The 57,671-nt window shown below is 48.7% G+C and carries 54 protein-coding genes and 2 riboswitches (2 of these 56 cut by a window edge); of the genes, 42 read left to right on the top strand and 12 right to left on the bottom strand.

Annotated elements, in window-relative coordinates; translation table 11 throughout:
• Nucleotides 1-907, bottom strand: partial view of an acyltransferase family protein gene (locus CHL76_RS10875; RefSeq protein ID WP_094908562.1) — the 5' portion only. Its footprint begins 98 nt before the window's first position; only the first 907 of its 1,005 coding nucleotides appear in the window; its start codon is at nt 905-907; the stop codon falls past the left edge of the window.
• 209 nt (nt 908-1,116) lie between these two features.
• Between CHL76_RS10875 and CHL76_RS10870 the strand changes: the two genes are divergently transcribed.
• The 4 genes from CHL76_RS10870 (at nt 1,117) to CHL76_RS10855 (ending at nt 3,365) form a co-directional block, all read left to right on the top strand.
• Entirely contained in the window at nt 1,117-1,425 is a 309-nt protein-coding gene (locus CHL76_RS10870) for a hypothetical protein (RefSeq protein WP_094908561.1), read from the top strand.
• A gap of 187 nt (nt 1,426-1,612) precedes the next feature.
• A complete protein-coding gene (locus CHL76_RS10865; RefSeq protein ID WP_079474190.1) occupies nt 1,613-1,921 on the top strand; it encodes a hypothetical protein in 309 nt (102 codons plus the stop codon).
• Between the two features lie 125 nt (nt 1,922-2,046).
• On the top strand, nt 2,047-2,895 hold the full coding sequence (locus CHL76_RS10860) for a phosphotransferase family protein (protein WP_094908560.1): 849 nt from the start codon (nt 2,047-2,049) through the stop codon (nt 2,893-2,895).
• Complete coding sequence (locus CHL76_RS10855) at nt 2,892-3,365, top strand: GNAT family N-acetyltransferase (RefSeq protein ID WP_079474192.1); 474 nt, start codon at nt 2,892-2,894, stop codon at nt 3,363-3,365. Before CHL76_RS10860 ends, CHL76_RS10855 begins: the two co-directional genes overlap by 4 nt.
• Before the next feature lie 33 nt (nt 3,366-3,398).
• Here CHL76_RS10855 and CHL76_RS10850 read toward each other — a convergent pair whose 3' ends face one another.
• From CHL76_RS10850 to CHL76_RS10835, 4 genes are all read right to left on the bottom strand, one after another.
• The gene (locus CHL76_RS10850; RefSeq protein WP_094908559.1) at nt 3,399-4,208 is read right to left on the bottom strand and encodes an ABC transporter ATP-binding protein; all 810 of its coding nucleotides are present in this window, start codon (nt 4,206-4,208) and stop codon (nt 3,399-3,401) included.
• A gap of 29 nt (nt 4,209-4,237) precedes the next feature.
• Nucleotides 4,238-5,272, bottom strand: a complete 1,035-nt coding sequence (locus CHL76_RS10845; protein WP_079474193.1) for a FecCD family ABC transporter permease — start codon at nt 5,270-5,272, stop codon at nt 4,238-4,240.
• The gene (locus CHL76_RS10840) at nt 5,273-6,313 is read right to left on the bottom strand and encodes a FecCD family ABC transporter permease (RefSeq protein ID WP_094908558.1); all 1,041 of its coding nucleotides are present in this window, start codon (nt 6,311-6,313) and stop codon (nt 5,273-5,275) included.
• Between the two features lie 223 nt (nt 6,314-6,536).
• Nucleotides 6,537-7,445 carry a VOC family protein gene (locus CHL76_RS10835; RefSeq protein WP_094908557.1) on the bottom strand — a complete coding sequence of 303 codons (909 nt, stop codon included), beginning with the start codon at nt 7,443-7,445 and terminating at the stop codon, nt 6,537-6,539.
• Between the two features lie 240 nt (nt 7,446-7,685).
• Between CHL76_RS10835 and CHL76_RS10830 the strand changes: the two genes are divergently transcribed.
• Nucleotides 7,686-7,892: a hypothetical protein gene (locus CHL76_RS10830; RefSeq protein WP_079474196.1), complete on the top strand. Its 207-nt coding sequence runs from the start codon at nt 7,686-7,688 to the stop codon at nt 7,890-7,892.
• A gap of 1 nt (nt 7,893) precedes the next feature.
• Entirely contained in the window at nt 7,894-8,466 is a 573-nt protein-coding gene (locus tag CHL76_RS10825) for a Fic/DOC family protein (protein WP_094908556.1), read from the top strand.
• Nucleotides 8,467-8,499: 33 nt separating this feature from the next.
• On the opposite strand, the gene CHL76_RS10820 is transcribed toward CHL76_RS10825, so the two are convergent.
• Complete coding sequence (locus CHL76_RS10820; protein ID WP_233133368.1) at nt 8,500-9,135, bottom strand: YitT family protein; 636 nt, start codon at nt 9,133-9,135, stop codon at nt 8,500-8,502.
• A 153-nt stretch (nt 9,136-9,288) separates the two neighbouring features.
• On the opposite strand from CHL76_RS10820, the gene CHL76_RS10815 reads away from it, so the two are divergent.
• The 7 genes from CHL76_RS10815 (at nt 9,289) to CHL76_RS10785 (ending at nt 18,536) form a co-directional block, all read left to right on the top strand.
• Entirely contained in the window at nt 9,289-9,738 is a 450-nt protein-coding gene (locus CHL76_RS10815) for an Lrp/AsnC family transcriptional regulator (protein ID WP_094908555.1), read from the top strand.
• Nucleotides 9,739-9,830: 92 nt separating this feature from the next.
• Nucleotides 9,831-10,790 carry an AAA family ATPase gene (locus CHL76_RS10810; protein ID WP_094908588.1) on the top strand — a complete coding sequence of 320 codons (960 nt, stop codon included), beginning with the start codon at nt 9,831-9,833 and terminating at the stop codon, nt 10,788-10,790.
• The gene (locus CHL76_RS10805; protein WP_094908554.1) at nt 10,787-11,971 is read left to right on the top strand and encodes a DUF58 domain-containing protein; all 1,185 of its coding nucleotides are present in this window, start codon (nt 10,787-10,789) and stop codon (nt 11,969-11,971) included. The genes CHL76_RS10810 and CHL76_RS10805 overlap by 4 nt, the downstream gene beginning before the upstream one ends.
• Nucleotides 11,972-11,986: 15 nt before the next feature.
• Entirely contained in the window at nt 11,987-14,137 is a 2,151-nt protein-coding gene (locus CHL76_RS10800; protein ID WP_094908553.1) for a transglutaminase TgpA family protein, read from the top strand.
• A gap of 31 nt (nt 14,138-14,168) precedes the next feature.
• Nucleotides 14,169-14,269, top strand: a riboswitch (purine riboswitch).
• Between the two features lie 212 nt (nt 14,270-14,481).
• Complete coding sequence (gene guaA / locus CHL76_RS10795) at nt 14,482-16,026, top strand: glutamine-hydrolyzing GMP synthase (protein ID WP_094908552.1); 1,545 nt, start codon at nt 14,482-14,484, stop codon at nt 16,024-16,026.
• An 88-nt stretch (nt 16,027-16,114) separates the two neighbouring features.
• Nucleotides 16,115-17,428: an NCS2 family permease gene (locus tag CHL76_RS10790; protein WP_079474202.1), complete on the top strand. Its 1,314-nt coding sequence runs from the start codon at nt 16,115-16,117 to the stop codon at nt 17,426-17,428.
• A 112-nt stretch (nt 17,429-17,540) separates the two neighbouring features.
• Nucleotides 17,541-18,536: an acrylyl-CoA reductase family protein gene (locus CHL76_RS10785; protein WP_094908551.1), complete on the top strand. Its 996-nt coding sequence runs from the start codon at nt 17,541-17,543 to the stop codon at nt 18,534-18,536.
• Nucleotides 18,537-18,542: 6 nt separating this feature from the next.
• On the opposite strand, the gene CHL76_RS10780 is transcribed toward CHL76_RS10785, so the two are convergent.
• A complete protein-coding gene (locus CHL76_RS10780) occupies nt 18,543-19,139 on the bottom strand; it encodes a DNA-3-methyladenine glycosylase (protein ID WP_094908550.1) in 597 nt (198 codons plus the stop codon).
• Nucleotides 19,140-19,302: 163 nt separating this feature from the next.
• Between CHL76_RS10780 and CHL76_RS10775 the strand changes: the two genes are divergently transcribed.
• The 27 genes from CHL76_RS10775 (at nt 19,303) to gatB (ending at nt 52,402) form a co-directional block, all read left to right on the top strand.
• On the top strand, nt 19,303-20,190 hold the full coding sequence (locus CHL76_RS10775; RefSeq protein ID WP_079474205.1) for a nuclease-related domain-containing protein: 888 nt from the start codon (nt 19,303-19,305) through the stop codon (nt 20,188-20,190).
• Between the two features lie 204 nt (nt 20,191-20,394).
• Nucleotides 20,395-21,984: a diguanylate cyclase gene (locus CHL76_RS10770; RefSeq protein ID WP_158219154.1), complete on the top strand. Its 1,590-nt coding sequence runs from the start codon at nt 20,395-20,397 to the stop codon at nt 21,982-21,984.
• Between the two features lie 19 nt (nt 21,985-22,003).
• The gene (locus tag CHL76_RS10765) at nt 22,004-22,372 is read left to right on the top strand and encodes a response regulator (protein ID WP_094908548.1); all 369 of its coding nucleotides are present in this window, start codon (nt 22,004-22,006) and stop codon (nt 22,370-22,372) included.
• Entirely contained in the window at nt 22,365-25,181 is a 2,817-nt protein-coding gene (locus CHL76_RS10760; RefSeq protein WP_094908547.1) for an ATP-binding response regulator, read from the top strand. The genes CHL76_RS10765 and CHL76_RS10760 overlap by 8 nt, the downstream gene beginning before the upstream one ends.
• A gap of 49 nt (nt 25,182-25,230) precedes the next feature.
• Nucleotides 25,231-26,532 (top strand): Zn-dependent hydrolase, encoded by a 1,302-nt coding sequence (locus CHL76_RS10755; RefSeq protein WP_233133366.1) that lies wholly within the window; start codon nt 25,231-25,233, stop codon nt 26,530-26,532.
• Between the two features lie 112 nt (nt 26,533-26,644).
• Nucleotides 26,645-26,839 carry an NETI motif-containing protein gene (locus CHL76_RS10750; RefSeq protein ID WP_079474209.1) on the top strand — a complete coding sequence of 65 codons (195 nt, stop codon included), beginning with the start codon at nt 26,645-26,647 and terminating at the stop codon, nt 26,837-26,839.
• Between the two features lie 91 nt (nt 26,840-26,930).
• Nucleotides 26,931-27,032: riboswitch (purine riboswitch) on the top strand.
• Nucleotides 27,033-27,206: 174 nt separating this feature from the next.
• The gene (gene purE, locus CHL76_RS10745) at nt 27,207-27,701 is read left to right on the top strand and encodes a 5-(carboxyamino)imidazole ribonucleotide mutase (RefSeq protein ID WP_079474362.1); all 495 of its coding nucleotides are present in this window, start codon (nt 27,207-27,209) and stop codon (nt 27,699-27,701) included.
• On the top strand, nt 27,689-28,828 hold the full coding sequence (gene purK, locus CHL76_RS10740) for a 5-(carboxyamino)imidazole ribonucleotide synthase (RefSeq protein ID WP_094908546.1): 1,140 nt from the start codon (nt 27,689-27,691) through the stop codon (nt 28,826-28,828). Before purE ends, purK begins: the two co-directional genes overlap by 13 nt.
• 31 nt (nt 28,829-28,859) lie before the next feature.
• On the top strand, nt 28,860-30,155 hold the full coding sequence (gene purB / locus CHL76_RS10735) for an adenylosuccinate lyase (RefSeq protein WP_094908545.1): 1,296 nt from the start codon (nt 28,860-28,862) through the stop codon (nt 30,153-30,155).
• Between the two features lie 29 nt (nt 30,156-30,184).
• The gene (purC, locus tag CHL76_RS10730; RefSeq protein ID WP_079474212.1) at nt 30,185-30,904 is read left to right on the top strand and encodes a phosphoribosylaminoimidazolesuccinocarboxamide synthase; all 720 of its coding nucleotides are present in this window, start codon (nt 30,185-30,187) and stop codon (nt 30,902-30,904) included.
• Nucleotides 30,897-31,145 carry a phosphoribosylformylglycinamidine synthase subunit PurS gene (gene purS / locus CHL76_RS10725; protein WP_094908544.1) on the top strand — a complete coding sequence of 83 codons (249 nt, stop codon included), beginning with the start codon at nt 30,897-30,899 and terminating at the stop codon, nt 31,143-31,145. Before purC ends, purS begins: the two co-directional genes overlap by 8 nt.
• Nucleotides 31,145-31,828 (top strand): phosphoribosylformylglycinamidine synthase subunit PurQ, encoded by a 684-nt coding sequence (purQ, locus tag CHL76_RS10720; protein ID WP_094908543.1) that lies wholly within the window; start codon nt 31,145-31,147, stop codon nt 31,826-31,828. The genes purS and purQ overlap by 1 nt, the downstream gene beginning before the upstream one ends.
• Nucleotides 31,812-34,040, top strand: coding sequence for a phosphoribosylformylglycinamidine synthase subunit PurL (gene purL / locus CHL76_RS10715; RefSeq protein ID WP_094908542.1), 2,229 nt, complete (start codon nt 31,812-31,814; stop codon nt 34,038-34,040). Before purQ ends, purL begins: the two co-directional genes overlap by 17 nt.
• Nucleotides 34,016-35,437 carry an amidophosphoribosyltransferase gene (gene purF / locus CHL76_RS10710; RefSeq protein ID WP_094908541.1) on the top strand — a complete coding sequence of 474 codons (1,422 nt, stop codon included), beginning with the start codon at nt 34,016-34,018 and terminating at the stop codon, nt 35,435-35,437. The genes purL and purF overlap by 25 nt, the downstream gene beginning before the upstream one ends.
• Nucleotides 35,438-35,454: 17 nt before the next feature.
• Nucleotides 35,455-36,492, top strand: a complete 1,038-nt coding sequence (gene purM, locus CHL76_RS10705; protein WP_094908540.1) for a phosphoribosylformylglycinamidine cyclo-ligase — start codon at nt 35,455-35,457, stop codon at nt 36,490-36,492.
• Nucleotides 36,489-37,100, top strand: coding sequence for a phosphoribosylglycinamide formyltransferase (gene purN, locus CHL76_RS10700; protein WP_094908587.1), 612 nt, complete (start codon nt 36,489-36,491; stop codon nt 37,098-37,100). Before purM ends, purN begins: the two co-directional genes overlap by 4 nt.
• Nucleotides 37,097-38,629 (top strand): bifunctional phosphoribosylaminoimidazolecarboxamide formyltransferase/IMP cyclohydrolase, encoded by a 1,533-nt coding sequence (purH, locus tag CHL76_RS10695; protein WP_094908539.1) that lies wholly within the window; start codon nt 37,097-37,099, stop codon nt 38,627-38,629. The genes purN and purH overlap by 4 nt, the downstream gene beginning before the upstream one ends.
• A 92-nt stretch (nt 38,630-38,721) precedes the next feature.
• A complete protein-coding gene (gene purD, locus CHL76_RS10690) occupies nt 38,722-39,969 on the top strand; it encodes a phosphoribosylamine--glycine ligase (RefSeq protein ID WP_094908538.1) in 1,248 nt (415 codons plus the stop codon).
• 370 nt (nt 39,970-40,339) lie between these two features.
• On the top strand, nt 40,340-42,082 hold the full coding sequence (locus tag CHL76_RS10685) for an adenine deaminase C-terminal domain-containing protein (protein ID WP_094908537.1): 1,743 nt from the start codon (nt 40,340-40,342) through the stop codon (nt 42,080-42,082).
• Between the two features lie 115 nt (nt 42,083-42,197).
• A complete protein-coding gene (locus CHL76_RS10680) occupies nt 42,198-42,512 on the top strand; it encodes a YerC/YecD family TrpR-related protein (RefSeq protein ID WP_091615863.1) in 315 nt (104 codons plus the stop codon).
• A gap of 217 nt (nt 42,513-42,729) precedes the next feature.
• Nucleotides 42,730-43,416: a heptaprenylglyceryl phosphate synthase gene (gene pcrB / locus CHL76_RS10675; RefSeq protein WP_094908536.1), complete on the top strand. Its 687-nt coding sequence runs from the start codon at nt 42,730-42,732 to the stop codon at nt 43,414-43,416.
• A gap of 72 nt (nt 43,417-43,488) precedes the next feature.
• Nucleotides 43,489-45,711, top strand: coding sequence for a DNA helicase PcrA (gene pcrA, locus CHL76_RS10670; protein ID WP_094908535.1), 2,223 nt, complete (start codon nt 43,489-43,491; stop codon nt 45,709-45,711).
• 14 nt (nt 45,712-45,725) lie between these two features.
• Nucleotides 45,726-47,729, top strand: coding sequence for an NAD-dependent DNA ligase LigA (gene ligA / locus CHL76_RS10665; RefSeq protein WP_094908534.1), 2,004 nt, complete (start codon nt 45,726-45,728; stop codon nt 47,727-47,729).
• 138 nt (nt 47,730-47,867) lie between these two features.
• A complete protein-coding gene (locus CHL76_RS10660; protein WP_143745376.1) occupies nt 47,868-49,073 on the top strand; it encodes a CamS family sex pheromone protein in 1,206 nt (401 codons plus the stop codon).
• Nucleotides 49,074-49,183: 110 nt separating this feature from the next.
• Entirely contained in the window at nt 49,184-49,474 is a 291-nt protein-coding gene (gene gatC, locus CHL76_RS10655) for an Asp-tRNA(Asn)/Glu-tRNA(Gln) amidotransferase subunit GatC (protein ID WP_079474226.1), read from the top strand.
• Between the two features lie 17 nt (nt 49,475-49,491).
• Nucleotides 49,492-50,949 (top strand): Asp-tRNA(Asn)/Glu-tRNA(Gln) amidotransferase subunit GatA, encoded by a 1,458-nt coding sequence (gene gatA / locus CHL76_RS10650; RefSeq protein ID WP_094908533.1) that lies wholly within the window; start codon nt 49,492-49,494, stop codon nt 50,947-50,949.
• Between the two features lie 16 nt (nt 50,950-50,965).
• Nucleotides 50,966-52,402 carry an Asp-tRNA(Asn)/Glu-tRNA(Gln) amidotransferase subunit GatB gene (gene gatB / locus CHL76_RS10645; protein ID WP_079474228.1) on the top strand — a complete coding sequence of 479 codons (1,437 nt, stop codon included), beginning with the start codon at nt 50,966-50,968 and terminating at the stop codon, nt 52,400-52,402.
• An 18-nt stretch (nt 52,403-52,420) separates the two neighbouring features.
• On the opposite strand, the gene CHL76_RS10640 is transcribed toward gatB, so the two are convergent.
• Together CHL76_RS10640 and CHL76_RS10635 are read right to left on the bottom strand one after the other, a co-directional pair.
• A complete protein-coding gene (locus CHL76_RS10640; RefSeq protein WP_094908532.1) occupies nt 52,421-53,011 on the bottom strand; it encodes a GNAT family N-acetyltransferase in 591 nt (196 codons plus the stop codon).
• 73 nt (nt 53,012-53,084) lie between these two features.
• Nucleotides 53,085-53,396 carry a hypothetical protein gene (locus tag CHL76_RS10635; RefSeq protein WP_079474230.1) on the bottom strand — a complete coding sequence of 104 codons (312 nt, stop codon included), beginning with the start codon at nt 53,394-53,396 and terminating at the stop codon, nt 53,085-53,087.
• A 447-nt stretch (nt 53,397-53,843) separates the two neighbouring features.
• Between CHL76_RS10635 and CHL76_RS10630 the strand changes: the two genes are divergently transcribed.
• Nucleotides 53,844-54,779 carry a helix-turn-helix domain-containing protein gene (locus CHL76_RS10630; protein ID WP_094908531.1) on the top strand — a complete coding sequence of 312 codons (936 nt, stop codon included), beginning with the start codon at nt 53,844-53,846 and terminating at the stop codon, nt 54,777-54,779.
• A gap of 117 nt (nt 54,780-54,896) precedes the next feature.
• Nucleotides 54,897-55,784 (top strand): diacylglycerol kinase, encoded by an 888-nt coding sequence (locus CHL76_RS10625; RefSeq protein WP_094908530.1) that lies wholly within the window; start codon nt 54,897-54,899, stop codon nt 55,782-55,784.
• Between the two features lie 28 nt (nt 55,785-55,812).
• Here the strand turns inward: CHL76_RS10625 and CHL76_RS10620 are convergent, their stop codons facing one another.
• The 3 genes from CHL76_RS10620 to exaC form a co-directional block, all read right to left on the bottom strand.
• Nucleotides 55,813-56,385 (bottom strand): GNAT family N-acetyltransferase, encoded by a 573-nt coding sequence (locus tag CHL76_RS10620; RefSeq protein ID WP_079474233.1) that lies wholly within the window; start codon nt 56,383-56,385, stop codon nt 55,813-55,815.
• A gap of 143 nt (nt 56,386-56,528) precedes the next feature.
• Nucleotides 56,529-56,900 carry a DUF779 domain-containing protein gene (locus CHL76_RS10615; protein ID WP_079474234.1) on the bottom strand — a complete coding sequence of 124 codons (372 nt, stop codon included), beginning with the start codon at nt 56,898-56,900 and terminating at the stop codon, nt 56,529-56,531.
• Between the two features lie 40 nt (nt 56,901-56,940).
• Nucleotides 56,941-57,671, bottom strand: the 3' end of a protein-coding gene (gene exaC, locus CHL76_RS10610) for an acetaldehyde dehydrogenase ExaC (protein WP_094908529.1). The gene runs 793 nt beyond the window's last position; only the last 731 of its 1,524 coding nucleotides appear in the window; the start codon falls outside the window, past its right edge; the stop codon is at nt 56,941-56,943.

Raw genomic sequence — 57,671 nt, 5'->3', positions numbered from 1 at the left:
AAGTGAATTCCATAGGGTTACCTTCAATACCAAAGCCGTACTGAAGCGTAATCCGGATGATAGCAAAGATCATAAAATGAAGAGCGAAAATAATCAATGAATTCTGCCCTAAATAACTGAGGATGCGGCTTTTCCCCTCCAAGCGAAAACTCAAAAATAAAATGCCCGCGATACCAAGCAGGGAAGTAGATATGAAAATAGGGATAGATTCATACTCTCCCGAACGCATGTCGATGCGGTTCGTAAATTGAATGAGCGGGTAAATCAAGCCAAGAGAGGCGATAGCTGCCACCCAGCCGAAGGCATACTCAAATATTTTTGTCCGGGCTTTTAACAAAAATCCAAGGCCAAAAAACAATAAGGCAACGGTAGCTACTTGGATACTCCAGGGAAGCATGGAGTCAAACCAGCGCGTGGAAAAATATCCTGCCACTGCAATAGCGGCAATACCTGCAATACGGACACTATGCCACGGCACGTATTTTAGAAGCAGATAAAAGCTGATTTCTACCACAAACAGGCAGGTTAAAAACCAGATAGCCGGGTTATAGGTAAGCAGATAGTTGTCTCCGGCAGAATAAAAAATGCCAAGAGCGGGGATAGCAGCGTCGATGTCATCTTTGCCCAGAAGAGGGCGCTCCAGGAAAAACCAGAAGGCATATGTAATAATGGAGAAAGAGAAATACGGAATAAGCAGTGAACGACCTTTTTTCCGGGCGAAATCAACTGGCCGAAGATCTGTATAGCTGCCTTTAAAGGTCACGCCGGATAAAAGAAAAAATAAAGGCATATGGAAGGCAAAAATATACTGCCGCAAAATATCATCAATGGGAGCATGGCCAAGGACAACGAGAATAATGCCGAGTCCTTTAGCGACATTGACCCATTCAAAGTGCTGATTCATCATTATCACCTGCGTCAACTGTTAATTTTAGTGCTGAGGCTGCTGAGAATAAAGCATATCATGAAGAAAAAGTGAGAACTATCGCAGTCGTGTGTAAAAAAATAAAATGCTTTTAGGAGAAAAGCACTCTATTTTATATACCCTGTATATTGTTATTGTATACGATAAAATAAAACAATACTGTAAATAAACACAGAAAGGGGCCTATCCTCATGCAGGAATATCGCCTGACTAAAATAAAACTCGAAAGCCCGGGAAAAACGATCAGTATTTCGCGCGGCTCTCTGACCGTTTATAACGATGAAGCGAGCCTATGGTACGCAGAAATTGAACAGCCATCCGAGGTGGAAGTATTTCACGAATGGAAGAAAAGTAACCAGGAAGAGGAAGTTACGTTTTTTACAGATGGCCACAGTGCAAGAATCGGTTATGCCAAAATTACAAGAATAACAGAAAGCAGCTCGGGAGTCAGCGCGAGCTTTAAGGGAGAAGGAGAGCTGCGTCTGGTGGGGGCCAAATAGTATTAGGGAAATCTGCAGCAGCTGAACGAGCGTCTAGATTGGCTAATGCCCCCGTAGAGCAAGCGAATAAAATGCAAGCGCTTTAAATTACTTTTAAAATGTGTGAAAATAGGGAAAAGTATTAGGAAAAATAAAATACAGAACCGGCTTGGAAGTCTTTAGATCTCATTAAGGGGGGGCGTTACCGGTGAAAGAGTATCGCTTGACGAGACTGAAGTTTGAACATTCGCACACACCATTGACGTTCGATAAAGGACTTTTAACGGTATATGATTATGAACCGGCAGAAGTATGGTATGTAGAACTCGAGAATCCGCATCATATCGGGCTGTTTGAAGAAATGCACGAAAACTGTGATGTGCGCAGCATGATTTTTTACACCGAACGAAACAGTGCACGGGTGGGCAAAGCAAACATTACCAGAGTGTTAAAAAGCGACGGGAAAGTAAGTGTCAGTATTAAGGGTGAAGAAGCATTAAAGCTTGTAGGCAGCTAAACAGTGGAATCCGGGAGACGGTCCCGGGTTCTTTTTTGACCTAACCTGCCAAAAAACAGGTTCCGAAAGAGCCCAAACGGGAAAGAACAGAGCAGAACACATAGAAACAGAATGGAAGATGGAAGATGCTGATAGATGTCAAAAAAGAATGGGAAAAAATCATTGGGCCGTTTACAAGCGTGCGATTAACGGGAGGATTTAGCCATCATACTTTTTTAATCACCCAACCGTCTGGCCAGCGCGTATTGAAAATTGAAAAGGGGAGAAGCGGCTATCTGCGCCGGGAGTACGAGGTGCTTGAAGAGCTGCGTGGTTCTTCCTTCTTGCCGGCACCAGCCGGCCGTTTGCAGCTCGGTGATTATTTTTCGTTTATGCAAAGCTATCATGAGGGAGAAAATGTTTCCCAATTGAATTCGCAATCATCCTACTGGTCCGAAGCTTATAAAAAACTTGCTGTCACGCTTGCTTCGAAAGTACACAGCCGGCCGGGAAATATTCGGGAATATGACCGGAATGCAGCGCCTCTTCGTCGGGGAAGAGAGACTTTTGTGCCGGAGGAAATGCACGATAAGGCTGTAGATATTTGGGAGGCGCGTACGCCGGTGGGAACGACATTTATTCACGGTGACGCCGGCCCGCATAACGTAATTCTGAATAAAAAAGGAAATATAATCCTGATTGATTGGGAATGGGCAGGGTGGAATGATCCAATGGTAGACATTAGCTGGGCGTTGTGGAACGCAGCTTTTCATGCCCCAAAAAAGTACCATGAACTCCGCCGTATCTTTTTGAAGGCCTATGGAAGCATCCGTCCGGTGGAAATTACGGACGCTAATATTAAAGCTTATAGTCTTGTGGTGATTTACCGGGCGCTCGGCAGAGTAAAACATTCTCCAAAAGCTATTCAGCGCAGGTGGATAAAAAGGCTCGAATGGACTTTGCACAGTAGCTGGGAAAAGGGGGGACCGCTTTGAATATTCAACCAATGAAAGAAATTGGCTGGCAGAAGAAAAAAGATTTCTTTGCCACCTGCTGGGACACAAATGAGATGCATGTTAATAACCAGACGTATGTATTGCCGGAGCTTGAAGGATTTTGTATCCAGGAGGATGGTGTAATTACTGCGGCGGTTACTTATACATACGAAGGCAGCATCGGCTTAATTGTATCTCTGGACAGCATAATTGAAAAACAAGGGTATGCTAGTCACTTGCTTATGCATACAGAAGAATATTTGAAAAAGAAAGGAGTAGAAGACCTGCGGGTTGTAATTACTAACGAAAATGAATATGCTCTGCGTTTTTACCGGCGCCGGGGCTTTCAGCTGGCGAGCGTGCACGTGGATGCTGCCAGAAAAGCAAGAGAGGATAAACCGTCTATTCCGCTCGTTGGAGTAAACGGAATAACCATCCGTGATGAATGGCATTTAAGAAAATGGTTATAGCAAAAGAGAGCCGCGCATGATGCGGCTCTCTTTTTAAGATCCAAATATTGGAGAAGCGGCCTGCTCTTCACAAAGATTATACGGTAGGCAGAGAGGCATGCCCGAACGGGGGTCTTTAATAATATCGCTTTTAATGCCAAATACTTTTTCAATAATGCCTGCTTCCATCACTTCGTGGGGAGTACCCGTTTTTACGACGTTGCCATGTTTAATGGCAACAATATGATGGGCATAGCGGCTGGCATGATTCAGGTCGTGCACGACCATTACGATCGTCCGGTGCTCCTGTACGTTCAGTTTTTCAAGGATGTTCAGCACTTCCATCTGATGGGCCATATCAAGAAAAGTCGTGGGCTCATCCAAAAATAGGGTCTCGGTTTCCTGTGCCAGTGCCATGGCAATCCACGCCCGCTGGCGTTGCCCGCCGGATAAATGGTCAATCGGGCGATTGGCAAACTCCCGCATGCCAGTAATTTCGATGGCCCAGCCAATCATTTCTTTGTCGTGGGCTTTTAACGAGCCAAAGCCACGCTGATGGGGAGCACGTCCATATGTTACAAGCTCCGTAACAGTTAAACCCTGAGGCGCTTCTGGATTTTGGGGAAGAATGGCCATCTGCTTGGCAAGCTCCTTTGTTTTTTGGCTGTGAATAGAGCTGCCGTTTAAGTAAACGACGCCTTTTGAAGGCTTCATCAGTCGTGACAGAGCTTTTAAAATGGTAGACTTTCCGGAACCGTTCGCGCCGACAAGCGCGGTAATTTTACCAGAATGAATCTCAATATTTAAATCGTTTACGATTGTCTGCTGATCATAACCAATATGGAGTTGATCTGTTTCGATCATCGCATAAACATCCTTTCAGGGTGATAAAGTTAGACATTGCTTCTGGCAAGCAGGTATAGAAAATAAGGAGCGCCGATAACGGCCACAACAATTCCCGCGTGAATCTCTGACGGTTGAATAATAGTCCGGCCGAGCGTGTCTGCAAACAGGAGCAGAAGCCCTCCCAGGAGGGCTGAAGCAGGCAGGGCCAGCGCATGGTTGGGGCCGACCAGTCTCCGTGCTATATGTGGAGCAATCAGCCCGACAAAGCCGATGCCGCCGCTGATAGAAACTGCCGAGGCTGCAAGCGCTACAGAGGCGAAGGTGAGCAGAAGGCGTTCTTTTTCCACCCGAAGGCCAAGCCCCTTCGCCATCTGTTCGCCGAATGTAAGCGTATCGAGAGCCCGCCACCGGTAATAAATAAAAACCGACAAAATAATAAACCAGGGAAGAAACGAATATACATAAGGCCAGGTGGAACCGTAGATTCTTCCCGCCAGCCATATAGCCACAAAGTCAAACTGCTCCGGCTGCAGACGCAGCATCAGGACGGTCATTAGGGCATTAAGCCCGGCGGCTACTGCAATGCCGGTCAGTATCATTCTCATTGGCACAAGCCCGAGCTGCCGGTCATAAGCAAGAATATAAATTAGCGCTGCAGCAAGCAGCCCGCCAATGAGTGCGAATACCGGCAGCAGATACGGAGAAGCGGCACTAACAGTACTGAAAAATGAAATATACAAAACAACGAATAATCCTGCCCCGGTAGTAATACCGAGAATGCCCGGGTCCGCCAGGCTGTTACGGGAAATTCCCTGCAGTACGCATCCCGAAACGGCTAGAGCGGCGCCGACAAGCAGCGCGATAACAATCCGGGGGAGGCGGAATTGAAATAACACGAGACTTTGGTTACTGTTGCCGAACCCAAACAGCGTCTTTAATACTTCGAGCGGCCCTAACGGGGTTACTCCGGAATTCATGCTGAACAGCAGCACGGTAAATATTAGAACAGCAAGCGAACTGAACACGAAAATGCGCCGTCTGCGGCGCTTGCGTTCCCACTCGCCTGAAAATATAGAATGCATTTAGAGCTCCCTCCTCTCGCGGCGGGCGATGTATAAAAAGAATGGTACGCCGATAAGAGCAAAAAGAGAGCCGAGAGGGGTTTCATATGGCGGATTAATGATCCGGGCGCCGATATCGGCAAGCGACATGAAAATGCCGCCTGTCACAATGGAGCACGGAATGATAGCCCTGTAGTCGACCCCTACAAAAAAACGGACGACGTGAGGGATAACCAGGCCGACAAATCCGATGGGACCGGCAATAGAGACTGCAATACCGGCGAGAAACAGAACGGCAAGCGTGCAGAGTAATTTAATCAAGCCAACACGCTGCCCCAGTCCTGAAGCAATGTCGTCCCCAAGGCTTAAAATAGTAACGGACCGCGAAAGGGCGACCGCAAACAAAAGCGCCCCTCCCATCCATGGCAGGGCGGGGAGCAGCTGCTCCCACCGGACGCCGGAAAGCCCGCCGGCATACCAAAAGGCAATGTCCTGGCTGAGATCAAAGTGAATGGCGATACCTTCGCTTAGCGCAGTAAACAGAGCATTGATTGCGGCCCCGGCAAGCACCATGCGAAGCGGAGTTAAGCCGATGCGCGAAAGTGAGGCGATGCCAAAGATCAGCCCCATGCTGATTGCCGCTCCCAAAAACGAAAAGACAATCAACAGATTATAAGAAAGACCCGGCAAAAATGCAAAGCAGATCGCTACCATGAAAATCGAACCTGCGTTGATGCCGAGAATCCCGGATTCTGCCAGAGGATTTCTTGTCATTCCCTGCATAATAGCGCCGGCTACGGCAAAGCAGGCACCAACAATAACATCTGCAATAGCTCTGGGGAGACGCAGCTCGCGTATAACAACATGGTCATTTATGGAAGCGTCGTAATGAAACAAGGCGTTCCAAACAGTCCCAAGCTCCACATCTGCTGCGCCTACAGAAATTGAAAGTAAAAATATAAAGCCCAGTATAGGAAGGCCGATAATAAACATTAGAACAGCTGTTATAGGACGTGAAGTAATATCGTCTTTATAGGTGGACGGTTCTGTTTGTTGACGCATGTTATATCCTCTTTCAGCACTAAAAAATCATTCTGTAGTGATAATCATTATCAATCAATACTTATCATATCAGCTGTATTTCTTTCTGTCCATGTTTTCCTGTATAAGCAGCGGCAATACAAAAATCCAGACTCTTTCCAATCGAATAGAGTCCGGATTTGTATGAGTTTTATTTCTTCCAATTATCTTATTTAAAATCTAAATAATTATGTGAATTAAACTTTTATTCAGCCAGCCGGCTCATCTGTTCAGCAGGCAGGACAGTATCCGGAGAATTTGCGGTTACGCAGATGACAATACCTGAGGGATCGTTGACATAAAAAGCATTTTCTTCGCGGTGAAATGAATAGCCGGCTGCTTCCAACCGTTCGGCGACGGGTTCGAGAGCGGGGGCAGAGGAAAGCATAATCGTGTACATGTCAAGTCCCGTGTTTTGTATGGAAGCTTTAGGGGCCTGTCTTCCGGCCCATGGGTTGAGCCCAATGTGATGGTGATAGCCGCCGGCGGCTATAAAAAAAGCAGGAAATTTCTTCGGATCAGCAGTTAATTCAAATCCAAGCCCGTTAACATAAAAATGATAAGCCTCTTCCATGTCGTGGACGTGCAGATGAACATGGCCCATTTTCGTGCCGGATGGAACTCCGTGCCACTTTATCCCTTCTCCCTCCTGGAGCAGCTGATGTTCGTGCAGGGGGTCTACCGTCATGTGCACGAACCCGTCAGCATCATATTTCCATTCCTCCCGTGCCCGGTCACGATAAACCTCGATGCCGTTGCCGTCCGGATCAGTCAGATAAAGGGCCTCACTGACACTGTGGTCGGCAGCTCCGAAATGTTCGCCCACATCGTGGAGATGGTGTATGAAAGCTCCCATGGAGGCGCGGTCCGGAAGCAGTACAGCAAAGTGATACAGGCCGGCATAAGTGCGCGGAGGGGTAATGGAACCTTCCACTTTCCGCAGCATCACGAGCGGGAGCCCATCCGATGGCACGCCGAGCACGGCAGCGGAAGATGAACGCCCGAGTAACCTTAGGCCGATTACATGCTCATAATAGGCAGCTGCCCGGTCGATATTCTGTACTCTAAGCTGCACGGGCCCGAGAGAAAAATCGGTATCAATTACATTAGTCATGCTGCATTCTCCTTTAATTTTTAGGATAGAACGAAAGTAGGTCTCAGTTTCATCATACTGGGAAGAAGGGTGGGAATGGAAGTGCCCACTTTAAAGTGGTATAGTACCCTAAATGATACTAATGAGCACCATTTCTGCAAAAGGTATAATAAAGAGTTTCTTTTATCCCGGGCAGGAGAGAGTGGGGGGGGAACGAGAAGAAAACAAAAACACTTTTATTACAGGCAAGGGGGCAGAGGGATGAACGAGAAAAGCAGTTTATCAGCAGTCGACAGGTACAATTTTTCTGGTACGCCCGAAGAAAGGGAGCTTAAGAACGCGATTGTTTCTGCAGAAATTGAAGGGTTTATTTTTTCAGAAAAAGACATCGAAGCCGTGCGTAAGCTCCGCGACGGGGAAATGACTATTAAAGAAGTGACAGCTTTTGTAGCGGAAGGGCGTTTATAATATGGGTGAATCCTATTATACGTATGGGGACAGCGGCGTGCTTGTGAACAAGATGAATTTTCGGGAAAAAGCCAAAGCAGAGAAAATCGAACAGATTATTACTACGTACCGTCTGCAGCAGATGATGACGGCAAAAAAAGTGCTGGGATCCTTCGATGAAGAGCATATACGGCGTATTCACCGTCGGCTGTTTTCCGATGTATACGCCTGGGCAGGAGAGTTCCGTACGGTGGATCTTGCTAAAGGAAGAACATCCTTTCTGCCCGCAGCGTTTATTGACCGGGGCCTGCGCCACCTCAAGGAGTCTGTCCAGGAAAAAAATCAAAAAACGTATGCAGAAAGGGAAGCTTTTGCCGAAGCCTTTGCCCCAATCTACAATGACCTTAACCACATTCATCCATTTCGGGAGGGGAACGGTAGAATGCAGCGGGAGTTTATTCGCCAGCTTGCCTGGCACCACGGCTACGATATGAACTATACCCCTGTTCAACAGAAAAGACTGTTTGAAGCCTCCGTGGATGACGATGAAAATAAAGCCGCTGGAGCACTGGTGGAAGGGTTGATCGAAAGCTGAAAAAGCAGCCTCCCATGGGAAGCTGCTTTTGGCTTATTGCTTTTCAATTAAACCGCCCTGTCGTGAAGAACGTGGCTTCGGGCTTGCAAGGGGCCGCGAAGCGGCAATTTTTCCTTTAGCTGTACTGAGGACAAAAGCGGTGGCTATAATGGAAAGCGTGGAGTAAGCGCCTGTGATTAAGCCGACAGAAGCGAGTCCTACAGCTACAGCAATTACATCAAAAGATAAATTGACTTTACCGGGGTTCCACTGGAGACGCCGCTGAAGGAATAAAGCGAGTATGTTCGCGCCTCCAAGCGAGGTGTTATTCATAAATAAAATCGAAATGCCTGCTCCTATGCTGATACCGCCGAAAATGGCTCCGGCAGCAGGGTGTATACTGAAAGCAGGAAGAAAATAATCAAGGCTTGTAAGAGCGGAAAGCAGAGACACGGCGGCGATCGTATTCAACGTGAACTTCCACCCCATATGCACGATAGAAAACACGTAAAAAGGCAGGTTAATCAAAAAGAACACGGCTGAAAAAGATAGCGGGAGTAAATACGTTAATCCAAGCGCCAGGCCTGCGGTGCCTCCTGTGACTAAATCAGCGTGCTGAAGCAGAATAATGCCGAAGGCAGCTAACAAACATCCGGCGAGGACTTGTAGTAGATTGGTTATGTTTATCAACGGTCGTCTCTCCTTCAACAATAGGTTACTTTAATTATAAGGAATAATAAGGAGCGAGTGAATGATTATATGAAGGAGAATCATCCGTATATTAATAAAAATGAATACATATTTGGTTATTTATATTCAATAAGAAAGGTGAAGTGCGTTTAGATGGATCGAATTGATGTAAGCATGCTTGAGATCCTCCAGGAGGATGGGAGAATATCCGTAAGTGATTTATCCAAAAAATTAAATTTAAGCCGTCCAAGCGTGTCAGAACGAATGATAAGGCTGCAGGAAAAAGGAATTATTGATCAGTTTAGTGCCGTGGTTCCGCCGGCTGCTGTAGGTCGGGACACGCTGCTCATGATTCAGGTAAGCGAACTGAAGGACACCATTCAGCATTTTGAAAAAATGATCGCAGAGGATACCCGCGTGCTTGAGTGTCACCGTGTGACCGGCGAGGTCAGCTATTTTATTAAAGCGGCAGTAGAGGGGATGGAAAGCTTAAGGGAGCTGGTCGATACCCTGATTTCCTATGGAAACATTAATACATCGATCGTACTGAAATCACCGGTTGAACGCAGAAAAATACTGCCTGAACACCGGGAGGAGGAGTAGCCGGTTTTCTTCCGCGGACAGAGTAATTGTGATAAGATTAATATGAATTATAGAGCGAGAGTATATACAATAATAGGGGGAGAAAGATATTGGTGAACGAACGTGAAGCGTTGCAGCGTGTCATCGAAAACGTGCAGCAGGTTGTAGTCGGAAAAAAAGCTGAGATTGAATTGAGCCTGACTGCACTCCTGGCCGGCGGGCATATTCTGCTTGAAGATGTCCCCGGCGTGGGAAAGACGATGATGGTACGGGCAATTGCCAGGTCCATTGGCGCTAGTTTTAAACGAATACAATTCACTCCGGATCTTCTCCCGTCAGACGTTACAGGCGTTTCTATATACAATCAGCGGACGATGGAGTTTGAATTCCGCCCCGGCCCTTTAATGGGAAACGTTCTGCTGGCAGACGAAATTAACCGTACCTCTCCAAAAACACAGTCGGCTCTGCTGGAGGCTCTGGAGGAAAAAAGCGTGACGGTGGACGGGGAGACGCGAAAACTTGAGCGTTTATTTTTCGTGATGGCGACACAGAATCCTGTGGAATACGGGGGGACGTATCCTCTTCCGGAAGCGCAGCTCGACCGCTTCCTCTTTAAGCTGCGCCTCGGTTACCCGACAGAAGAACAAGAAATCAAAGTGCTCGAACGGGTGGAATTTACACATCCGATTGACGAGCTCTCCTCTGTTATGAGCCTTGAAGATGTCTTGAAGGCTCAGGAACTCGTGAAAGATGTACATGTGGATCATTCGGTGAAACAGTACATTGTCTCTATCGTGCGGGAAAGCAGAAACCACCGCGATATTTATCTTGGTGTAAGTCCGAGGGGTTCCATTGCGCTGATGAAGGTATCACAGGCGTATGCTTTTGTGAGGGGAAGAGACTACGTGACACCCGATGATGTAAAGTATCTTGCTCCCTTTGTAATGGGGCACCGTCTCATTCTGCAGACAGATCAGCAGATGGCGGACAAAGACGGGGAGAGCGTGGTGAGAGATATCTTATCAAGTCTTCGCGTGCCTTCCTCGGACAGTGATTCGGCGGTACGGCCATGAAACGGTTTTTGCGAATTGGCAGAAAAGTAATGCAGCTGGCAGCTGTTGTGGCTGCATTAGCTGTATTATTTATTTACGCCATGTTTCAAGGGGGGTTTGTCAGCTGGTTTTTGTTCTACAGTGTAACGACCCTTGCAGTGATGCAATTGTTATTATTAGTTTATCCCCTCCGTTCTTTAAAGGCTGAGCGCAGGCTCGGTGCTGAGATGCTTTCATTTAACGGGCACACAGAGGCTGTAGTGACGTTAGAGAAAAGAATTCCGCTTCCGCTGATGTATGTAAAAATTCGGGATCATCAGCCATATGGAGTCCGGGATTGGGAAGCGTCAGCTGAAACTCTGGTTTTTCCTTTTTTTCAAAAGCGGGTATCCTATTCGTACAGCCTGAGGGGAAGAAGACGGGGAAAGCACAGCATCGACTATCTCCAAGTCCGTTCCGGCGACTTGTTTGGCTTTGTAGAAAAAGACTATGACATTTCGGTGTCTTCGACGGTAGTAGTACTTCCAAGAATGAGAAAGCTGGCAAACTGGAATACGGCGGCAGACAATTCTTCAGAATCAGTATCGCTTTCGCAGCGGATAAAAAACGAATCTGTCAACGTGGCAGGGGTCAGAGATTATACACCCGGGGACCGGATGGCCAATATTGACTGGAAAGTGACAGCCCGAGCTGGAAAACTTGTTACAAAAGAATTTGAAGCTGAAAAAGGAGAGGGTTATTTTCTGCTGCTTGAAAATGCAGCTGATATGTCTGCTGAGCCATTTGAAGCAGCGGTGGAATTTGCTGCTTCGTTAACCGAATACGCCTACCAAACGAAGATGCCCGTTGGTTACGGGGTCACGGCTTCCGAACAGCCCCTGCAGCAGCCAGACACCTCGAAGGAGCATTTCCAGCGTATTTATCAAGGCCTGGCGTATGTGGAGTTGATTCCAGAAACGGAAGCTTCGCCGTTTTTAAGAAAAGCCCCGGGGCTTGAAGCGTTAATTTACGTGACCCCGGTACTAACTAATACTAGAATCAAAGAGTTAAAGCAGTGGGCCGGGCAAAAGCGTTCAATTATTGTAGCACTGCTTCCTGACGAAAGCGGGTTCTCCCGCCGTGAAAGTGTGGAAGCGCTGCGGCATGCCAATATTCATATTTACTATGTTCAGCCGGGGGATGCTGGCTTTGAGGTGCTATAGAGGAGGCATAATTATTTGGTTAAACCGGAGCATACCTGGAAAAAGTTGATTGTTTATATTCTTGGTTATTTTCTATTGGCAGAATGGCTGCTCCCTTTGCCGGAAGCAACCGGAACAGGGTCAGTGACCGTGTTTATGTTGGTTTCTGCAGCGTTTTTTATTGTAATTTATCTGCGTCCGCCCTGGTGGGCAGTAGTTGGCAGTGTACTGCTGATTATAATGGCAGGGGTAAACAGCGTTTTTTATGAGGGGTCGCCGCTGCAGCTGAACTGGCTGGTTTCTATGGTGGCGGAAGTGCAGACAAACGTTGTTTATATCATCAGCGGCCAATGGTATGCACTGACAGATATGTTCCGGAGTGTACTGTTTATGCTTCTGCTCGCTATCATGAGCTACTTGATTTATTTTTGGGTGGTGCAGTCTCGCAGGATTTTACTGTTTCTGACATTCACAATTATTTATATTGGGGTAATGGATACATTCTTTGAGTACGATGGAATGTTTGCGATTATACGTACCTTCGTTATAGGGTTTCTGCTTTTGGGGCTGCTTCAGTGGGAGCGTATTGTGTTACGCGCAACAGACAGGAAGGCCCAGAGAACAATTTTTGTACGGTGGACGCTGATTATGGCTGCCTTTTTAATTACTGCCGGAGGTGTAGGGGTGCTTGCTCCTAAAAGCGAACCCCGGTGGCCTGACCCCGTTCCGTTTTTAACATGGGGGGAGAGCAGCACCGGAAGCTCCCAGGGCGTGCAGAAGATTGGATATGACGGTACCGATGAACGGCTGGGCGGCGGCTTTCAAATGAGTGATATGCCGGTGTTTACAGCCTCCGGGGATATTAACGGATATTGGCGGGGGGAAGCAAAAAACGTATATACCGGCCTTGGTTGGGAAATAGATACCCCTGGCGAAACGTCTTTAGAAGCTGGTTTATACGATGAAAGTATCGAAACAGAAGAACAGGAAGTAAATATTGAAATGGCGGAAACCCAGGAGTTTGATTTTGCCTTTTATCCGGGCTCTTTTTTGTCTATTGAAGAAGACGTGGAAACGTCAGCGAATGCTTGGACTACCCAGGTATCATTTGGGGCCGAAGGGGAAGCGGCATCATTAAATAATTATACTGTAGCGTATGAAACGGCAGATTTTCCAGTGGAAGAGATGAGCGCCGTTACTGATAATACAGAGGACCCGGAAGAAATCACCGAATATTTTACACAGTTACCGGAGGATCTGCCTGGAGAAATTCAGGAGCTTGCTGAAGACCTTACAGCTGATGATGACAACCGCTATGCGAAAGCGAGAACGGTGGAAAGATATTTACGGGGCCCTGATTTTTCCTACCAAACGACAAATATTCCAGCTCCATCGGAAGGCGGGGATTACGTAAGCCAGTTCTTGTTTGAATCACGCGCCGGTTATTGTGATAACTATTCGACTTCGATGGCTGTGCTGCTTCGGACGCTTGATATACCCACGCGCTGGGTCAAAGGTTTCACAGAAGGTGACCAGGCGCCGGGAAATGAAAATGAGATAGAGGTCACAAATGAAAATGCGCATTCCTGGGTGGAGGTGTATTTTCCTGAGGTCGGATGGGTGCCGTTTGAACCGACGAAAGGTTTTTCCTCAGATTTTAACTACACGTATGAAAACAATGAAGCTGCAGAAGAAGCTCCAGAAATTGAAGAAGAGGAGCCGCAGGAAGAGGAAGCCGCTCCTGAAGAAGAAGAGGCAGCACCTGAGGCAGGGAATGTAGGCGATGAACAGGAGGATGCATCCGGAGAAGAAAGCTTCGACTGGAAGCTTCTGCTATGGGCGCTGCTTACAACAGCAGTTCTCCTCGTTGGAGCGGGATGGCTCTTCCGGAAAAAGCTGCTGAGTGCCTATCTTCTTTTCAAATACCGTCACATGAGGTCTGATAAAGAATTTATGAACGCCTATCAGGCCCTGATACGGCTTCTGCAGTCAGCGCGCGTAAAACGAAATGCTGGCGAAACGCTGCGGGAATTTGCTGGACGGGTGGACGAAGTCTATGACACAAGCGATATGGAGCGTCTGACGGAAAAATATGAGCGACTGTATTACGGACGCAAAACAGGTGACGGAGCCGAGCCGGAAACAGTGACAATATGGAAACGAATGGTAAAGAAAATCCGTTCTTGACCGGCCTGAAGCCGGCTGTTAAAATTTATTTCATGTTTACAGGTGAATACCTCGTATAGTTTGGGATCAGGCCCAAATGTCTCTACCCGGCCGCCGGAAAATGGCTGGACTACGAGGGCAGTGAGAGGCAGTCGGCAGCAGAAGCCTAACCGTATGTCTCCAAGTTGAAGCTGCTTTCGTATATTACGAAAGCAGCTTTTTTTGGTCTGCGAAGGAAAAATTATTATTGAAACATCCGAGGCCCGGGGAGCTGCAATCGAAATCAGACAGTTGCCGGGAAGCGGTCATTCCTTTAAAGTAAACCTTGCACGTACATATTTGAAAAACAGTTAGGGGTAAAAACAATGAGCGTAGGAAATATCAGTGAAACGATTATTGTCCTGGACTTTGGCGGCCAGTATAATCAATTGATTACACGCAGAATCAGGGATCTCGGCGTTTTTAGTGAGCTGCATCCGAATACGATCAGCGCAGAAAAAATTAAAGAATTAAATCCAGCGGGGATTATCTTTTCCGGCGGCCCGAACAGCGCGTATGCCGAAGGCGCGCTTACCTGTGATCCAGCTATTTTTGACCTGGATATTCCTATTTTGGGAATTTGCTACGGTATGCAGCTGATGACGCTGCATTACGGAGGAAAAGTGGAAAAAGCCCAGCATAGGGAGTACGGCAAGGCAAATATTCATGTGCAGGCGAACCCGGTGCTATTTGAAGGCCTGCCGAAAACCCAGAACGTGTGGATGAGTCATGGGGACTTAATTGTCGAGCCGCCGGAAGGTTTTACGGTGGATGCAACCAACCCATCATGTCCGGTAGCTTCCATGAGTGCTCCGGAAAAGAAAATGTATGGCGTTCAATTCCATCCGGAAGTACGCCACACTCAGTTTGGCGATGACATGCTGAAAAACTTTGCTTACCGTATTTGCGGATGCTCAAGCGAATGGACAATGGCAAATTTCATCGATGAGCAGGTGGACGTTATTCGTGAGCAGGTGGGCAGCCGTAATGTTCTTTGCGCATTGAGTGGCGGTGTGGACAGCTCGGTAGCCGCAGCACTTGTTCATAGGGCAATCGGGGACCAGCTTACATGTATGTTTATCGATCACGGCCTGCTGCGCAAAGAGGAAGCTACAGGCGTTATGGAGTCTCTTGGACGTGGTTTTCAAATGAATATCGTGAAAATAGACGCGGCAAAACGTTTTCTCGATCAGCTCAACGGCGTGAGTGATCCAGAACAAAAACGGAAAATTATCGGTAATGAATTCATATACGTGTTTGAAGAAGAGGCAGGAAAGCTTGAAAATGTGGATTTTCTTGTTCAGGGTACGCTGTATACAGACGTTATTGAAAGCGGAACGGATACAGCACAGACGATTAAATCCCACCATAATGTTGGCGGCCTGCCGGAGGACATGAAATTTGATCTGATTGAACCTTTAAATACGCTGTTTAAAGATGAAGTCCGCAAGCTCGGCACGGAACTTGGAGTGCCGGATGAAATTGTTTGGCGGCAGCCGTTCCCAGGGCCGGGACTGGGTATTCGTGTGCTCGGAGAGATCACGGAGGAGAAGCTTGAAATTGTGCGTGAATCAGATTATATACTGCGGGAAGAAATCAAAAATGCCGGCCTTGACCGTGAAATCTGGCAGTACTTCACGGCGCTCCCGGATATGAGAAGTGTTGGCGTGATGGGCGACAGCCGTACGTATGACTACACTGTCGGTATTCGGGCGGTTACGTCGATTGACGGTATGACTTCAGATTGGGCCCGTATTCCATATGACGTTCTCGAAAAGATTTCCACAAGAATTGTCAACGAAGTCCAGCACGTTAACCGTGTAGTGTATGATGTCACGTCTAAGCCGCCTTCGACGATTGAGTGGGAGTAAGGTTTACAGCTTAACCTCCAAGATTAATATATAATAGAACAAGAGAGAGTTTTGCCTGGGGAGAGGAAAGAGAGGAAGAGATAAGAGTATGGATCGTTTTTTTGAATTTGCGAAGAATGAGACGAACTACAAGAAAGAATCGTTAGCCGGTTTAACGACTTTCCTTGCGATGGCTTATATTTTATTCGTCAACCCCAGTATTTTAGCCGAAGCCGGAATGAACGAATCCGCCGTTTTTGTGGCAACAGCATTAGCAGCGGCCATTGGGACACTAATTATGGGGCTGCTTGCCAGGTATCCGATAGCTCTGGCCCCGGGGATGGGGCTTAATGCCTTTTTCACATATTCCGTGGTGCTGACAATGGGGATTCCCTGGGAGCTTGCTTTATTCGGGGTGTTCTGCTCCGGAATGATTTTTATCGGTTTAACAACATTTGGCATTAGAGAGAAAATTATCAACGCGATTCCAGAGGAGCTGAAGTATGCCGTCTCTGCCGGTATTGGGCTGTTCATCGCCTTTGTCGGCCTGCAGGGGGCACAGATTGTGGTAGCGGACGAGTCTACTCTCGTCACGCTCGGTACACTTACTTCCGGACCGGCTGCTCTTGCGGCATTCGGGCTTCTTGTCACTGTCATACTGATGACGCTTGGCGTCCGCGGTGGGATTTTTTACGGAATGGTGGTGACAGCACTGGCTGGAATTCTCGTGGGCCAGATTCAGCCGCCGGGCCAGATTGTCTCCGGGGTGCCAAGTATTGCCCCGACCTTCGGAGCGGCTTTCACCTCTCTTGCTGACTTTTCGTGGGACTCAAGCTTTATTATTGGGTTCATCATCGTTGTCCTCACGTTTTTGTTCGTAGATTTTTTTGATACAGCAGGGACGTTGTTCGCGGTAGCCAATCAGGCTGGATTTGTAAAAGACAACAAACTTCCGCGTGCCGGCCGCGCACTGGTGGCCGACTCATCGGCGACCGTCATCGGTTCGATTCTGGGAACATCGACGACGACAGCATATATTGAATCTTCAGCTGGTGTAGCTGTCGGTGGCCGCACTGGCTTTGCTTCCATTATTACAGCGCTGCTTTTCCTTACCGCTTTGTTTTTCTCACCGCTGCTTGGCGTAGTAACAAGTGCTGTAACGGCTCCGGCTCTTATTATTGTTGGGGCGCTGATGGTATCGTCGCTTCGTTTAATTGAGTGGCATCGTCTCGAAATTGCCGTGCCGGCTTTTTTAACCGTGGTATCCATGCCGCTTACCTACAGCATTGCGACCGGTATTGCCATGGGCTTTATCTTCTACCCGATCACGATGGTTCTGACTGGGAGAGGAAAGCAGCTGAACCCGATTATGTACGTTTTGTTTTTTGTATTTATTATCTTTTTCCTATTTTTAACACCGTAGCAAGCAGCACGTGCTTCCTGAGGGAGGCGCGTGCTTTTTGTTTTTTTATCTTCTGCATGGAATGAAGCTTTAATGGGAATAGGAGAAAGGATTAAATTATGGAGGTGGAAATATGAGCACATTTAAGGCATTGGTCGTGGATAAAAACGAGCAGGGAGAAGTTACAAAGGAAGTACGCACGCTGGAGGAAGGGGATCTGCCTGAAGGCGACGTCACCATCGATGTACACTATTCAAGCATCAATTATAAAGACGGCATGGCGGCAGCACCTGGAAGCCAGATTGCGCAGGGGTACCCGCTTGTGCCGGGCATTGACCTCGCCGGTACTGTGGCTTCATCCAGTGATTCAAGGTATCAGCAGGGAGATGAGGTACTCGTCACAGGCTATGAATTAGGAGTCGCCCACCACGGCGGCTATGCGGAAAAAGCAAGAGTGCCTGCTGATTGGGTAGTCCGGCTTCCGGAAGGAATGACGCCGAGAGAAGCAATGATTTTTGGCACTGCCGGATTTACAGCGGGTTTATCAGTCGTTCGCCTTGAGGAAGAGGGAGTTACCCCGGACCAGGGCGAAATCGTCGTGACTGGCGCTACCGGTGGTGTCGGTAGTATGGCAGTAGCTATGCTGCATTCGCTCGGATATGAGGTGGCAGCTGTCACGGGAAACGCCGAAGCCCATGATTACCTCCGGGATATCGGTGCTTCGCGCATTCTCTCCCGCGAAGATGTGAATCCCGATAAACGGAAGCCGCTCGGGAAAGCAACGTGGGCCGGAGCTGTAGATCCCGTTGGGGGAGAAACGCTTGCCTACCTGCTGAGTACAATGAAATATCACGGTACTGCAGCTGTCAGCGGCCTTACCGGAGGGACAGATGTTCCCACGACAGTTCATCCGTTCATTCTCCGCGGAATAAATCTGGCCGGAATTGATTCTGTTTACTGTCCGTCAGAAAAAAGACAATATGTATGGAATCGCCTCGCCAGCGACCTGAAAGTTCAATCGCTTCTTGACGCAATCGCCAGCGAGACTACATTGGATCACTTGGCAGAAGATCTTGACGCTATATTGGAAAGCCGCATTCAGGGCCGTCGCATCGTGGCTCTGAAATAACAGCCCTCATGCCCTCCACCTGGAAACGTAAGGATTACCTGTTTCAAAAAAGCGCCACGGATAATGACGGGCTTCACCGCTGCCGGAAATACCAACTCGTGGACCGCTTTCCACTGCAGGTTCAGATTCCTTTGGAGACAAATAGAGTGGTGGCTGGTCAAGTTCATGGCCGTAATAGCTCATATCAATACCAAGCGCTTTCGTTAGTTTGCCGGGGCCGTTTGTCTGCTGAATGCCGCGGGCGCGGTGCCGGCGTTTTTGAATGAGTTCAAGGCCTGCTACGGGCTCTATGGCACGGATAAGCACGGCTTCGGGGGAATCTTCCACTCCGCTGACGATGTTTAAAAGCGCGTGGGTGTGCATAGTATACATATAAACGTGGCCCGGCGAAAAAAACATAACATTTGTCCGTTTGGTTCTGCGGTAATTATAGCTGTGCGCTGCACGGTCTACCGGTCCTATATAGGCTTCCGTTTCAACGATTCTGCCAGCTGCAGGGCCCTCCGGCGTTTCATGTACAAGCACGCAGCCGATCAGCGCTCTGGAAAGCTCGAGGGTCGGTTTTTCATAAAAGCTTTTTGGAACAACAGAATAAAGTGTCATTGGGAAAGAATCCTTTCTTTTGGTGTATACGAAAAGGAATATATTGATTATGATAGAAATATAATGTATATGCTTTTACATAGCAATCAGCAAGCGTTTTTTAGTGTACCAAATCCCGGGTCATAGTAAAAATATTAAGGCAGGAGATGGAAGAGGTGCTCATATGGGTATAGCGGTCACGGTTATTATAGCTTTAATTATTATTGGAGCAGTCATTTTAATTCAGCGCGATCAGTATTTAAAGAAAGTTCGGCAGTATGACAGAAAGATGGAAGAAGAAATCGAAGGAAAAAGCTCGCAGTATCGCGAGGATATTCAGGCGATACGCGGTAAATACGAAGAAGAAAAAGGGAAACTGACAGATTACATCTATCACCTGGAGAAAATTTCCCGGGAACCGGAAGAGATGAAAACACATGAACTGCTTCGAAGCATTAAAAATGATCTTGTCGAAGCAAATAAAATCGCCGTAGATGAAATGTTGATTTCCGGACACGTATACGTGCCGCTCGATGAACGGTCAGAGCTTTCCACCCGCCAGGTGGACCACGTTGTTTTGACGACCCGGGGGCTGTATGTGCTTGAGACGCAGAAATGGAAAGGCCATATTATTCACGGGGTCAGTAAGCACAATGCCGGAACGCTTGATTTTGTGCTTGATACGCTGTACCCCGATCTCGAAGAAGATGTGGAAACGACGATGGTTTTTCAAAATACGAGCCGGGGGCACGTTCGTTCAGGAACGTTCGAGGTGCACGACAGTCCAATAGAGCATGCGAAAGCGACAGCTTCGATTACGGAAAACTTTCTGCGCAGGGAAAAGCACAATCCGGGCGAAGTCACGCCGATTATTTTTTTCGGCCACTCGAACACGCAGGATGACCGGTTTGTCCAGGACGTTTCGGTGGACGCTTTCACCCACCGGTTCACAACAGAGGCAGCACTGCGGGCCTTCTTTCATGAACAGTTTTCCCAGAACGAGCCCCTGTATTCCCAGGAGCAGCTGTATCAGATGGAACGCTCTATCATTACAACGAATTACGTCTCCTAAAATGCTTTCAGGCAAGAAACGCCGCAGCCAATCGCTGCGGCATTTTTTTGTGCCAAAATACGGCTCCACCTCTCCATTCCTAAAGGAAATTTAAAGATTTTCCGCTTTTGAAAACAGTAAAATTTTCTTATGTTAAGCTACTTTTGACATGCTTAAATAGTATATAATGGAAAATAGATAATAATGGTTAGAAGGGATATTATTATGGCGAATCAATATCAGGAAACCTTTATTGCAAATATTAAAAAACAGCACGAATACTTAGAGCAAAAACAATATGAAGATTTTAAAGAAATGTACAGATGGCTTCATACAATTAAAGGCACCGGAGCCACGCTGGGCCTGGGCCAGGTGGCTGAAACAGCAGAGGAAGCGATGTGGAGGCTCAATGCTGGCACTCCGGCAGAAACCCGGAGTGCCTATGCAGAAAAGATTATGAACATGCTGGAAGAGAGAGAGCGTGCAGATAAACTCACCATTTCCTATTATGCTTTAGAGGAAGAATCTTCATTTGTGCTTCTCGGCCATACGTCTCTGCACGTTTTGTATGAGGTGAAAGAGCAGCTTGAAGCGCTTGGGCATCATGTGCTGCTTGCCTCTGACCGCAGGAAGCTGGTGGAGAAAATCGAAGAGTACCATCCCGAAATGATTCTTCTCTCTGAGGCTTTAGCCATGCGGGGACGCCGGACCATTATTAAACGCATCAAAGATGCAGCGAGAGATGAGCTGCTGCCTGTCGTCGTATTTTGTAACGGCGGAATAGACACAGAGAGAGCAGATCAGTTTTATAAAGACGGGGCTGCTTTTGTGATCAAGCCCCCTTATTCCACGATGGAAATGGTGCAGGTTATTCACCGCCATCTGGAATGGCAGGCGCCGATGAAAGAAGCGTTAACGGTAGATGAGCTCACGGGGGCCTATAACCGGAAAATGCTCGAAATGGAGGAAGGTCGTCTGTGGGCGGAGTTTAAACGGAGCGGTAAACCTTTCTCTATAGCATTAACGGACCTTGACCATTTCAAGCAGATCAATGACAGCTACGGCCACGAGGAAGGCGATCAGGTGCTCAAATGGTTTGTCAGCCATATGCTTTCCCGGAAGCGCCCGAGTGATCATTTGATCCGCCTGGGCGGGGACGAGTTTTTGTTTATTTTTCAGCAGACGTTTGCGGAAGAAACAGAAAAGATAATGAAGCGGCTTCAGCAATCCTTTGCGGAATTTGTATCAGCCCGGCGCCTGCCGTACCGGCTCGGATTTACAGCTGGTATGTCTACAGCGACTACTGTGCACGCTTCCTTGCAGGAGCTGATCAATGAAGCAGATGCAGCGATGCTCGAAGCAAAAGGCTCCGGCCGGAATGCAGTCGTTTCCTATTCGGGAGAAACGACCATGGATCTTCCTTACATAAACGTATTTATTATCGATGATGACGAAGCAATGGCTTCCTTTGTCGCCGATCAGTTTCATCAGTTAAATGTTGCGAGGTACCGGGTACGGACAACATATTTTTCCTCTGGTGAAGCATTTTTTGAAAAAGAAAATTACGAACGCGGGCAGCGCTATTTTGTTGTGCTGGACGTTACCATGCCTGGGATGGATGGATTTGCAGTGCTTGAGAAGCTTCGGGGAAAATATCCGTCGAGTAACATGATTGTATTAATGCTCACAGGCAATCGGAACGAAGAGGATATCGTTCATGCGCTGGAACTTGGAGCGGATGATTATTTAATGAAGCCATTTCGAAAAGAAGAACTGGTCGCACGCGCGAAACGATTGATACAGCGGGTGCTGTGAACTGGGGAAGGCGGGGGAAATGTATAAAATACTAGTAGCCGACGATGCGGAAGTACTTCGCATGCTCATCGTAGATACTTTAGAGGACGAAGAAGGATACATAATTGACGAAGCGGCAGATGGAAGGGACGCATATGAAAAAGCGAGTGCTGCTTCCTATGATCTTTTAATTATCGATAATATGATGCCGGAGTATAACGGAGTGGAAGTAGTCTCCATGCTTCGGGAAGACGGTAGGCTCGAAAATATGAAAACGCTGATGATTACAGCGAAATCCCAGGACAAAGATAAAGAGGAAGCAAGAAAAGCAGGTGTGATGGAATTTGTATCCAAGCCGTTTAGCCCGGCTCTGCTAATTACGATCGTGGAGGAACTGCTCGATGCGTAACTACATAAAAAGCCGGCTTCACCGAAGATTCAGTATCATCTTTCTGCTCGTGCTCGTGCTTGCCGCTGCCGGAGGCATTGGGCAGCATATCTATATGAGTGCGAATCAGCAGGGACTCCAGAATGAATCGAGGCAGTGGCGGGAAACACAGAACGTTCTGGCAGATCTGGAGTTTTATACCCAGCAGATTATTATCGCAGGCCGCGGCTACCTTGCTTTCGGAGACGGAAGTGAACTGGATGACACTGAACGGAACCTTAGTGCTGCACGGGCTCAGCTCGAGGAATACCGGAGCCTGGGCAAAGCGGATACCGATCTGGTGGCTCAGACAGAAGAATTTTTGAACGATTATAAAAACGAATGGCTGCCTCAGCTGACTGAAGCAGTGGAAGCCGGAAGCACCACGATTGAGAATCGCGAGCAGATAAGCTCTCAGGCCGGAGCCCTCATTAACAGCTTATCGAGCGGCCACGATCAGGCTGAGGCTGCACGAATGAACGTAAATGACCGGTATTTTGAATTGAACGAGAATTCGAATCTTGCCTACCTTCTGTATTTGATTGGCATGTTGAGTGCGCTTGGCGTTATTGTATGGCTGCTTCTGCGAAAAATTACCGGTCCGCTATGGGAGATGAAAAATGCTGCTGCCAAAGTGGGGAGTGGTGAAGAGATAGCAATTTCCGACAATCACCGCAGTGATGAGATAGGAGAATTGAGCCGTTCCTTTAATGCGATGGCATCGAGTATTCAGCAAAACCAGAACGCGATTATGGATCGAAACGAAGAGCTGATCGTTCAGCAGAACGAGCTTCAGGAGCAGCAGGAATACCTGCGGACATTAAACGAACTGAACGAAACGTTCAGCGGTTCGATGGGCAAGCAGGTGCTGATGGAGCAGCTGCTTGCAAAAATGTACGATCTTTTTCATTTTGACAAAGGAATGGTTGCAGCTTTGGAACCGTCCTGGCAGGCTGCCTGGTACGGAATGAGTGAAGAGGAAAAACAGCATTTCGAGACCCATTCCGCCGATAGTCCGTTTGCTTTAATCGAAAACACGAAAAAGGCCCATGTAATTGAGCGGAAATCATACGGAGGAGAAGAAGGGCTGAGTACCAAAGAAACGACAGTATATGAAATGTATCTGCCGGTGTTCAGCAGCAAGCAGGAAATGATCGGAGCGGCGGTATTTACTAGGACCGGAAAGAATTTTTCTGGGCGGGAGCGTGAGACCATGCAAGGAATTCTCCGCCAGGCCTCTATTTCCTTCGGGCGTATTCTGTTGTTTGAGAAAACAGAAAAGGAGCGCTTTTTGTATCAGCGTATTATCGACAGCGTCGATGAAGGTATTCAGTATATTGATGAAAGCGGAACGCTGGAGCATGCGAATCATTGGACGTGGAGCATGATCGGAGCCGGGGCGCAGAATGAGGCTCAGGCGCTGCCGTTTGGGGAATGGACCTCTGAATGGCTGAAGCAGATCGATGAAGACTGCCGGGAAAAAGTAGAGAATTATTTCCAGGCGTTTATCGATAATGGAACAGGACCGGATTTCAGCATCGAGTACAAAATTACAACAGACAGCTCCGTGCATGTGTACGAGCTGTATGGACGTAATGTACAAATGGAATCTGAAGAAAAGGGAACAATCTTTGTGCACCGCAACCGGACGAAAGAATTCGAGCTTGACCAGATGAAATCAGATCTTGTCAGCACGGTGAGCCACGAACTTAGGACTCCGCTTTCGAGCATTTTAGGCTTCGCCGAGCTGCTGCTCGTTAAAGATTTGAAGCCGGCCCGCCAAAAAAAGTATATAGAAACCATTCACCGGGAAGGGGGAAGGCTGACTTCATTAATAAATGATTTCCTGGACCTGCAGCGGATGGAAGCGGGACGACAGGAATATGAGATGGAAGAAGTTGATCTCAGCAGCCTGATGCTTGAAGTGGTGGATACATTTGAACCCAACCAGCCGGAGCACACGTTTGTAGTAAAAGACCGGCTGCAGTATGGACGTATCCATGCAGACAAAGGTAAAATCGTGCAGGGCGTTACTAATATTATTGGCAACGCGGTAAAGTTTTCTCCAGAGGGCGGGGAAGTGAAAATTGAGCTTGCCAATGAGCAAAATATGGTTCGTGTGAAAATTTCCGACGAAGGCCTTGGAATACCGGAAAAAGAACTTCCGCATCTTTTTAGTAAGTTTCATCGTATAAATGATGAAGATCGGCGGAAAATACGGGGTACCGGCCTGGGCCTTGCAGTAACAAAACAAATTGTAGAAGACCACAAGGGGCGGATAGAGGTTGCTTCGACGGAAGGGGAAGGCAGCAGCTTCTGCTTATTCTTCCCGCTGGCAGGAGTGGAATTTGATATGGAAGAACTGCCGGAAGGAAGTGAGCTGCACTCGGTGTTGATACTCGAAGACGACCGAAGCCTTGGGATGCTTCTTTCAGAAGAGCTTCGTCATGCCAGGTATGAAGTGGTGCACTACTTTAATCCTTACAAAGCGCTGGAGGCGCTAAAGCGGGGGCTGAGGCCGGAAGTTTTTGTGGTGGACCTGATGCTTGGAGAAGAGATGGACGGATGGAAGTTTATTGAACGGTTGAAATCGTTCCGACATACTGAAGATGTGCCGATTATTGTTTCCTCGGCCCTTCACGAGGATAAAGAACGAATGGCCCGTATGGATGTGCGGCATTACCTGACCAAGCCGTATCCGCCCAATAGTTTGTCCCAGCAGGTGCGCCGCATCATTGAGCAGACTGATAACCATGGCGAAGTATACGTTCCTGATTTTAATGAAGTGTAACGTTTTTTCCGTTGTGTTAGGCTGAGAGAAAAGAAGGAGTGATGATGCTTTGGGTAACGAGGGATTCAGCAGGCAGCGTCTGCTTCAGACAGTTGAGGAAAGCAGGGGCTTTCCCTCAATCGATCCCGAAGTTCTGGCCGCCCGCCTGGCAGAAATGGCAGCGGTCGGCTGGACGGAAGAAGGCGGTATTACGCGTTATGTTTATACAGAGGATGAACAGAAAGCAAAAAATCTTTTCCGTTCCTGGATGGAAGAAGCCGGGCTGAGTATAAGAGAAGACGGCGTGGGTAACATCTACGGCCTGTGGGAGTCAGCCCGGGCCGGAGCTCCAATTATCCTTACCGGTTCCCATTTAGACACTGTGAAAAACGGAGGTGCTTTTGATGGAGCCCTCGGGTGCGTATCGAGCCTGATGGCTGTAGAAGCGTTGAAAAAAGAAGGCGCTGAGCTGGATTGTTCCGTAGAGATTGCCGTCTTTGTAGATGAAGAGGGCGCACGCTTTGGAAGCGGCCTGCTCGGAAGCCGGGCAGCCGTTGGCGATATATCGAAGGATGCCTTTTTTCAAATGCGTGATGATGAAGGAATTACAGCAGCGGAAGCAATGAAGCTGATGGATTATTCGCCGAACAAGCTCGAAAATAATATTTACCCGCGCGAACGTCTGCGGGCGTATTTGGAACTGCATGTTGAACAGGGGAAACAGCTCGAACAACAGGAAGCCAGCATCGGAGTGGTTGAAGGAATTGCGGGACCCTCCTGGCTTGAGGTTCATTTTTTCGGGGAAACAGATCATGCCGGCAATACTCCGATGAACATCCGGAAAGACGCAGCAGCCGCGGCTGCAGAATTTATTCTTTATTTGGAGCAGCTTCCGGCCATGCACAGCGACACGGCTGTAGCAACAGTAGGGAGGCTCTCTTTGGAACCGAATGGTTCAAACGTGATCGCCGGCGAAGCCCGGCTGACAGCCGACATCCGGGATCTTGATGAGGGCGTTCGGGATCAGATGATCACCCAGGCACGAAGCGAAGCTGAAAGAATAGCAAAACGCCGCGGGATTACTGTCTCTCATGAAGTGGCTTTCAGAGTAAAACCAGTACCGGTGCCTGAGTGGATCCGGCGTTCAATTGAGGATGCTTCCCAAAATATTGGTCTTGCTACCGAATCGCTCGTATCGGGAGCCAGCCACGATGCTATGATGTTTGGTGCTTACGTGCCGTTTGGCCTTCTGTTTGTGCCGAGCTTTGAAGGTAAAAGTCACACGCCGGAAGAATTTACCGAATTAAAGGATTGTGTAAACGGGGTGGCTGTTTTAAAAGAGACCATACGAAAGATAGGCACAGGGAAATAACGATAAATAGACGAATGAAGCGGAAAACGGTATTCTGCTTCATTCGTTTTTTTTAGAAAAAACCTGTTATAATTAAAATGTTGAAGTAAAGTAATAAGGAGTAGCGAACTGAATGGCAAAAAATAAACAAACTTTTTATGTAGAGGAAGAAGAAACCGTAGAAGAATGCCTCGCCCGGATTACTGCCGAAGGCTTTATGCCGGTACGCCGGATGGAAAAGCCCGTATTTGAAGAACGTACCATTAATGGAGAGGTGCAGTATGTGCCGGTAAGGCAGGAAATCAGCTTTGAAGCAAAAAGGAAATAAACGAACGATTATGATTTGTTCTTTCTGATTGTTCGATTTTTGATTGACAGATAATATAACAACTTGTTAAGCTAAAACACGTAAGCTAGAAAAGCAGAACGATGACAATCCTCATATACTTTCGGGAATAAGGCTCGAGCGTCTCTACCCGGCAACCGTAAATTGCTGGACTATGAGGAGAATGATCAAACGAAGCCTTTGTCTGAAATAGTAGAAGCTTCGGCTTGAATTTTTCTTCTATAGTAGAGCTTATACGTTCATGAGACCTTCCCCGGCGTGTGGAGGACTATCCTTTTTAAGGGTGGATCCGGCACCGGGGCTTCTTTATGTCAAAAAGTAAGTGAGGAAAAGTAAAGGAGTGGCGCAAGTGGAACCTCAGGTAGGAGTAGTTATGGGCAGTACGTCCGACTGGGAAACAATGCAGAAGGCATGCGGGGTGCTCGACGAGCTCGGAGTACCGTATGAAAAAAAAATCGTATCTGCTCACCGGACGCCGGACTATATGTTTGAATACGCGGCAGCAGCAAGAGGGCGTGGCTTAAAAGCGATCATCGCAGGGGCCGGCGGAGCAGCTCATCTGCCAGGGATGCTGGCGGCAAAAACGACTCTTCCAGTTATTGGGGTGCCAGTCCAGTCCAAAGCTTTGAGCGGATGGGACTCGCTTTTATCCATCGCCCAGATGCCCGGCGGCGTGCCGGTAGCGACCGTAGCAATTGGAACGTCCGGGGCAACAAATGCGGGGCTGCTTGCCGCCCAGATGATTGCAGCCTTTGACGAAAAGCTGGCAGATAAACTCGGTCAGCGTAGAGAACAAATGCGTAAGCAGGTCATGCAGTCAGGAGATGAACTATGGAACGAATAATGAAGCCAGGACAGACAATCGGAATACTTGGAGGCGGACAGCTCGGACGGATGATGGCGTTTGCGGCTAAGCCGATGGGCTACCGGGTTGCCGTGCTTGAACCAAAAACAGGCTCCCCTGCCGGTCAGGTGGCAGATGTTGAAATTGAAGCTTCTTACGACAATCGTGCAGGAGCGGACAGAATGGCAGAAGCGTGTGACGTATTAACTTATGAATTTGAAAATATTGACGCAGAAACAGCCAGACATCTGGAAAACATCCTTTATCTTCCGCAGGGAAGCTATCTCCTTCATACGGCGCAGCACCGCCTGCGCGAAAAACAGGCTATTGAAGCAGCGAATATTAAAGTAGCCCCGTATCACCAGGTTACCTCCCGCGAGGAGCTTGCGGCAGCGGTAGAGCAGATCGGCGTGCCCAGCGTATTAAAAACATGCCGCGGCGGCTACGATGGTAAAGGCCAGGTAGTGTTAAAAGCAGCAGAGGAAGCAGAAGCGGCGTTTGAAACTCTTGGCGGAACCGATGGCAAAGAGCTAGTACTCGAGGCATGGATCCCGTTTCAAAAAGAAATTTCCTGCATTGTCACCCGGAGCGTACACGGCGAGACCGGCGTGTTTCCAGTCGGAGAAAACATCCATGTTAATAACGTGCTGCACCAGACCATTGTACCGGCACGAATCTCGCGGTTCGTGAACGAAGAAGCGATCCGTATCGCCCATCGGCTTGCCGAGCATGTGGATCTTGTTGGCACCCTTGCGGTGGAAATGTTTGTTACAGATGATGAAACGGTGTATGTAAACGAAGTGGCGCCGCGGCCGCACAATTCAGGCCATTATACGATTGAAGCCTGTGAAACCTCCCAGTTTGAACAGCACATCCGTGCCATCTGCGGTCTTCCACTTGGCCCTGCCGGACTGAAGCAGCCGGTGGTGATGACCAACATTCTCGGTGAACATGTCGAAGCAGTGACCACGCATATGGAAGAGTGGAGCAAGGACCATGTGCATCTGTACGGCAAGGATGAAGCCAAGCCTGGCCGGAAGATGGGGCACTGGACAGTGCTGAGGGAAAATCTTCAGGATGCGCTCGACCGGTCCACAGGCGTATGGAAGCAGTACATAGAGAAATAATTATTAAAGAGAAGAGTGGAGGAACCTGACTATGATCGATCGTTACACACGCCCGGAAATGGGAGCCGTCTGGACTGAGGAGAACCGCTTCAACGCCTGGCTGGAGGTCGAAATCTGTGCCTGCGAAGCCTGGTCGGAGCTTGGGGATATTCCAAAGGAAGATGTGGAAAAAATACGGGACAACGCTTCGTTTAATATCGAACGGATCCAGGAGATTGAAGAGGAAACACGCCATGACGTTGTGGCGTTTACACGGGCGGTGTCAGAGACGCTCGGCGATGAGCGCAAATGGGTTCATTACGGCCTGACCTCGACTGATGTGGTGGATACAGCTCTTTCTTATTTAATTAAGCAGGCCAATGATATTTTGCGGGCCGATTTGGAACGCTTTCTCGAAATTTTAAAAAACAAGGCAAAAGAGCATAAGCATACGATCATGATGGGGCGCACCCACGGAGTGCACGCAGAGCCAACCACCTTCGGCATCAAACTCGCTCTCTGGTATCAGGAAATGAAGCGCAATATCGAGCGCTTTGACGCAGCGGCCGAGGGCATCCGCGTTGGGAAGCTCTCGGGAGCAGTGGGCACATTTGCCAACATTCCGCCGGCTATCGAGGAATCGGTTTGCCGGAAGCTTGGCCTTCAGGCGGCGCCGGTATCGACGCAGACGCTGCAGCGGGATCGTCACGCAAATTACATGAGTACGCTCGCGTTAATTGCTACTTCGATCGAAAAAATGGCCGTCGAAATTCGCAGCCTTCAAAAAAGTGAAACCCGGGAAGTGGAAGAATTTTTTGCCAAAGGACAGAAGGGCTCCTCGGCGATGCCGCATAAGCGCAACCCAATCGGATCAGAGAATATGACTGGACTGGCCCGGGTGATCCGCGGCCATATGCTGACCGCTTATGAAAATGTGCCGCTCTGGCATGAACGTGATATTTCCCACTCTTCGGCCGAACGGATTATTATTCCAGACGCGACTACGGCACTTAACTACATGCTGAACCGTTTCGGCAATATCGTGAAGAACCTGACAGTGTTTGAAGACAACATGAAAGCAAATATGGACAAAACGCTCGGCCTTGTCTTCTCCCAGCGCGTGCTGCTTACGCTGATCAACAAAGGCATGGTGCGCGAGGAAGCGTACGACACCGTACAGCCTAAAGCGATGGAAGCATGGGAAAAAGGCATTCCATTCCGGGAGCTTGTAGAAAATGAACCGGCCATTACGAATGTGCTAAGCAGTGAAGAAATTGAGGAATGCTTTGACCACCGCCATCACATGAAGGAAGTCAATACGATCTTCGCCCGTGCCGGTATCGAATAACAAGGGATAGTCCAAAGGAGGAGCCTGCAATGGAAAAACGCGCTCTATTGTATGAAGGAAAGGCCAAAAAACTGTATGAAACAGACGTAGAAAATACGCTCTGGGTAGAGTACAAAGATGATGCGACAGCGTTTAATGGAGAGAAAAAAGAAGTGCTGGTCGGCAAAGGCAAGTTAAACAACGAAATTTCCTCCCTGTTGTTTCAAAAGCTGCATGAAGAAGGCATAAACAATCACTTCGTAGACCGGCTCTCCGAAACGGAGCAGGCGGTTAAAAAAACAACGATCGTTCCGCTCGAAGTTGTAGTGCGAAATATTGTCGCCGGCAGCCTCCACCGTCGCACCGGCATTGAGGAAGGCACGGAAGTGGACCGGCCAGTAGTGGAATTCTATTATAAAGATGACGAGCTTGGGGACCCTTTAATCAATGATGATCACATCCGGCTGCTGCAGGCTGCTTCTCCGGTGCAGGTGAAGGACATGAAGCAGGTGGCCGAGCATGTGAATGAAACGCTCAAAAAGCATTTTTCCGACCACGGTCTGCTTTTGGTGGACTTCAAAATTGAATTTGGCACGACAGAAGACGGGAAGCTGCTGCTGTCTGATGAAATTTCCCCGGACACGTGCCGGCTGTGGGATAAAGAAACCCGGCAGAAATTTGACAAAGATCTATTTCGTTACGGCATTGGTTCTCTGCAGGAAGGCTACACCGAAATATTACAGCGATTAGGAGGAGCTGCACATGGTTAATGTTCAAGTGTATGTGACATTAAAAGAGGGAGTGCTTGATCCGCAGGGAAGTACGATTGAAAACGCTCTGCAGACGATGGGGTACCATGAAGTGGCATCTGTGCAGACCGGCAAATATATTGAACTTGAAATAGAGGAAGGAAACGACCTTGAAGCCCGAATCGAAGAAATGTGTGAAAAGCTTCTGTCCAACCCTGTGATTGAAGATTATACGTATACGATTGGAAAGGGCGTGTCCTGATGAAGTTCGCGGTTATCGTGTTTCCAGGCTCCAACTGTGACGATGATATGTACTACGCAATCCAGGAAGGTCTCGGGGAACCGGTAGATAAAGTCTGGTACACCGAAGAAAGCGTTGCGGACTATGACGGTATTTTTCTTCCCGGCGGGTTTTCCTACGGAGACTATCTGCGTTCTGGTGCAATTGCCCGTTTTGCCCCGGTCATGGCTAGCGTCGTGGAGCAGGCGGAAAAAGGAAAACCGGTTCTTGGCGTGTGCAATGGCTTCCAGGTGCTGCTTGAAGCCGGCCTGCTTCCGGGAGCGATGCAGCGGAACCGATCGCTGAAGTTTATCTGCCGTCCGGCCCGTCTGGTGGTGGCAAATCATGAGACCGGCTTCACTTCCAAATATGAAGGGGAGGAGCGAATTACGATCCCGGTAGCCCACGGTGAAGGAAACTACTACTGTGACGATGAGACCCTGAGGGATCTGCAGACCAACAGCCAGATTGTGTTCACCTACGAGGACAATTTTAACGGCTCCAAAGAAGCGATTGCCGGCATTGTAAACAAGCAGGGCAACGTGATGGGCATGATGCCGCACCCGGAACGCGCAACCGATCAGATTCTTGGCAGTGACGACGGATTGAAAATCTTTCAGTCAATATTGAAGCAATGGAGGAAATCCCATGTCCTTACTACTTGAGCCTTCTGCAGAACAGATTGAACAGGGAAAAGTTTATCAGGAAATGGGCGTTAAAGACGAAGAATTCGAAATGATTAAAAAAATTCTCGGGCGCCTGCCAAACTATACAGAAATCGGCCTGTTTTCGGTCATGTGGTCGGAGCACTGCAGCTATAAGCATTCAAAAGCCCAATTGAAAAAGTTTCCGACAGAGGGAGAGCATGTGCTGCAGGGCCCCGGCGAAGGGGCCGGCATTATCGATATCGGCGACGAGCAGGCTGTGGTCTTCAAAATGGAAAGCCACAACCATCCGTCAGCGATTGAGCCTTACCAGGGCGCAGCTACCGGCATCGGCGGCATTCTCCGGGACGTGTTCTCGATGGGGGCCCGTCCGGTCGCTATTATGAATTCACTTCGTTTCGGGGAGCTGGTCAAGCCGCGGGTGAAGTATTTATTTGAAGAGGTTGTTGCCGGGATTGCCGGATACGGTAACTGCATCGGCGTGCCGACGGTCGGAGGCGAAGTGCAGTTTGATCCGAGCTACGAGGGTAACCCGCTCGTTAACGCTATGTGCGTCGGGCTTATTGATCACAAGGATATCCAAAAAGGTATTGCCAGCGGAGCTGGAAACACAGTGATTTACGTTGGGGCAAGCACCGGTAAAGACGGTATCCACGGGGCTACTTTTGCTTCGGAAGAAATCAGCGACGAATCGGAAAGCAAGCGTCCATCCGTACAGGTGGGGGACCCGTTTATGGAAAAGCTGCTGCTTGAAGCATGCCTTGAACTCGTGAAGTGTGACTCGCTCGTGGGGATTCAGGACATGGGAGCTGCAGGGCTGACTTCTTCTTCAGCAGAAATGGCCAGTAAAGCAGGATCGGGCATCGAGATGAACCTCGATACGGTGCCGCAGCGGGAACTTAACATGAGTCCGTATGAAATGATGCTTTCCGAGTCCCAGGAGCGGATGCTTCTGGTCGTTAAGCAGGGAGAAGAAAAGGAAATTCACGACATCTGCAGTCATTGGGGGCTTCATTCAGCGGAGATCGGGCGTGTAATCGATGAACAGCGGCTTGTACTCTGGCACGGCGGGGAGAAAGTAGCGGACGTGCCCGTAGATGCGCTCGCGGAAGACGCACCGGTGTACCATCCTGAGTCCAGGGAGCCGGAAGCGTTCCGCAAACGGCAGGAGCAAAAGGCGTGGCGGCCGGATGTGAGTGATGTGAAAGAAACGCTCACGGCTCTGTTAAAGCAGCCGACTGTAGCTAGCAAGGAATGGGTGTATGACCAGTACGATTACATGGTCCGTACCAACACAGCTGTTCAGCCTGGCTCTGATGCGGCGGTGCTCCGGGTGCGCGGCAAAGACAAAGCGCTCGCGATGACGACCGACTGCAACGCGCGCTACCTCGGGCTTGACCCGGAACAGGGCGGCAAAATTGTCATCGCAGAAGCTTCACGGAACATTATCTGCTCAGGCGGCCTGCCACTCGGCCTGACGGACTGCCTGAACTATGGGAATCCGGAAAAACCAGAGATCTACTGGCAGTTTGAAAAGTCGATTGATGGTATAACTGAGGCGTGTAAAACTCTTGAAACTCCGGTCATTGGCGGAAACGTTTCGCTTTATAATGAAACGCAGAATGGCGCAATTTACCCAACGCCGGTCGTTGGCATGGTCGGCTTGATTAAAGAGCTTGCCCACATCACGACCCAGGAATTTAAGCAGGCGGGAGATGCCGTATACATTATCGGTGAAGCAGGAGAAGACTTCGGCGGCAGTGAGATCCAGGAAATGCAGACCGGATCGATTGACGGACGGGCCCCGGAGCTTGACCTTGAAACGGAACTCCACAGGCAGCGCAGCGTGCTGGAAGCTATTCAAAAGGGTCTGGTTCAGTCAGCACATGACGTATCCGAAGGCGGACTTGCTGTGGCGGTGGCGGAGAGCACGTTTGGCACCGGCCTTGGTGCTGAGATAGTAATCAACGGAAACGTTATGGAGGAATTGTTTGCAGAAACGCAGTCCCGCTATGTAATTTCCGTAGCGAGAGAGAATCAGGAAGCCTTCGAACAAATAGTAACAGACGCCAAGTATGCCGGCAGCGTGACAGAAGAAGCGACATTGCATTTATCTAAAGAATCGGGAGAGACGATTCTTCAAGCTTCTGCCAAGGAGTTGGAGAACGCCTGGAAAGGAGCTATTCCATGCTTGGTGAAATCAAAGGCTTAAATGAAGAATGCGGCGTGTTTGCTGTCTGGGGCCACGAGGAGGCAGCACAGCTTGCTTACTACGGGCTGCACAGTTTGCAGCACCGCGGTCAGGAAGGGGCAGGCATTGTCGTCAGTGACGGCGATAAACTGTCGAGCCACAAAGGACTCGGTCTGATTACGGAAGCCTTTAAAGAAGGAGATCTCGAACAGCTGCAGGGAAGCTCGGCCATTGGCCACGTACGCTACGCGACGGCAGGCGGAGGCGGCCTTGTGAACTGCCAGCCGCTGCTTTTCCAGTCGCAGACGACAGGACTTGCAGTTGCGCATAATGGAAATCTCGTGAATGCAAACCATGTGAAAGAGGAGCTCGAAAGGAAAGGGAGTATTTTCCAGTCGACCTCTGACACTGAAGTGCTCGCCCACTTGATTAAGCGAAGCGATGAAACCCGCTTTGAAGATCAGTTGAAGGATGCCTTGTCCTACATTGAGGGTGCGTATGCCTTTGCGGTAATGACCGAGGACAAGCTGCTGTGTGCTATGGATCCGAACGGCCTGCGCCCGCTTGCGATAGGGACAATCGGCGATACGTACGTGGTAGCCTCGGAAACATGCGCGTTCGATGTAATTGGAGCTGAATACCTGAGGGATATGCAGCCGGGAGAAATTATAAGCATCGATGACTCAGGCATGCATTCGGAATTGTTTTCCACCGCTACTTCCCGGGCGATCTGCAGCCTGGAGTATGTTTATTTTGCCCGCCCGGACTCCAACGTGGACAATATTAACGTGCATACGGCGAGAAAAAACCTCGGCAAAGAAATGGCCAAAGAAGCGCCGGTGGAAGCAGATGTCGTGACCGGTGTGCCGGATTCTTCGATTTCTGCGGCTATTGGCTACGCCGAAGCTACCGGCACGCCGTATGAGCTCGGCTTGATTAAAAATCGGTACGTGGGCCGGACCTTTATCCAGCCGTCGCAGGCGCTGCGTGAGCAGGGAGTGAAAATGAAGCTGTCCGCTGTACGCGGAGTCGTTGAAGGCAAACGGGTCGTTATGGTGGACGATTCGATTGTCCGGGGGACGACCAGTAAACGGATTGTCCGGATGCTGAAAGAAGCAGGAGCGACGGAAGTGCATGTACGCATTACTTCACCGCCGATTACGCATCCGTGCTTTTACGGAATAGATACGTCAACAAAAGCAGAATTGATCGCCTCGAGTTACACTGTTGATGAAATGCGCGATTTAATGGGAGCGGATTCGCTTTCATTCATCAGCATCGAAGGCCTGCAAAACGGGATCGGCCGGGATAAGAGCGAGCCGAACTGCGGCCAGTGTCTTGCGTGCTTTACCGGCAAATATCCAACAGAGATTTACGACGATACGCTTCATCCGCACGACAAAATTATGAATGGTTGATAAAGGAGGGGCTACGGATGTCTGAAGCTTACAAGCGGGCCGGGGTCGATGTGGAAGCAGGATACCAGGCGGTAGAGCGGATGAAAAAACACATTGCCCGAACCGGGCGCCCCGAAGTGATGGGGGCCCTCGGCGGTTTTGGCGGCATGTTTGATATTTCCTCGCTTCCTTACAAAGAACCGGTCCTTATTTCAGGGACAGACGGCGTCGGAACGAAATTGATGCTTGCTTTTCAAATGGACAAGCACGATACAATCGGCCAGGACGTAGTGGCGATGTGTGTGAACGATATCGCCGTTCAGGGGGCTGATCCCCTCTATTTCCTGGATTATCTGGCCCTGGGAAAAGCAGATCCTGAAAAAATTGAGCAGATTATCAAAGGTGTGGCAGACGGCTGTGAGCAGGCAGGGTGCGCTGTTATCGGCGGAGAGACTGCTGAAATGCCGGGCATGTACAGCGAAGAAGAGTACGATCTGGCAGGATTTGCCGTCGGTGCAGCCGAGAAGGCGGATATTCTGGACGAGCCAAAAGCCAGGGACAAAGATGCGATTATCGGGGTAGCCTCTTCGGGTATTCACAGTAACGGATTTTCCCTTGTACGCAAAGTACTGTTTGAAGACGGTCTGTTTACAATGAATGACACGGTGCCTCCGTTTCAGCGTCCGCTCGGGGAAGAGCTGCTCGAGCCGACAAAAATTTATGTAAATGCGGCGAAAACAATTAAACAGCTGGGCACAGCCAGAGGGATGGCTCATATTACCGGCGGCGGTTTTTTTGAAAACGTTCCGAGAATGCTCCCGGAAGGCTGCGGTGCGATGTTTGACGTCGACAACTGGCAGCAGCCGGAGATTTTTTCTTTCATTCAAAATGAAGGCCATTTATCCCCGGATGATATGTTTGGCACCTTTAACATGGGGATTGGTTTGATGGTCGTCGTAGCAGCCGAAGAAAAAGAGAACATGCTTCAGGCCTTAAAAGAGGCCGGAGAAGAGGCCTGGGACATAGGAGAAGTGACAGATGGCGGCGGTGTCCAGGTGAAGGGGGCTACGTGCTGATGAAGCTGGCTTTATTTGCCTCCGGTACCGGCTCGAACGCCCGTTCATTGGTCCGTGCAGCCCGGGAGCAGAGACTCGAAGCAGAGTTTGTGCTGGTTGTCTGTGATAAGCCGCAGGCCCCGGTCGTTGCCTTTGCCGAAGAGGAGGGCATTCCGGTGTTCGCTTTTTCGCCGAAGAAGTACGAGAACAAGGCGGCGTTTGAAACTGAAATCGTAAAGGAATTACATGATAAAGGGGCGGAGCGCATCGTGCTTGCAGGTTATATGCGGCTCATTGGGGATAAGCTGCTTACGGAATACGGCGGACGGATGATTAATGTCCATCCGTCACTGCTTCCGTCTTTTCCTGGAAAAGACGCCATCAGACAGGCGTGGGAGGCCGGAGTAAAAGTGACCGGCGTCACCATTCACTACGTTGATGAAGGCATGGACACAGGGAGCATCATTGCCCAGGAGCCAGTCGGGGTGAAAGACACGGATTCACTCGAGACACTTACTGCTGGCATTCAGGCTGTCGAACACCGGCTCTATCCGGAAATCGTCCAGCGGTGGATTACCCGTCCCTTGAAAAAAGTACAAACCAATACGGAGGGAGCCAACCATTCATGAAACGAGCGTTAATTAGTGTGTCAGATAAAGAGGGCATTGTCCCCCTTGCCAAAAGCCTCGAAAAGCAGGGCATCGAAATTATTTCCACGGGGGGAACGAGCCGCGTGCTTGAGGAAAGCGGCGTGCAGATCACGGGTATTTCAGACGTTACCGGTTTTCCCGAGATACTTGACGGCCGGGTGAAGACCCTGCACCCAAACATACATAGCGGACTGCTTGCACGCCGCAGCAACGATGACCATACATCCCAGCTGCGGGAGCACAGCATCGAACCGATTGACCTGGTAATAGTAAACCTGTATCCGTTTAAAAAAACGATTGAGAATCCCGATAAATCGTTTGAAGATGCGATTGAAAATATCGATATCGGCGGCCCGGCAATGCTCAGGGCGGCGGCGAAAAACTTTGAAGACGTCACTGTAGTTGTCGACCCGGATGATTATGAGCTTGTACTGACAGAGTTAAAAGATGGCGGCACGGTATCAGCAGAAACAAACAAAAAGCTGGCGGCCAAGGTTTTCCGTCACACTGCCTCCTATGATGCGTTAATTGCAGACTATTTAACTAAAGAAGCGGGAGAAAAGCATCCGGAGATGTACACCGTGACGTATGAGAAAAAGCAGGATCTGCGCTACGGGGAAAATCCTCATCAGGAGGCTGCTTTTTACCGGGAGCCAATTGGGCCGTTAAGCTCGATTGCAAATGCCTTCCAGCTGCACGGCAAAGAGCTCTCCTATAATAATATTAATGATGCCGAAGCAGCGCTCAGTATGATCCGCGAATTCACGCATCCGGCTTCTGTAGCTGTTAAGCACATGAATCCGTGCGGGGTCGCGATCGGGGAAACGCTTGAGGAAGCCTACGACAAAACGTATGCCGCAGATCCGGTCTCGATATTTGGCGGCATTGTCGCTTTTAACGGTGAAGTGACAGAGGCTATTGCAGAGAAGCTGAAGGAAATCTTCCTTGAAATTGTCATTGCTCCGAGCTTTTCGCAGGAAGCCCTTGATCTGCTGACCCAGAAGAAAAATATCCGTCTGCTGACTGTAACGCTTGAGGGATTGGCAGAGACCCGCTCTCAGCTGACTTCCATCCACGGCGGCCTGCTGGTACAGGACGAGGATACCAAGGGTTTTCTGGACGCAGACGTGCGGGTGGTAACCGAACGGGAGCCGACAGAAGCGGAGTGGGAAGATTTAAAGCTTGCCTGGAAAGTAGTTAAGCATGTGAAATCCAACGCGATCGTATTGACGAAAAACGTTCAAACGATAGGAATTGGCGCTGGCCAGATGAATCGGGTCGGATCGGCTGAAATCGCTATTAACCAGGCAGGAGAGGAAGCGGCGAACAGTGCTCTCGGCTCCGATGCTTTTTTCCCAATGCAGGACACGGTGGAAACAGCTGGGGAAGCCGGCATTTCGGCGATTATCCAGCCAGGCGGATCAATTCGGGACCAGGAGTCCATCGACCGGGCGAATGAGTTGGGAATTACTATGGTATTTACCGGCATGCGCCATTTTAAGCATTAAAATCGGCAGAACAGCCCGGAATTCTGTTTCCCGGGCTGTTTTTTAAAATGGCAGAGGGACGAAGAGAACGGTTTTTGAACAGGAGGATCGCGATGAATGTTTTAATTGTAGGAGCAGGCGGCCGGGAGCATGCCCTTGCTTATGCCTTTGCAAAAAGCGCAAGTGTAACCCGCGTGTACGCAGCGCCCGGGAATGCGGGAATGGAAAACCATGCAGAGTGCGTTGATATTGCTGAAACCGATGAGGATAGCCTGGTGGCTTTTGCCAAAGACAGATTGGTGGAGCTGACGGTGATTGGGCCGGAAGCGACGCTGTTAGCGGGACTTGCTGATCGCTTCGAACAAGAGGGCCTGCGTGTCTTCGGCCCGAAAAAGAAGGCCGCTATGATTGAAGGAAGTAAGACATATGCCAAAGAAGTCATGGAACGCTACCATATCCCCACCGGTACTTATGCGTCATTTTCAAAATACAACGAAGCCGAAGCATATGTGCGCAGACAGGGCACACCAATCGTCATTAAGGCTGACGGCCTGGCCGCCGGAAAAGGAGTCACTGTGGCGATGACTGAAGAAGAAGCGTTAAAGGCACTCGAGGAAGTGTTGAAAAATCATAAATTCGGCGAGGCGGGGGCTGAAGTAGTCATTGAAGAATTTTTAGAAGGCGAAGAGCTGTCTTTAATGGCTTTTGTGCATGGCGAAACGGTCGTACCCATGGTAGCGGCCCAGGATCATAAGCGCGCCTATAATAACGATGAAGGGCCTAATACTGGAGGGATGGGCGCTTACAGCCCCGTACCCCAGTTTACCCAAAAAGACATTGATGAAGCGGTGGAAAAAGTGCTTCAGCCGGCAGCCTCCGGCCTGAGGCAGGAAGGGTCGCCGTTCACCGGCGTTTTGTATGCCGGGTTAATGATGACCTCTGCGGGGCCGAAGGTAATTGAATTTAATGCGAGGTTTGGCGATCCGGAAGCGCAGGTGGTGCTCCCCCGGCTCGAATCTGATTTGGCCCAGCTTCTAATAACCCTTCTTGAAGGAGAAAAACCTGAACCTGTATGGTCGGAAGAAGCAGTACTGGGAGTAGTAGCTGCCTCTAAGGGCTACCCGGGGAGTTATGAAAAAAACCATCCTATTCAGCAGGTGCCGGAGAGCCCCCTTCTCTTTTTTGCAGGCGTAGAAAAGAAAAATGGCATATATGTAAACAGCGGCGGCCGGGTGCTGCTGCTGTCCGAAAAGGCAGCTACCCTGGCTGAAGCGCAGGAAAAGGTATATGAAAAATTGAACGAACTTGATACGGGTAATTTGTTTTACCGCACCGATATTGGTTTTCGGGCACTGCGGTAAAGCGCGGAAGAACTGTTTCTGCTGTCAGCAGAAGCAGTTTTTTTATGAACATTGCAAAGCGAATATGAATTTTATGTTATATTTCTTGTCATTTTCTTTCTCCCGTAAGCAAGAGTCTGTTACAATAAGCAGGATAAAAACATTAGTACAGTTTTATCGCTTTCATTATAATTATTCCTAATGTTTTGAGTGAATTCTGACAATTAATTTAAACTGTGTCATTATTTTTATGAAATTATAAAAACAGTTGTAAAAAAAGGAAAACGTTTCAAAATTGTCACCTGAAAATATAAAAAAGCGTTTACATTTGTGATATGATAGGGAAAATGAAGTCGAGTAACGAACTGTGTGCAAGAGGAGAGATGTTTGAATGGCAAATAAGCTGTATCATTGGAGCAAATCAACATTGAGAGAGCATCTTTCCGTGATGAGGGGCGAGACGGCTCCCTCTATTATTTTAAAAGATGCAACGTACTTAAACAGTGCCCGCAAAAGCTGGAGTCGCGGACATATCTGGATATATGACGACCGCATTATGTACGCCGGGCCGGAATGGCCTGAGAAAACAGAGGGTTCAGAAATAGTCGACTGCGGCGAGAAGTGGGTGGTACCGGGCTACATTGAGCCGCACGCTCATCCGTTTCAACTCTACAGCCCGCAGACGCTGGCGGAATATGCTTCTGTACGCGGTACCACCACGCTTGTAAATGATAATTTGTTTCTGTTTTTAAATATGGAAAAATACCAGGCATTGGCTGCTATTGAAGATCTCGGGGAGCTGCCTACATCCATGTTCTGGTGGGCCCGCTATGATTCGCAGACTGAACTGGAAGAAGAAGACAGATGGTTTTCGCCGTCCAACATGAAGGACTGGCTGGAGCATCCGCTGGTTGTTCAGGGCGGGGAACTGACTTCCTGGCCTAAGGTACTGACCGGCAACGATACGATTTTACACTGGATGCAGTATACGAAGGAACTGAATAAACCAATTGAAGGGCACCTGCCGGGCTCTTCAGTATCGACGATTACACAGATGGCGCTGCTGGGCGTGGACGGCGAGCATGAAGCAATGACAGCGGAGGAGGCACTTCGCCGGCTGGACGCGGGGCTTGTGACTTCCCTTCGTTATTCTTCGATCCGCCCGGATCTTCCGGAAATGATTGAAGGCCTGCTGGAGGCTGGAATTACAGATTTCCGGCGCTTTACGCTGAATACTGACGGGTCTACTCCAGCTTTTTATAAAAATGGAGTAATCGATCGAACGATTCAAATCTGCCTGGATAAAGGCGTGCCGGAAATCGATGCGTATGAAATGGGCTCGTATAATGCGGCGGTTCACCTGGGACTCGACAATTTAATCGGTATGATTGCGCCGGGAAGGCTCGCCCATCTGAATATTTTATCGGATAAGCGAGACCCGAGACCGGAGGCCGTGCTCGCCAAAGGGCAGTGGGTGTACAAGGACGAAACGAACCTGTATCCGAAGAAGCCGTTTGAATGGGAAAAGTACGGAGTGACGCCGCTTGAAATTGATTGGAAATTAAAGGAGAGCGATTTTCACTTTTCCATGCCGATGGGAATTGAACTGGTGAATTCCGTTATTTTAAAGCCGTATCATATCGGTATTGAAGCAAATAATGACGAGCTTTGGAAAACACATGATGAATCCTTTTTCATGGTCATTGACCGTTACGGGAACTGGCGTGTTAATACAATCTTAAAAGGGTTTGCGACTAAGGTGGACGGATTTGCTTCTTCTTTTAATAACAACGGCGATATTATTATGATCGGTAAGCACAAGGAAGATATGGAAAAGGCTGCCGGGGAACTGATAAAAAATAAAGGCGGAATTTTTCTGGTTGAAGACGGGGAAGTGGTGGAGCATATCTCCCTGGATATTTTCGGCCTGATGTCCTCGAAGCCGATGGAAGAGGTTATTTTTGAGCATGAAAAAATTGTAGCCGCGCTGAAAAACAGGGGCTATCCACACGATGATCCAATTTATTCTCTTTTATTTTTTGCAGCGACTCATCTCCCGTACATCAGGGTTACACAAAAAGGTATATATGACGTTCATAAAAAAATGGTACTCTTTCCTGCCATTATGCGTTAAACTGTAAAAGCAGGTACTGATATCAGCTAGTTTCAGCTTGCATGGAACTGTTTCGCGCGTCGTTATATGAATAAATGCCTTCGTCTGTCACGTAGCCAAAAAGGAGTGTAGTGTGTTGCAGATTGACAAATTAAGGGGAAAAGAGCTCGACCAGCTCTTTCAGGCGATCCTTTCGTTAAAAAATATTGATGAGTGCTATGAATTTTTTGACGATCTATGCACGATTAATGAAATTCAATCACTTGCCCAGCGGCTTGAAGTAGCGAGAATGCTTCAGCACGGATATACGTATCATAAAATTGAATTGGAAACCGGTGCGAGCACCGCAACCATATCACGTGTGAAACGGTGCCTGAATTATGGAAACGACAGTTACCAAATGACTCTCGACCGCGTGCACAATGAAAAACAGGAGCAGGACTCACAATAGAGCGTAACAGACAGACGCGTATAAAACTCCCAACGGACTGCCGGTTGGGAGTTTTTTTGCGGCAACAGCCAAATAAGTTTATTTAGTAACAGCAGCGGATTTGGTATAATGAAAGACTGAAGAACGAAAAGCAGAAAGGCCCGGAATATTTGGATGTTTCAAGCATCAGACGCTTTCAATCCGGTCTTATCTATTTTCATAAAGGGAGTACAAGAGGATGCTATCATATTCAGAATGGGAACATGCCTTCAAGCTGGATCCGGCGAAGTCGATCAGCGACGAAGATTTAGAACAAATATGTGAATCTGGAACAGATGCGGTGATTGTAGGAGGAAGCGATGGAGTCACTCTTGATAATACATTAAACCTTTTGGCCCGGGTGCGGAGGTTCCCGGTCGCATGCGCACTTGAAATTTCAAATATAGAGGCGGTAACTCCCGGCTTTGACTGCTATCTCGTACCAACGGTTCTAAATGCCGGAGATGCCCAATGGATCACCGGGCTGCATCAGAAGGCTCTGAAGAAAATGGGGCCGGCCCTGGAGCAGGAGGAAGTGCTCGCAGAGGGCTACTGCATTTTAAATCCTGAAGCTAAAGCTGCAGTTTTGACAGACGCGGAGACTGAACAGACGGAAGAAGATATTGAAGCGTACGCCGCGATGGCGGACCGGTTATTTCACCTTCCGATTTTTTATATAGAGTACAGCGGGACGTATGGAGACGTACGAATGGTCCAGGAAGCACGCAGAACGTTAAGCGAAGCAAGGCTTTTTTACGGCGGCGGCATTCGTTCGAAAGAACAGGCGGCGGAGATGGCTGCTTATGCCGACACTATTGTAGTCGGGGACATCGTGTATGAGAACATCAAAAAAGCAGTGCAGACCGTCAAGGCGGTCAGGCCGTAGCATGAATCGCAAATATTCGCTATACTGGATAGGAACGTATGTTCCTTAATACTTACGAAAGGCGGTGGCACCATGCAGCGACAAATCATTGAGCGCATGTTATCCGGAATGAACGAGCCACAGAAACGGGCGGTGCAGCATACAGAAGGTCCGCTTTTGGTTATGGCCGGTGCTGGAAGCGGAAAAACCCGGGTATTAACCCACCGGATTGCTTACTTAATCAGAGAAAAAATGATTCCTCCCTACGCGATTCTTGCCATTACTTTTACAAATAAAGCAGCGAAGGAAATGAAGGAACGTGTCGGCAAACTCGTTGGCCCGGTTGCTGAAGACATATGGATGTCGACGTTCCACTCAATGTGCGTCCGCATTCTGCGCCGGGACATCGACCGGATTGGCTATAACCGGAACTTTTCAATTTTGGATGCAAGCGACCAGCTGTCTGTGATCAAGCAGATTTTAAAAGACCAGAATATTGACTCGAAAAAATTTGAGCCACGGGCGATTCTCGGTATGATTTCATCCAGTAAAAACGTGCTGGAAACCCCAAAGCAGTTCGCAGAAAGAGCGGAAGGGCCTTTTGAAGAAATCGCAGCGGATGTGTACAAAGAGTACCAGCGCAGGCTTCGGAACAATCATGCTCTTGATTTTGACGATCTGATTATGAAAACAATTCAGCTGTTTGAAGACGTCCCGGAGGTACTGCAGTTTTATCAGCGGAAGTTTCAGTACATTCACGTAGACGAATACCAGGATACCAACCGGGCGCAGTATATGCTTGTTAACATGCTTGCAGAAAAGCGCCACAATCTCTGTGTCGTAGGGGATTCAGACCAGTCCATTTACAAATGGCGCGGGGCGGATATACAAAATATTCTTTCCTTTGAGCGCGATTATCCGGAATCGGTCACCGTGTTCCTCGAACAGAATTACCGGTCGACGAAAACGATCCTGCGCGCGGCAAATGAAGTGATTAAAAACAATGCCGGGCGGAAAGAAAAGACGCTCTGGACGTCGAATCCGGACGGGGAAAACATCTATTATTTCCAGGCTTCCAATGAACGTGATGAAGCGTATTATGTGGTGGATAAGATTAAAGAAATTACGAGAAAGAAAGACATCCGCCACGGTGATATTGCCGTTTTGTACCGGACAAATGCCCAGTCCCGTGTAATTGAGGAAATGTTCGTAAAGTCGGGCGTGGAATACAATATGATCGGCGGCACCAAGTTCTATGACCGTAAGGAAATTAAGGATCTGCTTGGCTATCTGCGGACGGTCGCGAATCCGGACGATGATATCAGCCTTGGACGGATTGTGAACGTACCGAAACGGGGTATCGGGGCTTCGACAATGGAAAAAGTCACAAAATACGCTGCCAGTCAGGATATTTCGCTTATCCATGCGCTGCAGGAGGCCGACCAGATTGGCCTCGGCGCCGGACCCACAAAGAAACTGCAGTCCTTTGCCGAACAGATGAACCACTGGATGCAGATGCAGGATTATCTGTCGGTTACCGAACTGGTCGAAGAGCTGCTGGAAAAAACCGGATACCGGGAAGCGCTGAAAAATGAACGCTCGCTTGAGTCGCAGAGCCGCCTCGAAAACCTGGAGGAATTTATGACGGTAGCCCAGGAGTTTGAAAAGCGGAGTGAGGACAAATCATTAATTTCTTTTTTAACAGACCTGGCACTTGTTGCTGACTTAAATGAAAACGATGAAACGGATGTGCGGGATAAGGTAGCGATGATGACACTGCACTCTGCGAAAGGGCTCGAGTTTCCGACAGTGTTTCTTATCGGGATGGAAGAAGGAATTTTTCCTCACAATCGGTCGCTGTTCGAGCCTGAAGAGATGGAGGAGGAGCGCCGGCTTGCCTATGTCGGGATGACCCGGGCCGAGCAGGAGCTTCATCTGACCCACGCTTCTATGCGAATGCAGTACGGACGAACGCAGGCGAATCCGATGTCTCGGTTTATCCAGGAGCTTCCGCAGGAGCTTCTATCCGGACGCGAAGAAAAACGGCAGGCGCCTGCCGCCGGGAAAACGGCTTCCCCATTTGAGCGTAAGCGCCAGGCCGCAACAGCGGCCCCCCGGGAAAGCAAAGCACCGACGCCAAGCGGAGGAAGCGACCTGGCCTGGAGTATCGGTGATAAAGCCAAGCACAAAAAATGGGGCACTGGCACGGTGGTCAGCGTACGTGGTGAAGGCAATGACATGGAACTTGATATTGCCTTTCCGAGCGAAGGCGTCAAAAGGCTGATGGCTACATTCGCTCCGATTGAAAAAGCGTAGAAAGGAAGAAGCCGATGGAGAGAAAACAAGCAGAAGAACGCGTGGAAAAACTCCGCCAGCTATTGGATAAATACGGCTATTATTACTATGTGAAAGACGATCCGATCGTGCCGGATGCGGAATACGATGAACGCCTGCAGGAGCTGATCCAGCTTGAAAATGATTTTCCGGATCTGCAGGCTCCCGACTCTCCAACGGTTCGGGTTGGCGGGGCCCCTCTGGAGGGGTTTCGCAAGGTGCAGCACCGGATTCCGATGTTGAGCCTCGGTAACGTGTTTAATGAACAGGATGTCCGGGACTTTGACCGGCGGGTGCGCCAGGTGACCGGCGATAATGTAGAGTATGTGTGTGAATTGAAAATCGACGGCCTGGCAGTGTCGCTTTCCTATGAAGACGGCCAATTCGTTCTTGGGGCTACCCGGGGTGACGGCACTACCGGGGAAGATATCACCCATAATCTGAAAACCGTCCGGGCGATTCCTCTGCGTCTTGACGAGGCAGTGGATATTGAAGTACGCGGGGAAGTGTTTATGCCTGAACGCTCGTTTCTCAGCTTGAATGAAGACAAAGAAAAAAATGGTGAAGAACCGTTTGCGAATCCACGCAACGCAGCTGCGGGGTCGCTCCGGCAGCTTGATCCGAAAATTGCGGCTAAGCGGAACCTGGATATTTTTCTTTACGGCGCTGGCAATGATGATGAACTGGATGTGAATACGCACGCCGAGTCGCTTGATTATATGGATCAGCTCGGGTTCAAAGTAAATCCGGAAACCAAAAAATGCCGGACCATTGAAGAAGTGCTGGAGTTCGTGGACTACTGGACGGAAAATCGCAACGGGCTTTCCTATGAAATTGACGGTGTTGTAATTAAGGTGGACGACCTGGGACAACGGGAGGATCTTGGCTTTACAGCCAAAAGCCCGCGCTGGGCAACAGCATATAAATTCCCGGCGGAAGAAAAAGTGACCACACTTGAGGATATTATTTTGAGCGTTGGACGTACCGGCGTTGTAACTCCGACGGCGAAACTGACACCGGTTCAAGTGGCGGGGACGACGGTGCAGCGGGCGTCACTTCATAACGAAGACCTGATCCGGGAAAAAGGAATTAAGCTTGGCGATCAGATCGTCGTCAAAAAAGCCGGAGATATTATCCCGGAGGTTGTACGGGTGCTGACAGAACTCCGGGAGGGCGATGAACAGGAGTTTGAAATGCCGACGGAATGCCCTTCCTGCGGGACAGAACTCGTGCGCCTCGAGGAGGAGGTGGCTCTTCGCTGCATCAACCCTAATTGCCCAGCCCAACTGCAGGAAGCGCTGATTCATTTTGTTTCCCGGGGAGCGATGAATATTGATGGCCTCGGGGAGAAAGTAATCCAACAGTTGTTTTCGCACCAATTAGTGTCTGGTATTGAAGACATCTATAAGCTTGACCGGGACGAACTGCTCGAGCTTGAGCGGATGGGGCAAAAATCCGTTGATAATCTGCTGAACGCCATTGAAGCGTCCAAGGAAAATTCGCTGGAGCGTTTACTATTCGGCCTTGGGATCCGGTTTGTTGGCTCCAAAGCTGCCCGGACCCTGGCCGAGGAGTTCGGTACGATGGAGGCGCTTGAACAGGCGGATAAAGAACAACTGCTCGCTATTTATGACATTGGCGAGAAGGTAGCTGATTCCATCGTCAGTTATTTTGAACAGGACAATGTTTCGGAACTGCTTGAAGAGCTGCGCCGGCTCGGACTGAATATGGAATACAAAGGCCCGCGGAAATCAGAACAGGCGACAGATACAGTATTTAGCGGGAAAACAGTGGTCCTTACCGGAAAACTCCAGGAGCTGGCCCGAAAGGATGCTAAAGCACGCATTGAAGCGTTAGGTGGTAAAGTCACCGGCAGCGTCAGCAGTAACACTGATATCGTAGTGGCAGGAGAAGAAGCCGGCTCTAAATTGGAAAAAGCGAGAGAGCTGGATGTCACAGTCTGGAACGAGCAGCAGCTGATCGAGCAGACAAGAGAATAAAAAGAAGATAAAAGTAGCTTGTTTCACTCGGCCATACCTTCTAAGATAGAAAGTGAAAAGAAAAAATGTAAACCTCTGGATGCAGAAAAGAGGGAAAAACTTCTGCAAGGAAACGCCGGGAATGGAGGAAATGATATCATGCGGAAAAGAGCCGGCCTTGTTATAGCTGCTTCCGTGTTTGCATTGTCAGGATGCGGGTTGTTTGGCGGGGGGGAGTCGGAAACAGAGGACTCCCAGCCGGAATCAGAAGAAGATTTATCACTAAGCGCCGGTATTCCCAGTTTGGATGAGTACTACCGGGCTGTACTCACCGATGACGGGGAATACGTTACCGGTGAATCACGCGGGCTCAGTAGTGCCGTTGTTTATAACCGCTTTGACCTTGAGCGGATGGAAATTGGCATGCAGGAGCTTGCCTCGGAAGAATTCAGCCAGGACAACTATTACTTCCGGGAAGGCCAGATCATTAAACGTGATGAATTAAACAACTGGCTGCTCCGGGAGGGAGAAAAAGAAGACGGACAGTCAACGACAAGGCCGAGCGGACTGAACCCGCCGCTTGCCGGAAGTGAGGGTGATGGGTTTGAGGAGCGCGAACGCGGCCAGCCGAGAACCATGTCCAACCTGCTTGAGCATAACTATATGGAAGAAGGAAGCAACGGCAGCCTTGAGCTCGGCGGCATTGTTATTGGGCTGTCTATGAACGAAACATATTACTTCCGCGAAGAATATGAAGACGGTACATACGGTCCGTGGCTTGAGGAATCCATCAGTGAGGAAAATGCCCTCGAGGATGCCAAGCGTATTGCGGGGGAAATTACCGAACGTCTGCGGAATAATGATCGCGAAAATGCAGATCGGATCGAAGAAGTTCCGATTATGTTTACTGTCTTCCAGGAGGCGCCAAGGGATTCAAGCGTCCCGGGTACATTTATTGCCACCGGGATGGCAGAGCCGGGGCAGGAGCCTGGAAACTGGAACGAGCTGAATGAATCAAACTACCTGTTCCCTTCCTCGGAGGCAGAGGAAAACAACCGTTCTGATTCGGAAATGTTTAATGAATTTTCGAACGAAGTGAACACCTTTTTTGCTGAGACGGTCGGGGTTGTCGGCGAGGGGCATTACGTCAATGGCGAACTCGACAGCATGAGGGTCGATATCCCGATTCAATTTTACAGCAAAACAGAAATCATCGCCTTTACCCAGCACGTAGCGGATAAAGTGGAAGACATTTTCCCAAGCAGCCTGGAAGTAGAAGTGAATATTAATTCCTCAGCCGGCCAGGAAGCGTTAATTACTAAAGAGCCGGGAGAAGATATGTACGTTCACGTATACAATGAATAATTTGTGAACGCGGGAAGTGGGCACAGTTGCCCGCTTTCCTTTTTCTTTGATATGATCAGAGTATTGTCACGACAGAAGAACGACAGAAGCATTTAAAGGAGGAGAAATTAATGGCTCATATTTCAAAAGAAGACGTAGAGCATGTGGCCCATCTGGCACGACTTTCTGTTTCAGATGAGAATGTGGAAAAGCTGACTGAAGAGCTTGATGCGATCATTGGATTTGCTGAACAGCTCGATGAACTTGATACGAGTGACGTGGAGCCGACATCCCACGTACTGGATATTCACAATGTCCTGCGTGAAGACACCATTCAACCATCGCTTGACCGGGAGGAAGCATTAAAAAATGCTCCGGAACAAAAAGACGGCCAGGTCAAAGTACCATCCGTGCTGGAGTAAAAGAAGGGAGATAACGTATGTCCATTTTGGAAGAAAGTGTAGCGTCGTTACATACAAAGATAAAAAATCAGGAAGTAACAGTCGCCGAATTGGTAAAAGCTTCATTTGCCCGTATCCGTGAAGTGGATGCAGACGTAAAAGCGTTTTTGACACTGAATGAAGACCGGGCACTCGACCAGGCAGAAAAGCTCGACAAGCAGATACAAAACGGCGGCGAGGTACCGTTTTTATTCGGCCTGCCGGCAGGAATTAAAGACAATATTATTACTGAGGATCTGCGTACTACGTGTGCAAGCCAGCTGCTTGCAAACTTCGAACCGGTTCATAATGCGACCGTGATGGATAAGCTTGGAGAGGCAGAGACGGTAACCATCGGGAAGCTGAACATGGACGAATTCGCCATGGGGTCCTCGACGGAAAACTCCGGCATGCAGGAAACGAGAAACCCGTGGAATACCGATTACGTTCCAGGCGGTTCGAGCGGTGGTTCGGCAGCCTCTGTGGCAGCCGGCGAAGTGCTGTTTTCGTTAGGGTCTGATACAGGCGGATCCATCCGCGAGCCTGCCTCCTACTGCGGAGTTGTCGGGTTAAAGCCAACCTACGGGCGCGTATCCCGGTACGGTCTCGTTGCTTTTGCTTCTTCTCTGGACCAGATTGGGCCGATCACCCGTTCGGTGGAAGATAATGCTTATGTATTGCAGCAGATTGCCGGCCATTCGGAAAACGACTCAACCTCTGCAGATGTGCAGGTGCCGGATTATTTAGAAGCACTTGGCAAGGATGTCAAAGGCCTGAAAATTGGGGTGCCGTCCGAATACATCGGAGAAGGCGTGGATGAAGGCGTCAAACAGCGGGTGCTTGAAGCGCTGAAAGTTCTGAAGCAGCAGGGCGCTGTATGGGAAGAAGTTTCTCTTCCGCATTCGAAATACGCGGTTGCTGCCTACTATTTAATCGCTTCTTCAGAGGCCTCAGCCAACCTGGCCCGCTTTGACGGCGTCCGTTACGGTGTCCGCGATGAAAATGCAAAAGACCTGGTGGAAATGTATAAAGAAACCCGCAGCAAAGGAATCGGTGAGGAAGTGAAGCGCCGGATTATGCTCGGCACATTCGCGCTGAGCGCAGGTTATTACGACGCGTACTATAAGAAAGCTCAACAGGTGCGGACGCTGATCCGCCGGGACTTCGAAAAAGTATTTGCTGATTATGACGTTATCGTCGGTCCGACAGCGCCAACGACCGCGTTTAAGCTCGGAGAACAGCTCGATGACCCGCTTACCATGTACGCCAACGACATTCTGACTATTCCGGTAAACCTGGCTGGTATCCCGGCTATCTCTGTTCCGTGCGGCTTCTCGGATAACATGCCGGTCGGCCTGCAGATTATAGCCAAGCCGTTTGCCGAAGAAACAATTTATACAGTTGCCCATGCATTTGAGCAGGCAACTGAACACCATAAAGCCAGACCGGAATTATAGGGGAGGAACCAGGATCATGAACTTTGAAACAATCATTGGACTCGAAGTCCATGCAGAGTTAAAAACAAATACAAAAATTTTCTGTAACTGCTCAACTGAATTTGGTGCTCCTCCGAACACGCATACTTGCCCGGTCTGTCTGGGCCACCCGGGAGTGCTGCCGGTTTTGAATGAGCAGGCAGTGAACTTCGCCATGAAAGCAGCGCTCGCAATGAACTGCGATATTGCCGGAGAAACGAAATTCGACCGGAAAAACTATTTTTATCCCGACAATCCAAAAGCCTACCAAATCTCCCAATTTGACCAGCCAATTGGAGAGAACGGATGGATTGATATTGAAACAGAAGAAAACGGGCCAAAACGTATCGGTATCACCCGCATTCATATGGAAGAAGACGCAGGGAAGCTGACGCACGACGAAGACGGCGGGCACTCTCTCGTCGACTTTAACCGTGTCGGCACGCCGCTAATCGAAATTGTATCCGAGCCGGATATTACGACCCCGGAGGAAGGATACGCTTATTTGGAAAAACTAAAAGCGATCCTGCAATACACGGACGTCTCCGACTGCAAAATGGAAGAAGGTTCTCTCCGGTGTGATGCAAATATTTCTATCCGTCCGGCAGGGCAGCAGGAATTCGGTACGAAAACCGAACTGAAAAACCTGAACTCGTTTACAAACGTGCAAAAAGGGCTGGCGTTTGAAGAAGAACGCCAGGAAAAAGAACTGCTTGCTGGCGGGGAAGTACTGCAGGAAACGCGCCGGTGGGATGACGCGAAAAAAGAAACGATTCTGATGCGTATCAAAGAAGGATCGGATGATTACCGTTACTTCCCGGAGCCGGACCTGGTCACTTACTATATTAATGAAGACTGGAAATCACGAATCCGTTCACTAATTCCCGAGCTGCCGGACGCGCGGAAGAAGCGTTACATTGAGGACTTCGGTCTTTCCGAATATGACGCATCGGTGCTGGTACAGTCCAAAGCAATCGCGGACTTTTTCCAGGAAACCGTTAATGCCGGAGCGGACAGCAAGCTTACAGCCAACTGGCTGATGGGCGAGGTGAGCGGGTATTTAAACAATAACGATATGGATATCGAAGAAACGGCGCTTACGCCGCAGTCGCTCGCCAAGCTGATTGAGCTCATTGAAAAAGGTACCATTTCAAGCAAAATCGCCAAGCAGGTTTTTGCTGATGTGATGGAACAGGGTGGCGATCCGGAACAGATCGTAAAAGACAAAGGGCTCATGCAGATCTCCGATGAAGGAGAACTCAAGCAGGTAGTCGACGGCATACTAGATAATAACCCGCAGTCGATTGAAGACTATAAAAACGGAAAAGATAAAGCGCTCGGCTTCTTAGTCGGCCAGGTGATGAAAGAAACGAAAGGAAAAGCCAACCCGCAGATGGTGAACTCTTTAATTCTTGAAGGCATGGAACAGCGCTAACGAGGAAAAACCCCGCAGCTAAAACTGCGGGGTTTTTGTTGTAGGCTCTATCCCGGCATCGAGGATAGCGGGAAACCAAAAGCGTGAACGCATGGTATAAACAACGTGGTCCACGTAATGATCATACAGCCATTCAGCATTACGTACATATTTGTATTTTTCGAAACCGAGACGCTCGGGAATCGAACGGCTGGGCTGGTTATCCGGAGCTACGCAGATATCTACCCGCCGGAGATGAATGTCCCGGAACGCGTAATCGGTTAATGTCTGTACGGCACGGGTCATAATGCCTCTGCCCTGAAACGAAGCGGCCAGCCAGTAGCCGATGACGGTGCGCCGGGTGAGCCGGTACACGTGATTGAAGCTGATCGCGCCGGCAAGGCTGCCTTCATACCAGATGCCAAACGTATAGGAAGAGCCGCGGCGGGCGAGCTTAGCACGGTATTCGAAAAAGCGGAGCACGTCGCGCAGTTCTCGTGTCTTATCGACCCAGGGGAGCCAGTGCCGTAAGTAAGAACGATTGTCCTCGACGAGCTGCAGGTAATCGGGAGCATCCTGTTCCTTAAATGGACGAAGGTATACTTGAGAATCCACGGTGAACTCAGCCATTTGTTATCCCCTCCGAAAACTATAGGTGGAGGTTATTTTCCCGATATTCTACCAAATGTAACCCATTTTCTAATCATGCGGAAAGCCTGGCCCATTCTCGCAGCCGCCAGCGCATATAAACGAACTGGTTTGGGGAAATATGCTGAAACATATCAACTAAAAGCCCGTAGCAGACAGGGTCTTCCTCAAGTGCCTCCTGAAAAATTGGGGGATGCTTGTGCCAGAGTGTTCCCATCATTTCAATATAAGGAAGGCGGGTATCGATGCGGGCGCCCTGGGTAAATACACGGTCGCGGAGATGGGAAAGCTCGGCTGGTTCATCCGCTCGATCCAACTGGTACAAGAATTGATCTACAAAGTAAGCAATCTGTTGATCCCGATGCATGGCTGCTCCTCCTATGTCGATGAATGATCAGTGATTAAGTAATAAAAAAGAATCCCCTGCCAGCTAAACTGCAAGGGATACAAAAAATATAACAGGGGTAAGCTTGGTTAATGGTGTGAAACGTGTCGAGGGTGACGGTTTGCACTTAAAAATAGTTATTAATTAGGTCTAAGCTGCGCCTGGTAAGTGAACAGCTACTGTGAAGTCACCGGAAGCGAAAGTATAAGCCATTGCTCCGACAACTAATCCTATCTTTATAAACTTTGATAATTTAGGCATTTATTTTCCTCCTTAATAACTTTAATAAGTCTGAATTTATTATTACATATATAGTTAAATCTTGCAGAGGCTCTTAATAGCTGTAATTTCCAATCATGTACGATTTTCGTAAAAATACATGATACAATGTAAGTGTTAAGAACTATAGTACTTAAATGGAGGGAGCTTATGGAAGAATTAACTTTAGGCAAAAAACTTAAAGATTTACGCCAATACTACCAAGTAAGTCAAAAAGAATTATCAAAAGGAATTTGTTCTCAAAAAGCAATCTCTAAGATTGAAAATGAACAAATGCATCCTACGGCTGAAATTTTGAACTTAATTTCAATTAAATTAGGAGTGAAAATCAGCTATTTCTTTGATGATCATGAAGCTCCCAGATTTAATTATATACGTGATACAAAGGATAGAATAGATAAATTAATAAGGCATTATGAATTTGGAGAAGCCATGAATATTATTAGGCAAGAACTGAAAAATCCTCTATTTCGGAAACCAGTACATCAAAAATTTTTATTGTGGAAACGTGCAATAACTCATTTTAAAATAACTAAAGAAAAAGAAGAAGCACTTGATTTACTACAATTAGCGAAAGACATTAAATTAGAAGCGTTAAGTGTGACTGAAGAAGATATAGGAATAATTATTAATTTTGGTACTATTTACATGGATGTCTATGAATTTGATAAAGCGATATATTACTTTCAAGAAGCACAAAAGCTGTATAAAAAGCTGCCGATAGAATTTTGGGGACCGACACAATCTAAGATCTATTTTAATATGTGTGTGGTATACGGGAGTTCGAGGCAATTTGAGAAAGGTCTCGCAACAGCTAATGAAGGACTCAAGTATGTATTTGATCAAGAATCCTTATACCTTTTAGGTGAAATTTATTATGAAAAAGGAATATGTTTATACTATTTAGGTAATATAAAAGAAGCGTTGCGTTGTATGGAAAAATCCTTGTTTTATTTAGAAGAAAAAGGTCAAACAATTTTTTATGATTTTATTCTTCAAAATTACCTGCGTTTTCAGCGTGCTGCTTTGGCCCAGCGACCATATTTTCAGCCTGGCAGCATCGATCCTACAGCCGCGACTGTTTAATGAATCAACAATAGTATACAATTAATTAGTGACGTATGTAACAATAACGGCCAAAGATAGTGCTTTTATATATGATTCAAATTGAAATGAAATCTTCGATGTAATAGGGGTTATAATATGCGAAAACGAGCGAGGGTGATCTACAACCCAACGTCCGGCAGAGAGCAGATGGAACGGCAGGTGCCTTATATTTTAGACCGAATGGAGCAGGCCGGTTACGAGACCTCGGCCTTCATGACCCGGGGGGGAGGGGATGCCCGGGCTGAGGCGCGGCGTGCTTCAGAGGACAGATTCGAAGCAGTAATTGCAGCGGGCGGGGACGGCACTATTTTTGAAGTCATTAACGGGATCGCCGAACAGGAGTGGCGGCCTAAAGTAGGGCTCATTCCCGCCGGCACGACAAATGATTTTGCGCGGGCACTGGGTCTGCAGGGAAAAGAAATGAAGACTGTTTGTGATGTGGTCGCGCGCGGGCGTACTCAGGGAATCGATATAGGAAAAGCGAACGGGTCGTATTTTATTAATATTGCCGCAGGCGGAAAACTGACAGAACTTACCTATGATACACCAAAGGGGCTGAAAACAGCCCTTGGGCAGGCCGCGTATTTTATTAAAGGGTTTGAAAAGTTTTGGTCGCTGCAACCGCAAATGACAACCGTTAAATATGACGGAAAAGTCCTTGAAGAAGAAATCACAATGTTTCTCGTATCCAACACTAATTCCGTCGGCGGGTTTGAAAAGCTGCTGCCGCAGGCAGAGTACAATGACGGCTATTTTGACGTATTGATCGTACAGAAAATGACCATGTTTGAATTCAGCCAGCTGTTGCGCCAGGCCGTGCGCGGAAAGCATCTGGAAAATCCAAAGATTAAATACTTTAAAGCAAAACAGCTTCACATTGAAGCACGGGGGGATATGCAGCTGAATCTTGATGGGGAATACGGCGGTCACCTGCCGACATCGTTTGAAAATTTACATCAGCATATCGAACTGTTCTGCCCATAAATAAAAAACAGCCGCATCGCCGGCTGTTTTAATTATTTTTCCACTCTGATTTTAAAATAGCGTAGATCATTACGTCCCGTCGTTCGCCCTGAATCAACAGCGACCGACGCAGTGTGCCTTCGTGCACCATGCCGACTTTTTCCATAACTTTGGCTGAAGCGGTATTTTCAATGAAGCACCGGGCTTCAATACGGTGCAGGCCCATGGCTTCAAAGCCGAAGCGGATAATTTCCCGGGCTGCCTCCGAGCCAAACCCCTGATTCCAATGGTCCGGGGAAAGCGTATAGCCAATTTCTCCGTTAGAATGACCGCGATCCCAATGAACAAAATCGATGGTGCCGATCACTTTCCCGGAATCCTTGCGTTCGATGCCAAACGGCGCCCGGTCGCCGTACTTGTAGGAGTTCATCGTGATATTTAAAAAATCCTTTGTCTCCCCGCGGCTTCTGTGGGCATCCCATAAAACGTTACGGGAGACAAGTGGATTAGAAGCATATTCGTAAATATCCTCAAGATCTGAATAACGCAGGGCCCGGAGGCGAAGCCTTGACGTCTCCAGGGTGGGGAAGGGTCTAAAAGGTGATGTTGATGAATGATGCATAGGCCTTCATCCTTTACTGTAGCGCGCCCTCAAACGGTGCTTATTTCTTTGTTAATTATAGAATAATAAGAAATGCCCGAAATGACAATAGGCACAGAAAGCAGAAAAAAGGCATTCTGCGCAAATGCAGAATGCCTCAATGGTTAAACAGGAGAATTTTGTTCAAGCTCTGTGCGTTCTTCTTCAGAAAACACCCGCGAGCGGGTCAAGAATCGTTTGCCTTCCGGTCCTTCAAGGGAAAACATCCCGCCCCGGCCATCGACAACGTCTATAATCAGCTGCGTGTGCTTCCAGTATTCAAACTGATCCTTCGACATATAAAACGGAGCGCCGCCAATATCGCCCATATACATGTCGCTGTTACCGGTTTTAAAATCGCCCTCCGGGTAACACATCGGGGCGCTGCCGTCGCAGCAGCCACCGGACTGGTGAAACATTAACGGACCGTGTCTTTTCGTCAGCTTGTTGATCAGTTCAAGGGCAGCGTCAGTAGCGGTTACACGCTCTACTGCCATAACACTTCCTCCTTTTTAAATGCTCCTGGCCGCCGGATGCTTAAAAGAACCCTTTAGGCTGTTCGCTGTAGCTGACCAGAAGATTTTTCGTCTGCTGATAATGGTCGAGCATCATTTTATGGTTCTCCCGGCCAATACCTGATTTCTTATAGCCGCCAAACGCTGCGTGGGCCGGGTAATCATGGAAGCAGTTGGTCCATACGCGGCCGGCCTGGAGAGCACGCCCGAACCGGTACGCGGTGTTTATGTCCCGGGACCAGACGCCTGCGCCGAGGCCATATAGCGTATCATTGGCGATTTCCATGGCTTCTTCCTTTGTTTTAAAGGTAGTCACACTCAATACCGGGCCAAAGATTTCCTCCTGAAATACGCGCATTTTGTTGTTTCCTTTAAATATGGTCGGCTGCACGTAATATCCCTGCGAACGGTCTTCGTCGTCCACCTGGGCCGCGTCGCCTCCAACGAGCACTTCTGCGCCTTCCTGTTTCCCAATATCCAAATACGAAAGGATTTTATCCAGCTGTTCCTTGGAAGCCTGGGCTCCCATCATAGTGTCAGTATCAAGCGGATGGCCGACATTGATGGCTTTGACGCGTTCAATGGCACGCTCGATAAATTTGTCATAGATGGATTCCTGAATGAGGGCACGGGACGGACACGTGCACACTTCCCCCTGATTTAAAGCAAACATTACGAACCCTTCGATCGCTTTGTCGAGATACGAGTCGTCTTCGGCCATCACATCTTCGAAGAAAATGTTCGGTGATTTGC

Source organism: Marinococcus halophilus (genome assembly GCF_002265875.1).
Taxonomy (GTDB): Bacteria; Bacillota; Bacilli; order Bacillales; family Marinococcaceae; genus Marinococcus; species Marinococcus halophilus.
Note: the sequence above shows the minus strand (reverse complement) of the source record. Positions and strands in the feature narration are given on the sequence as shown.

Bases quoted from the DNA above. Each gene is read 5' to 3' on its own strand.
- CHL76_RS10640 (WP_094908532.1), bottom strand. From the start codon at position 53,011: ATGGCTGAGTTCACCGTGGATTCTCAAGTATACCTTCGTCCATTTAAG.
- CHL76_RS10840 (WP_094908558.1), bottom strand. From the start codon at position 6,313: ATGCGTCAACAAACAGAACCGTCCACCTATAAAGACGATATTACTTCA.
- gatB (WP_079474228.1), top strand. From the start codon at position 50,966: ATGAACTTTGAAACAATCATTGGACTCGAAGTCCATGCAGAGTTAAAA.
- CHL76_RS10750 (WP_079474209.1), top strand. From the start codon at position 26,645: ATGGCAAAAAATAAACAAACTTTTTATGTAGAGGAAGAAGAAACCGTA.
- CHL76_RS10625 (WP_094908530.1), top strand. From the start codon at position 54,897: ATGCGAAAACGAGCGAGGGTGATCTACAACCCAACGTCCGGCAGAGAG.
- CHL76_RS10790 (WP_079474202.1), top strand. From the start codon at position 16,115: ATGGATCGTTTTTTTGAATTTGCGAAGAATGAGACGAACTACAAGAAA.
- CHL76_RS10660 (WP_143745376.1), top strand. From the start codon at position 47,868: ATGCGGAAAAGAGCCGGCCTTGTTATAGCTGCTTCCGTGTTTGCATTG.
- purC (WP_079474212.1), top strand. From the start codon at position 30,185: ATGGAAAAACGCGCTCTATTGTATGAAGGAAAGGCCAAAAAACTGTAT.
- purK (WP_094908546.1), top strand. From the start codon at position 27,689: ATGGAACGAATAATGAAGCCAGGACAGACAATCGGAATACTTGGAGGC.
- CHL76_RS10805 (WP_094908554.1), top strand. From the start codon at position 10,787: ATGAAACGGTTTTTGCGAATTGGCAGAAAAGTAATGCAGCTGGCAGCT.
- ligA (WP_094908534.1), top strand. From the start codon at position 45,726: ATGGAGAGAAAACAAGCAGAAGAACGCGTGGAAAAACTCCGCCAGCTA.
- CHL76_RS10870 (WP_094908561.1), top strand. From the start codon at position 1,117: ATGCAGGAATATCGCCTGACTAAAATAAAACTCGAAAGCCCGGGAAAA.
- pcrA (WP_094908535.1), top strand. From the start codon at position 43,489: ATGCAGCGACAAATCATTGAGCGCATGTTATCCGGAATGAACGAGCCA.
- CHL76_RS10770 (WP_158219154.1), top strand. From the start codon at position 20,395: ATGGCGAATCAATATCAGGAAACCTTTATTGCAAATATTAAAAAACAG.
- purB (WP_094908545.1), top strand. From the start codon at position 28,860: ATGATCGATCGTTACACACGCCCGGAAATGGGAGCCGTCTGGACTGAG.
- purQ (WP_094908543.1), top strand. From the start codon at position 31,145: ATGAAGTTCGCGGTTATCGTGTTTCCAGGCTCCAACTGTGACGATGAT.
- purL (WP_094908542.1), top strand. From the start codon at position 31,812: ATGTCCTTACTACTTGAGCCTTCTGCAGAACAGATTGAACAGGGAAAA.
- purD (WP_094908538.1), top strand. From the start codon at position 38,722: ATGAATGTTTTAATTGTAGGAGCAGGCGGCCGGGAGCATGCCCTTGCT.
- CHL76_RS10685 (WP_094908537.1), top strand. From the start codon at position 40,340: ATGGCAAATAAGCTGTATCATTGGAGCAAATCAACATTGAGAGAGCAT.
- purM (WP_094908540.1), top strand. From the start codon at position 35,455: ATGTCTGAAGCTTACAAGCGGGCCGGGGTCGATGTGGAAGCAGGATAC.
- guaA (WP_094908552.1), top strand. From the start codon at position 14,482: ATGAGCGTAGGAAATATCAGTGAAACGATTATTGTCCTGGACTTTGGC.
- CHL76_RS10780 (WP_094908550.1), bottom strand. From the start codon at position 19,139: ATGACACTTTATTCTGTTGTTCCAAAAAGCTTTTATGAAAAACCGACC.
- CHL76_RS10835 (WP_094908557.1), bottom strand. From the start codon at position 7,445: ATGACTAATGTAATTGATACCGATTTTTCTCTCGGGCCCGTGCAGCTT.
- pcrB (WP_094908536.1), top strand. From the start codon at position 42,730: ATGCTATCATATTCAGAATGGGAACATGCCTTCAAGCTGGATCCGGCG.
- purF (WP_094908541.1), top strand. From the start codon at position 34,016: ATGCTTGGTGAAATCAAAGGCTTAAATGAAGAATGCGGCGTGTTTGCT.
- purS (WP_094908544.1), top strand. From the start codon at position 30,897: ATGGTTAATGTTCAAGTGTATGTGACATTAAAAGAGGGAGTGCTTGAT.
- CHL76_RS10760 (WP_094908547.1), top strand. From the start codon at position 22,365: ATGCGTAACTACATAAAAAGCCGGCTTCACCGAAGATTCAGTATCATC.
- CHL76_RS10635 (WP_079474230.1), bottom strand. From the start codon at position 53,396: ATGCATCGGGATCAACAGATTGCTTACTTTGTAGATCAATTCTTGTAC.
- CHL76_RS10765 (WP_094908548.1), top strand. From the start codon at position 22,004: ATGTATAAAATACTAGTAGCCGACGATGCGGAAGTACTTCGCATGCTC.
- CHL76_RS10775 (WP_079474205.1), top strand. From the start codon at position 19,303: ATGGGTATAGCGGTCACGGTTATTATAGCTTTAATTATTATTGGAGCA.
- CHL76_RS10630 (WP_094908531.1), top strand. From the start codon at position 53,844: ATGGAAGAATTAACTTTAGGCAAAAAACTTAAAGATTTACGCCAATAC.
- purH (WP_094908539.1), top strand. From the start codon at position 37,097: ATGAAACGAGCGTTAATTAGTGTGTCAGATAAAGAGGGCATTGTCCCC.
- gatA (WP_094908533.1), top strand. From the start codon at position 49,492: ATGTCCATTTTGGAAGAAAGTGTAGCGTCGTTACATACAAAGATAAAA.
- gatC (WP_079474226.1), top strand. From the start codon at position 49,184: ATGGCTCATATTTCAAAAGAAGACGTAGAGCATGTGGCCCATCTGGCA.
- CHL76_RS10785 (WP_094908551.1), top strand. From the start codon at position 17,541: ATGAGCACATTTAAGGCATTGGTCGTGGATAAAAACGAGCAGGGAGAA.
- CHL76_RS10845 (WP_079474193.1), bottom strand. From the start codon at position 5,272: ATGCATTCTATATTTTCAGGCGAGTGGGAACGCAAGCGCCGCAGACGG.
- CHL76_RS10860 (WP_094908560.1), top strand. From the start codon at position 2,047: ATGCTGATAGATGTCAAAAAAGAATGGGAAAAAATCATTGGGCCGTTT.
- CHL76_RS10825 (WP_094908556.1), top strand. From the start codon at position 7,894: ATGGGTGAATCCTATTATACGTATGGGGACAGCGGCGTGCTTGTGAAC.
- CHL76_RS10830 (WP_079474196.1), top strand. From the start codon at position 7,686: ATGAACGAGAAAAGCAGTTTATCAGCAGTCGACAGGTACAATTTTTCT.
- CHL76_RS10620 (WP_079474233.1), bottom strand. From the start codon at position 56,385: ATGCATCATTCATCAACATCACCTTTTAGACCCTTCCCCACCCTGGAG.
- CHL76_RS10615 (WP_079474234.1), bottom strand. From the start codon at position 56,900: ATGGCAGTAGAGCGTGTAACCGCTACTGACGCTGCCCTTGAACTGATC.
- CHL76_RS10815 (WP_094908555.1), top strand. From the start codon at position 9,289: ATGGATCGAATTGATGTAAGCATGCTTGAGATCCTCCAGGAGGATGGG.
- CHL76_RS10850 (WP_094908559.1), bottom strand. From the start codon at position 4,208: ATGATCGAAACAGATCAACTCCATATTGGTTATGATCAGCAGACAATC.